Source organism: Bacillus marasmi (assembly GCF_902168435.1).
In the GTDB taxonomy this organism is placed as follows: Bacteria; Bacillota; Bacilli; order Bacillales; family Cytobacillaceae; genus Bacillus_BU; species Bacillus_BU marasmi.
The window spans coordinates 1-57,671 of the sequence record NZ_LR656181.1 but is presented as its reverse complement, the minus strand read 5'-3'; the positions used below and the strand labels follow the sequence as shown (position 1 = coordinate 57,671).

Sequence of the window (57,671 nt, the reverse complement as noted above, 5' to 3'; positions counted from 1 at the left end):
TCCTCGCCAGCCAAAATTTATCAATCCTTCTTGAATTGGTTTGGCGTTATTAGAAGAAGCTTGAACAAGCTGTGTGACTGGTACTGGTTTATAATGTACGAATGAAAATATCGACTCAACTAAATCCTGTCCGACATTTCCTACATATTTGATATATTGATTATTAAACTTTTGGTATGTGATGCCAGGTATGTTGCGAACGCCTTTGGCCATTATCGTAAGCATTTCCTGAATAGGTTCGGGAAGTTCATTAAATCGGGTGACGATGGGGGGAGTATTGATAGATGTATTTTTACGTACATCGATTTCGATGATTTTTCCAGCAAATTCAAGATTGTCCTGACTTAAGTTAAATGGATCATAGCCAGAACCCCCATCACCAGTTGTTAAAATCAGTTTGCCTGTTTCAGGTGAAAAGTTTAAGCTATTGACACCATTATGATTCATAAAAGGTCTTCTTAAGTTAAGCAATGTCCGTCGTTTTTGAGGACTGAGGTTTGATGGTAGTATCCATTCTTCAACTGTATCAATGTGATCATATTGTGTTTCTCGATTTCTCCACTTAAGATTAAGGGTCTTGGGGTTACATGGATCAGGATTAAAGCCATTAGGAAGAGCTCCAGGACCCTGTGTTCCAGCTACTGAGTAATGAAGATAAAACAAGCCGTTATAATAAAATTCGGGATGAAACGCCAGCCCTAACAATCCACGCTCATCATACCCGCCACCAGAACTACCTAATTTTATGATTTGTGGGCGAATATCTAAAAACGTCCTTATGCTCGAGTTTCGTATGTAAAAGATTTCTCCTACCTGTGTTGCAATAAATAAGCTTTCACTGGAATCACCCGGAAGGAATGTCGTTTTTATAACAGTCGGTAAATTCACTTTGATTACAATAGGCCGTAAATGTACCTTTACTTTTTTCACCCGATTTAGCACTCCTTTATATTGTTTTTAATAAAATATGATTTGATTTGTCTGTTAGACCAATAAGGCAGGTTTTGACGTAAAGGTGGTATGATATTAAAAATTGTGTATTTTCATAATTGTAAAAATGGTGTAAAATTAAACTATATAGCTGTAAACCTTTTTTGTGAGTACTATTGAAGAGGAGCATTTAAGGATGTAATTATATGTAATAAAATGTGGGAGTGAGCATGATGAAATTGAAAAAATTAATAGTACTCATCTTGACAATCCTAATCTTGGCTGTAGTAGTATTTTTTCTCAATACGTTCTTTGGAAACCCAATAAGTAAAGCAAAAGCGAAAAAAGAAGTATTGGCTTTTTATGAGGAAAAGTATAACAAGGAATTCGAAGTTTACTCAGCACGATATAATTTCTTAATTCCGGATTACAATATCACGATGGGGCCAATTGATGATAAAAATGCAGTTTTTGAGACCTCTAGATACGAATTGACGATGTATGATTCTTATGGTGCGTATTTGGCTACGGACGAATTACAAACAAGGATAAGTAAGGTACTAGAGAAGCAATATCCAAATTTGAAGTTTAAGTTGTTGGTACAAGAAGAGCATCATATAGAAGTAGCTGGTATTGAATTTGACTTTTTTTCTAAGAATAAAGAGACTAGATTGGAAACAAATTATTTCTTAGTGGAGTTAACTTTGGACGACGCAGGGCTGAGCGATGAAGAACCGATTAAGGTCATGGATGAAATGGCTAAATTAATTAATACCGAACTAAACGGGACACCAAAACAGCTCTCGCTTGATATATATGTGGGAGATAATAAAGATGATGTGAATAGTATTCATAGGTCTTATATCAATGGGAGAGCATTGGTGAAATACTGATTATGGATGTTTTCCTTTTTATAAAGCAGTATAGGTGTACTTTCACTACCCGAATCTTATCCAAACTCTTTCGACAAAATTCGGGTGGTGACAGGCACTTTTTTGTTTTAGGTTAATAGTTTAAAGCAGAAACTATTATAAGAATCAAACACATTACCGCTATGTATTTTAGTGATCGAAAAAAAGCTTCAATATAACCTAATTTTTCAACTATGATGTAAAATGCTCCATTCCCCGAGCTTAACGCAAGAAATAAACCAATTAATAATCCGAAACTGACTTTATTTCCGTTTATTATAGTTATCAAAAAACCTGCTAAAAAAGATGGAAGTAAGAATTTCCATCTCATTATTAAATAATTCACCATAAAAAATTCCCCCAAAACAAATGCTATTTCTTTCGTTTTGCTCCAAATCTGGTTGTAGCTCTGTATCCAAAGATAGCTGAACCTATCATTATTACAATTGCTTAGAAAGTCATTAAAAGTCCTAATAAAGGAAATTGATAGAAAATATTTCATTTTTCAGTTTATAACGAGGCTTTTCGTCAATTATTAATCAAAGTTAAAACAGGGAGATCCTAGAGTTCAATTTGCAAAGAATACTGAGTTAAACTGATCAGCGTCTATAATATCATTATCCACTTTATTCTGGCAAAATTGGATCTCATCTTCACTTAATGGGTCGACGGTTAATGGAACTCCTGCTTCTGATAAGCGTTGGTTTATTTTATTAGAAGTTTCAAGTTCAGATTCATGAAGATATAGTCGACGGAATTCTTTTATTCTCCCATCAGATAAAACAAAGGTATAGGTCCAATTGAAGCTGTTGTTTTTTGAGTAACCTGCTTTGGATACCTCTCCATCTAGTTGGGCACTTTCCACTTCAGACCACGGAACGATTTCTTCTTTAAAAAAGCCAGAAAAAGCTAGACCTTCCTTTCGAATCGCACTGTATTCATTATATGTAACTAGTGTGATTGTGAGGCAGATGAGCGTAGAGATGGTAAACATTCTCCTGGGAAATTTCTCGGTATTTGACCATCCACTAACGAAAACGGGTAGGGAATATATGACTGCAAATATCCCTGCCGGAATCACTATTAATGCTGACCATTCAGAGTCAGAAATCAAGAAGAGATCACTCGGACTCGTGACCCGTTTTTCCTTATTCACTATTAAATAATCTGCAGCATTAATCACCATTGGTATGACAAATGTAAAATATGTGTAAAGTCGAAGTTTTGGCCAAATCGTTAGCTTTAAGTTTTTAAATCCTTCGAGGATCAAATCACCCAATAATAATGGTAAAATTCCGGTTGTAATATAAATTAAACCATATTGAATAATGGTTTCCCTTTCTGCAAAAAATAATGAGAAAAAACCAAACGCTATTGAAAAAATAATAAGGGCAATGCCGACAACTTTCCTAATAATTTTTACAAATGACAAATCTATTACCTCGCTTAATATGAAAATTCAAAACCTTTAAAATTATAACAGAAATACTATTTAAATGGGGTAATAATTCAAAGTAAATAGAAGGAGGATGCAATATTAATAATAAATGGAAAAATTATGGGGAACTTTAGTTATACTAATGAAAACAATGATTTAGGAGATGAAATAAGGATAGGAAAAGGTAGTTTCGGTGCACTGTCACCGCCCCAAATTTCACCGAAACACTTTCGACAAAATTCGGGCGGTGACAGGCACCCTTTTTTTACGTTAGGATGCGTTTTTCGCCTTGGATTTCTTGGATTGGGTTAATGTTTTGGGTGAATTCTAGGGTTCCGATGTATTGGTCTTGTTCATCTCGAACGGCGAAGTAGCGGATGTACACATAATTATCTTTAAACTTAATCCAAAAGTCCTCGGAATCCTTTCTACCAGCTTTGAAATCAGCCAAAAGCTCTTCCACTGTATGAACGCTTCGTGGTGGATGACAGTTTTGAACCGTTCTACCGATGACTGCCTTTGTACGAGCAAAGATTCGTTCTTTTCCATGTGAAAAATAGCGGACGACATCATTGTGATCGATGAAAGTGATGTCTACTGGCAAGTGGTTTAACAATAACTCAAGTTGTTTTAAAGAGAGAATGCCTGTCTCCATTCGAATGAATCCTTCTGACATCGCGTTAATTTGCATCTCTTTTCGTTCCGGTTTCCAAACCCCCGCAGGACCTGTTAAGCAATAGCCGATTTCATCGCTTTCATGTGCAATCTTGATCCATTCATCCTCGGTGAGCGTTTTCAACGAAACTGGGAATAGGACATTTTCTTCGCGAGCAATCATATCCAGAGTTTCTCGGATAATAAAACTAATCGTCTGAATAATGGATGCCTTATCACCGTTATAGTGTGTTAATTTACGCTTAGAATCCTTAATCGCATCGCGAATAAAGTCATTATATCGCCACATTACCTGAGTTGGACTATAAATACCGTATTTTTCTAAATAAGGAAAGAGCAAATTTTCTTTCCGGCTGTAATGCTTATCGACATCCAACATCAGATTTAAATCATTAATTAATTTAAAGATGATTTCAGGAGATTCTTCTTTTATAAATGCCTCAAAGTTTGGCTGAAGCCTTGTATTTAGTAGTTTTAGAATTTTCCTATTTTCCAAAATAAAAGTGTGAACAGGGTGACCTGGCTGTTCTTCAGGTTTCTTAGCTTGACCGGAAACTTCTTTTTGTTTTAATGCAGAAGCGTGGATAGAACATAAGAAGTGAATATCGTCGATAGGAACACCAACCTGCTTCAGTTTTTGTTCTAATTGAGATAATTCTGTAGCAGTAATACTTCCTGCAATCTCCATGAATTGATCCTTCGCGTCTGCGACGGGTTTTCCGTTTTGGATCTCTTTGATGATAGTTACTAGAAGATTTTGGTGTGTCGATGCATTTAACAAGACTTGTTCACGGTTATTAATCATTTCACTCATAAGGATGCTCCTTAATCTGTATTTATTGATTAAATAAGTAATGTAATTTTTCATATAAAAGTAAGCACTGCTTAATAAATGATTATGGTTCTCACTGATAATGTATCACGAGAAATATGAGTCGTTTGTGATGCTCATCACGTGTAATAAACTAGAGGGAATGACGTAAAAAACGGATCCAGTTTTAGCGAACTGGATAGGAACGGACAGTACTTTGTACAATCAAAGGTCTCTTAAGTTGCATAATCTAAGTGTAAAACTTTTATCAGACATGCTCGTATATAAGCATTCAACATATAGTGATGCTAACTATCGTTTTTAGGAGAGGTGTATATTGTACGACTACAATCCGTATTTAAGCCACTACACTAATTATTATTACTACGGTTCACAGTGTCATTATCCATCCAACGGACATCAAAGCTGGTATAGAAACAATTTTAGTACAATGAGGGAAAAATCATTTTCAAAACAGGAATCTGCAGCCATTGCTTTGCTATTAGGGATTGATTTTAATAAAAGTAAGTTTGATTTAAATGAGTTTTGGATGGGAGTAAATGTTGAGCTGGAACATGGGAAAATATCCAGTCAAACGAATGTTACTGATGATAACCCCCTTGTTACTGGGAAAATAGCGCTAGCTCACCTTAATGAATTTCCAGATTACTACAGAAGACTAAAGGTACTTGAGGAATCAGCAAAAGCTTATTGGGAAAAAAGAACAACTTAATTGACAAAATTGGGAAGAAAAATTATTGTGGAATTAAGTAATGAACGGAAGGGTGAAAAAAGAACATGATCCTATAATCCATACATTAAGAATGAATCGATAACTAAACATAGTCATACAGGCTTTGAATATTTCTTAGTGATTTGAAAGCCTATTTGTAATGTTTATGATTGATTTTTCTGAGACTGGATTATTGGATAATGTATCTTACGTAGACTATTGGACTGAATAAAAGTCTTTTATTAGTCTTATTTTGGATTGCATTGCCTCCAATCTCGGAAAATGAGATTAGGAGGTTTTTTTGTTTGATAAAACTTGCTGGAGGAATTTTTATGAAATACGAGATGCATGAAATAAGTGTAACGAGTTCAGATTCCGGACCTTATGGCATAGCAGTATCACCAGATGGAACGATATGGTTTACTCAACATAAAGCAAACAAGATTAGCTGTATTGGACAAGAAGGTGCTATCAATGAATACACTGTCCCTACTCCAAATGCTAGAGTGATGTGCTTGATAGTTTCTTCAAACGGAGATGTTTGGTTTACTGAGAATGGAGCAAACAAAATTGGAAAGCTGTCAAAGGGAGGAGATTTCACAGAAATATCCTTGCCACATCCAGATTCAGCTCCATATGGCATCACGGAAGGACTAAACGGAGAAATATGGTTTACTGAATTAAATGGTAATAGAATTGGTAAATTAACTGCTAGTGGAGAAATTCGTGAATATGAATTACCAAATAAAGATTCTTATCCTTCATTTATTACTTTGGGCTCAGATGATGCAGTTTGGTTCACCGAAAATCAACATAATGCCATCGGGAGAATAACTGCGAGCGGTGATATTACTGAGTTTCTGATTCCAACACCTGCTTCAGGACCAGTTGGAATTACGAAAGGCAATGATGGCGCACTATGGTTTGTAGAAATCATCGGGAATAAGGTTGGACGGATTACTACTGCTGGAGAAATAACGGAGTATGAAATTCCTACCATAGATGCACGTCCCCATGCAATTGTATCTGGAAATGGTGCTGAATTATGGTTTACCGAATGGTGCGCAAATAAAATTGGGCGAATTAAAAGTGAGGGTACAATTGAAGAATATCCTATACAAACGGCAAAAGCAGAGCCGCATGGTATTGTGTATGGTAAAGATAGAGCTGTTTGGTTCGCATTGGAAGCATGTAACACGATAGGGAAGCTGAGTTTGCTTTGAAGGTAACTTGGTTAAAAATGGTCACATAGTCAAGTGCTATGTGATCGTTTTTTATGCTCAAGTGTTAACGCCGTCCAATTTTTCTCACAAAATGGATTAGTTTAAGTATAGAAGGGGAAATCCAATGTTTTATGTATTTTTAGGAATAATGGGAACGGAATGAATTCCTTTGTTCCCACTATGTTGTTTTTCCTATATTAAATGTGCTGATCATACCAGACGATTAGCTCATCAATTTCGGTATTCATTTTAGCTTCATTAAGTAGTCTTTGTCCTCTTTCTGGCAATGGAGAAAAGTCCAAATCCAACCCTATATCCTCACAATTGCCTTTTTGAATAATGTAACTGATAAGCTGGTATACCAGATGGCTGTCTTGTTCTCTTATTTGTTCTACTAGATAATGAATGTCCTCTTTTGGAATAATCATTGAATCACCTCCTTATAAAAATAGTTAAATATATTATATCTGATTTTTATGAAAGCGGATACATTTTATTTTAGAATTTTCAAAAAATTCTGATTAAATCACATTCGATCGAATACCAAGTAATAAATAATAAGTTAAAAAACAATATTAAAAAAATGAGGGTACCAAAATATCGGGGGACACCCTCGGCGCTTAGACAATAATCATGACGCATTACTTTTGAATTTATTTCTGACAATAGCAATCAAAAATAGGATTGGTACGTAGCAAAAAAGAAAGATTAATCCGAAATATAAGACCAATTTTTCCATAAAGCTGGCATATGTTATATCCAAAAATTGAATATTCACAATGAAAAAAATAACAAGTAATCCCAACATTATATAGGTTGATTTTAGCTTTGGAATGGTCCATTTAATGCACCTAATGGCCGACCATAGATAAATACAAATGACAGGCATCACCACTAATAACCATGTAAAAATAAAAATAAATTCAAATCGCTCCAAAAACGGGAGCTGGATCATTTTTATCATCGTCAAAGTTGGCCATTCCAAACGTTCTAATTTTCCTCGCGAAAAGAACATAAATGAAAACATAGCAAGAAACGTATATAAAATGGTTGTAGACAATAAACCCAAATGCCCCCATTTTTTTGCCTTTTTCTTATCTTTAATAAACGAAAAATAAACAAGGACCGTCTCAAAACCAAGGTACATTGGTGCAACTACATGAGTCGTTTTGAAATAGTCCTGTAATCGACCTTGAACTAACGGGGAAATATAGGATACCTCAATATAATTTAATAAATATAGGAATGAAAGCACCAAGAAACTAGGGATAACAACACCCCAGAAAGCAATCCCAGTTACAACTCTAAATCCTCCAGCAACAATATAAAAAACAAGAACAGACAGAAGCAAGGCGTATTCCCAATTAGCTATCCCATCAAACACCCAAATCTGAAGGATTTCGATATAGGTGTATAAAGTGAAAAGGCTAGCAATAGAGAAATAACTTGCCAAAATCATATTTATGATACCTCCAAAGAACTTCCCAAAAACGTCCTGGTGGAAGGTAAGGATATCCCCCGTTCTGGACTGTTTTAAGACATATAACATCATAAAGAGGATTACATGCAATATTAAACCAAAAGCCATAAGGGATAACCATGCATTATGACCTGCCACCTTAATAAGATCTGATTGAAATTTCAATACACTTACCCCTGTTTGTGGTGCATGAATTAGAAAAAACAGCAAGTAGGGGGACACCTGTTTATTTTCCTTCACCTTCGAGTTCATCATCTTCATCCTCTGATGCTAGCTGTCAAGGCCAGTATGTATAATTTGAAAATCAACCTTCACTTTGATTGGTAAATTTGGATACTGTTTATAAAATGAATCTTCGTTCCATGTTCGATCCTGTGATCGCACAATATTTCCAATTCCTATAGGGTCCACCTCATTTTTCTTAAAGGTTTCCATTAAATCTGCAAGTTTCTCTTCTAATTTTTCATTAATTATTTTCTTCATATTCCGTACATCTTCAGGATTTCCAACATTAAATCGTTTTGGATACTGAACAAGCGTCCATTCTAGTTTTAGGTTAAGAAGTAATTCTTGCATGTTTTGGTCCCATTTCCAGTCGGGCATACTTCGAAAAGCACGAACCGTTAAAAATTCTTTTGCTTCTTTATCATCAAAATCGATTTTAAACGTTCCTTGATTTCGAAAATCTTGAAGAATTGAAAACAAAAACGTTTGTTCTGGATTTAAATGGAGTTTAAGTTTGTCATCCTTAAAAACACCTATACCATCAATTGTAACTTTATATTTTTCATTGATGGTTAGCATAGGAACATATGCATCCATGCCTTCCCCATAAAAGTTATTTAAAAAGCGATGGAGGGTCATTTTAGGTAAATTCTGTCCAATCATATTATGTTCTAACCTTTCAGCTAGGGTAAGTGATTTTTCCTGTTTAAATATTTTCATTGTCTCTCTAGCTGAGCGAGTAGAGACAGCGATTTGAATATGTGTCCCTAGTTGAGGAGTAACGATAAAGCGATCTACCATTTTTTGAATACCTTGTTTAGCTAACTCATTTCCAAATATGATTACCCTGATTTTTGCTATCTCTACTGGAGTACTCGTTTGTGCGGCCATTTTCGGTAAGATTAGAGCTGTTGTTTCTGCCTTTTCTTGCAAATAATTTATTTGTGAGCTATCCTTGCTCTTAGTGTATTCAGGTGTTAACGCAGTTCCTATTATTTGGCCATCTTCAGCTTGATCAAACCCGAATACATGGATAATGCTAATTTTGTCAATGATCCTTGTTCTTGAACAACCAAAAAGGACGACTATACAAATTATGAATAAATATAAAACCTTGGATAGTTTTCTCCATTTTCTCATTTTTTTCAGCCCTTATTGTAAGAGTCATTCAGCGTTAAGGCCATCATCAGGGTCATTTTTGGCTTTAGGTGTAAATCGTTTTAAGCTTAAAGGTCTTAAATACCAAGGCCGATTATCGTTTTTTATATAATTGGACCTAATAAACGAATCAGCCACTCCTCCTTTGCGGTAAGGATAAAGCGGGAGTAAATATGGGACCCCTAATGATTTGAGTCGAGCTAAATGGGCGATTAAAAAGATTAATCCTACATAAATACCTAAGCCACCCCAGATGCTGGCAAGTAAAATGAAAGGATATCGTAATAATCGTACGGCGTTGGACATTTTATAAATTGGTGTTGTATAGGATGATAACGCTGCAAGTGCTACAAAAATTAATAAAATATTACTTGTAAGTGCAGCTTCAACTGTTGCTTGCCCAATTACAATTCCTCCAACAATCCCTAAGGTTTGTCCAATTTTTGTTGGTAATCTGGCTCCAGCTTCTCTCAATAGGTCAATCGTAATTTCTAAGAATAAAACTTCTAAAACAGGCGGGAAGGGAACGTTCGCTCGTGAAAAGATGATTGGACCTAACAAATCCTTCGGAACCACTTCATAATGAAAGGTTAGAATCGCAACATAAAAGGATGTAGCAAAAATTGAAAACAACATCCCAAATATGCGAATCAATTTAAAAAATGACGCAATAAACGTTGGAAGGTAAAAATCCTCAGGGTTTGAAAAAAAGTCCATCAATGTTGCTGGGCCAATAAACGCATAGGATGACTTATCACTAATAAGAACAACTTGGCCGAGTACAAGTGCGCCTATAGCTCTGTCCACACGCTCTGTTGTGATATACAATGGAAAAGGTGTGGAGCTATTGTCAGATATCATTTGTTCTAGTTGTGTAGTGTCAAAAAAGGCATCGACGTCAAGGTCCGTTAGTCGCTGTTTCAATGTGTTTACGTACCCTGGATAGGTAACACCATCCAAATATGCCAATACAACCTTTGTTCCTGTCCTTGTTCCAATAATCATCTCTTCAAAAATGAGATCAGAACTACTAAGATGGTCCCTTATTAAATGAAGATTGGTGGCGAGATCTTCAATAAAACCTACCTTTGGTCCTATTACACTGAATTCATTCTGTGTATCATTTGTTTCCCGTTGTCCCAATCTAGGATTACTAATGTCAACGAGAGCATATTCCCCCAATTGTTCTTTGAAGTATATGATTATATTTCCAACATGAAGGGCTTTTTCAACCTCATTCGAACCATGAATGATTCTGATGCCATCCAGCGGTACAATATTTTTCAAATCAGATAGCTCTTTTATTTTCAAAGCATGTTCCTTTAGGCAAGGTAAAACCGATTTTTGAAGGACGATTGGATCTATCAGTGTTTTATAATAACTAATTTGTAAGGTACAAGCTGGTCCTAATGGGGATAAGGTGATAAAGTCAACCGATTTACTAGACTTTTTAAAAATTTCATCGATTGTTTTTTCTTCGGTTTCATAGCTTTTTTTAGGGTGTTGAACTTTTTTCCTTCTGAACATTTTACCACCTAACCCTACAAGTAAATTCCTATGGTAGGGTTAGTATGAATCAACAGTATTGGAAATATGTAGGTAAAGATGAAGGGGCAATTCGTTTGTTAAATAAACGCAAATTTTTGCGTGATGTATTCATTTATTTTTGTATGGTTTGTACAAAGAAGCCGTCTCCATCCAACCATTCAGCTAGAAATACATCTTCAAAATTCGTGACACTCTGTGTGGATAATTGCGTTTTAAGCCAGGATTCATCAAAACCCAGGTCGTGAATTTCATCCCACAGTACTTCTCCGTCACGAATGACCGTAACAGGTACGTAGGCCGGTTTCCCAGGCAGATTGAAATCCTCTAATGTAGTTTTTTGGTATTTAGGTTTCTTTAATATACTTATTGAGCCATTGGTCTCTAAGTAACAAAAGGCAACCTCTCGAATTGAAAAGGTTTCGCTTTGTCGCAATAAGCTCTGAAGCTGATTTAGCGTCATTCGACTTTTCTTAAGTGCCTCTTTGTCAACCAGCCCATTTTTTATAAGTGCAATAGGCTTTCCTTCAAATATTCCACGAAAAAATAAAAACTTTTGTCCTAATAATTCAACACTTAAGAATAACAGCCCCCATAAACTCATTGAAAATATGATATAACCAAGACCGATTTCATGATCATAGATAGCATTTCCAAGCAACTCGCTTAACACAATTGAAGCGATAAAGGTAAAAGGTGATATTTGGTTAATGATTTTTCTCCCAACGATTTTTATGATGATAAATAATAAGAAGAATCCAAGTATAAGCTCTATTGTTAAGTAGCCAATTTTCACAATCATATTACTCCTATCAAACTTAGTTTTGAGAATGATTATATTTTCTTCTAGAAGGGGTTATTTGTGAGAGTGTCATTTTCCTGACAAACATATAAAAGCCATTCGCTTTTTACATCATGAATGGCTTTGTTATTCTTCCCAATACAGTAACTGAAATCTAAATGGTTCAGGTGTAACCATGAATCAATAGTTTTTCCATTTCTTCTGCAGGAACTGGTTTGCTGAAAAGGAATCCTTGACCTTTTTGACAAGCGTGATTGACTAAAAATTGAAGTTGCGTTTCATTTTCAATCCCTTCAGCAATTAAATCAAAATTTAAATTGTGTCCTAAATCGATAATGGTTTTAACAATTTGACTCGATTTAGCGTTAGAAGTAATATCGTCAACAAATGATTTGTCTATCTTAATTTGGTCAATTGGAAGATGACGTAAATAGCTTAATGAGGAGAAACCTTTACCGAAGTCATCTATTGAAATGAATACACCTATTTCTTTTAATTCAGTCAAGATTTTTAAGGAGCTTTCAACATCCTGCATGATACTTTCCGTGATTTCTAAGTCTAAATAATGGGGTAGAAGTTGTGTTTCATCTAATACTTTCTTTGTATATGTTACAAAATCTTCTTCTTGTAATTGACGAACAGAGATATTGACACTGACAGGGATAGGGCGTTTGCCAGCGTTTTGCCATTGCTTATTTTGTAAACAGGCAGTCTTTAAAATCCATTTACCCAGGGGGACAATTAAACCGGTTTCTTCAGCTAAAGGAATATATTCATTTGGAGGAATAATCCCCAGTTCAGGATGATTCCATCGCAATAGCGCTTCAGCACTTACAATCGTTCCTGTACTTAAATCTACCTGGGGTTGATAATGCAGCACGAATTGATTAAGTTCAATCGCTTTTCTAAGAGATGTTTCCAATTCCATGATGTGAATTGTATGGCGGTTAAGATACGAATGATAAAATTGAAAATTATTTTTTCCCTTTTCTTTTGCATGGTACATGGCAGTATCAGCATGCTTAATTAATGTTTCTTCATCAACACCATCCTCAGGATAACGGCTAATCCCAATACTGACGGTGATATAAAACTCTTCACCATCCAAGCTGATGGGCGATGAAAATCGATTAATGATTCGTTGACAGAAATCAAAGATTTTCCCGCGATTAACATCCACCAACAAGACTAAAAATTCATCGCCACCTTGCCTTGAAACCAAACCTTCATTTTGAAAGATGTTTTGCAATCTTTCAGCTACTTCTTTTAAGATGAGGTCTCCTACAGAATGGCCTTTTGTATCATTGATGATTTTAAAGCGATCTAAATCTAAAAATAATATTGCTATATTTTGAATGTCTTTATTCAGTAAAGAGTTATATAATTCGTTTCTAAACATATTTCGATTTGGAAGTCCTGTTAGCTCATCGTAAAATGCTAAATGAGTAATAATTCTTTCAGATTTTTTTTGTTCGGTTATGTCTCGCCCAATGATTTGAATCGCCTTTTTTCCATCTACATGAATTAAGCGGGCTGACACCTCCATCTCAATCCATTTTCCATCTATTTTAGGTCCTTCAATTTCAAACATGATTCCTTTTTCAAAATCTATAGATTGCACATGCTTTTCAATTTTATCCATCATTTTTGGGGTGACTATTTTTTCAAACGATTGTCCAATTAATTCAGAAGGATAAGTGGCACCGATTATTTGACAACCTGCATCATTAATATATTCAATTTTTTTATTCGCAATAATTGCGACTAAATTATGCGACATTTCAACAATGGTTTGATAGCGGTCTTCACTTTCTTTCCGGTCGGTAATGTCGAAAATAACACTTGTAAAATCAACAAAGTTTCCATCCTCATCAAGCGTTGGAATGCCCCTATCTTGTATCCAACGCATTTCTCCATTCGGCCGGAGGATTCGATAAATAGACGTCACGGATTTTCCTGCTCTAAGGTTAAAGTCTCTTTCTGATAAAATTAATAAATCCTCAGGAAGAATGACCTTTTTCCACAGTTCATGGTCTTGATAAAATTCCTCTAATTTACGACCATATAGTTTTTCAATTCCTTTTGTAATTAACAAATGATCTGTCACTAGGTCATGTGACCAAATCGCAACATCAAGTGTTTCAAAAATATTGGTTAACTTTCGTTTATTATTTTCTATTTCCGCTTTTGTACTGTGAATTCTTGAAACCATATAGAGTAATAAAATGCATATACTCATCTCTATGGAAAATGCAACATAATGAAAGGATTTACCGATTTCATGTAAAAAGTAAAGAATACCAAATACGATCATTTGAGCGATGATGACAAATGTAAGTACTAATCTTATTCTCTGAAAGCCTTTTTCTTTTTTCATTGAATTGCTGTCCACCTAACCTTGCAAAATTTCAAATGGTAAATGTAGTATTTATCAACACAACAGGAAATATGTTATGTGCTTAAATGTCATTGATACAGACAGCTTTTATGTTTCGGTCATTTTATAAATTTCGAATGTTATACTTATAGAGATGGAAATATTTCATCAAATTCCTATGAAAATACTGATTACATATAGAAGTGGAGGATGAATGGATGGGGATTATTAAAGCTGCCGTGGATGCTGTGCGTGGAGGATTTGCTGACCAGTGGTTGGAGGTAATTGCACCGCAAGAGATGAGTGATACGACGGTGATGTCAGTTGGAGTGAAATTTCGGGCTAAGGATAGACGTAATCATAATGTGAAGGGGACGGATACGACTATTTCAAATGGCTCTATTATCCATGTCCAACCAAATCAATTCATGCTATTGGTTGATGGTGGAAGAATTATTGACTATACAGCTGAAGCAGGGTATTACCAGGTCGCGAATTCATCTGCACCATCGCTATTTAATGGGCAACTTGATGAAGCAGTTATGGAGACGTTTAATCGAATTAAGTTTGGAGGAGTCCCGTCATCATCGCAAAAAGCGTATTTTATTAATCTTCAAGAAATTAAAGGGATTAAGTTTGGGACTCGGAATCCGATTAATTATTTCGATCGTTTTTATAACGCTGAATTATTTTTACGAGCACATGGAACCTATTCAATCAAAATCGTGGATCCACTGAAGACTTTTAAGGAAGCCATTCCTAGAAATAAAGAACAAGTCGATATTCAGGAAATTAATGCACAGTATTTAGCTGAATTTATGAATGCATTACAAACAGCAATTAACCAAATGTCCAGTGACGGGATTCGGATTTCTTATGTCACATCCCGTGGCATGGAATTAGCGAAATATATGGCTAATGTTTTAGATGAAGACTGGAATCGACTTCGTGGCATGCACGTGGAGTCAGTCGGAATCAATAGTATTACGTACGATGAGCAATCGCAGAAATTAATCAATATGAGAAACCAAGGTGCTATGCTTCAGGATCCATCTGTAAGAGAAGGTTATATCCAGGGCGCAATTGCGCGTGGGCTTGAAGCGGCTGGTTCGAATGATAGTGGCGGCGCAATGAATGGGTTTATCGGCATGGGAATGGGGATGCAAGGCGCTGGAGGTTTTATGAAGGATGCAGCAGAAACGAATCGGATGCAAATGCAGCAACAGGCCCAAAATGCCCAAAATGTAAAAGATGCTGCGCCTGCTAACATGCCTTCACCTGAATTATGGGAATGCAAATGTGGTCATCGTAATGGTGGTAAATTTTGTTCTGAGTGCGGATCACCAAAGCCACAAAAGGACACCTGGACATGTGATTGTGGCCAAAAAAACAATGGGAAATTCTGCTCGAATTGCGGAAACAAAAGGCCCGAAATTGAGTCATGTAAACAATGTGGTTTCGTGAAGCCCGAAACTGCAAACATGAAGTTCTGTCCGGAGTGTGGAACAAAATTTTAAGCTAGCCAAGAGGTGATTGGTGTGGGGGTAATCGTTTACAAGTGTATTAATTGTGGTGGACCACTAGCGTTTAAGGCAGAATCTCAAAACTGGACTTGTGATTATTGTATGAGTAAATTTAGCGAACAAGATGTTCGTAATTTTATTCACAATGAGCAATCAGTGACCGAAGCGTCAGCTAGTTCTAACACATTACAAGAGCAAGATCAAGAATTTCATGAAAAGGCAATGGGATATTCATGTGAAAGCTGTGGTGCTGAGATTGTGACGGATGAAACAACAGTTGCAACCTTTTGCTATTATTGCCATAATCCGACCATCATCCCACGAAGGTTGGAAGGGGAATATCGTCCCGAAAAGGTTATTCCGTTTAAATTTAATCGAGATAAAGCGACAGAGATCTTTAAAGCTTGGTGTAAGAAGAAACCTCTTCTTTCAAAAAAATTCACATCGACATCTGAGCTCGAAAAGCTTTCTGGAATCTATGTGCCGTTTTGGTTGTTTGATTGTCAATCAAATGGAGAAGTCAGTGGGGAAGCCACTATAGTTCGCTCATATACAAGTGGGGATACCCGCTATACCGAAACGAAGTATTATCATATTCTCCGTGAAGGGAAAGCGATTTTCCAAGACGTACCGGCAGATGGCTCGAAAAAAATGGATGATGAGTTAATGAGTATCCTTGAACCGTATGACTATAAAGATTTAACTGATTTTTCCATGTCTTACTTATCTGGATTTTTAGCAGAAAAATATGACATGGATCAAAACGATGTGTACAACAGAGTTTCCAAGATCATTCGTAACAACATGACTTCGTTGTTGCGTGACACAATCCAAGGCTACAGTTCCGTTACGGTCAGTAGTTCCGATATAAAATTAAAACAGGTCGAGGCAACATATGTATTGTTGCCGGTTTGGATGTTTACCTATCAATTTAATGGAAAGACTTATATGTTTGCGATGAACGGCCAGACTGGAAAAATCTCCGGAAAGCTGCCGATAAGTGCCGGTAGAGCAGCTTCGTGGTTTGGTGCGATTTCGGCCAGTACATTTGTCATGTTAATGATTGGAGGGCAATTTTTATGGTAAAAAGTAAAAAGTCCTTCATCATGCAGGTTGTTTTTTTTATGTGGTTATTACTAATCTCGACAAATGTTCTAGCAAACTATGAAAAGGTTTATGATGATGCCAATTTATTGTCAGAACAAGAACGCGCTGAAATAAATGAAAAAGCACTCGCTTTATCTGACCAAACTCAAATGGATATTGTGATTGTGACAACCGACGATAGTCAGGATAAGGCTTCTAGTCAATATGCTCTAGATTATTATGAGGAACATGGGTTTGGCTATCAAGGGACGCTAGACGGTGTTCTGTATTTAATTAATATGGATGAACGGGAAGTTTATATTTTTACAAGAGATAAGGGTACAAATTATATTGATGCTAGTAGAGTTGATGAATTACTCGACCTTGTATATCCGTCCTTAGCTGATGGGAAGTATAGCGAAAGTGTTCATCTTTTCCTCGATGAAGTGGAAAAAATCATGGCAGCTGGAGCTCCAGCAAATTCAATCAATGATTCGTCTGGGGACTCTGGCTATGATAATACAGAGGAGGGGAATGGAAGTTCATCAATAGAACTAAGCATGTTTGATAAAATTGGAATCTATTTACTCATCTCACTCGCTATTGGCGGAATAGTGGTGGGGATTATGGCGATGGGGAATAAGGGGCGCTCAACTGTTACGGCTAGTACTTATTTACAAGGTGATTCCTTTGTCATAACGAAAAAAAGAGACCAACATTACAATACGATTGTGACCCAGCAAAAGATCCAAAATAACAATAATAATAATAGCGGAGGTTCTTTTTCTGGTGGTTCAGGTGGAGGAATTGGAGGAGGCGGGAGAAAGTTTTAATTTCTCCCTCACTCCTCTTTTCTCCTATTTTACTTTTAATGTTATAACTGCATTCAAAATAATAAAGCCACCAGCTATCGTAAATAATGAGGCAACACTAGTAAATTCGATAATGATTCCAGCTAGTGCGTAACCTATTGGTGTTGCCAGTAATGAGACGCTTGTTACAAAACTAAATACCCGTCCAAGTAGGTGTGGTTGTATCTCTGTTTGAATAAAGGCATAGAATGGAGCTGAAAATAAAGGTCCAGACAAGCCAATTAATCCGCTTAAGACAATAAATATATAAAATAGGGAATGGGGGAGCCATCCAGTTATGAATAAAGCGATTCCCATTAACAACATGCCAACAGCCATTGTTTTGACTTTTTCAAAGCGTTCCCCTATTACTCCTAATAATGAACCGCCTGCAATTAAACCAATCGCAAAGACCATCTCAACGATTCCTGCTTCTACAACACCTTTTCCAAAATGGTTACGTGTAATGAGTGGAAAGTACGTTCCCAGTGGAATGAATAAAAGCGCAACAACGGTCATCGTTATGGTAAGCTTCAGGATGACAGGATGTTTTACGATTGCCTGATAGCCTTCCTTCATTTCTGCAAAAAAGTTGTGAGTTAGCTGTTCTTTAGATTTTGGTGCTCGCGGAATATGAACAAATAGTAATACACCACTAGCTATTACAGCTCCAAAAACATCAAGTAATAACACCCATTGTAGTGAACTAACTGCCAGCAAAGATAACCCAACTGCTGGTCCAGCAATATTAGAAAGCGAACTCACTGTTTGTCCCCAGCCAGCAACGTTTGTAAGATACTCTTCTGGCGCAAGCAATGGAATCGATGCTTGAAATGCTGGCATATGAAAAGCGGTAGCAAGTGATCGGATGCTTAGGACAAGCAGTACTAGGGAAATACTTGGTTCACTAAAATAGATTGAAATAATCAATAGGATACTGCCAAGAGCAACAGTCATATCTGCTAAAATCATCATCATTTTACGAGAGTATCGATCTGTCAGTGTTCCAGCGATAGGACCAACCAATGCTTGCGGTAAGAAGCCAGCGAGTCCTGCAAGTGTTAATACAAGTGGTGAGCCCGATGTATCAGTTAACCACCAAATAATACTAAATTGAACAGCTGCACTACTAAGTAATGAAAAGAACTGTCCTGTATATATGGCTATAAATTTACGTTTCCAATTATTATTTAGCATAATAAATCCCTCCGAATTAAATGAAAAATAAAAAAATCACAGACAGCTTGTCTGTGATTGAGAGTAAGGGGATCATAATGATTTGTGTTATAAGGTAGAGATCACCAAATAAACTTCCCTCCAAGTCAAAGAAGGGAAATTACACAAAAAATAAGAAAGGTATTAAAATCCGAATCTATTCATTTTATGTGTTGATTAAAATGAAGATTATTAAAAAAGGACAGACCTATCCCGTTTACTCTGTATATACAAACAGAGCCTTTGAACATATTCAATTACTAGTTCAAAGTAGGGAAACGTAATCTCATCGAGTGTGTCATTTTTTAATAATCCTCCTAAAATAATAAAAAGTACTAGGTTATTATATTGTGCCGTTTTCATTCTGTCAATGATAGCACTAGAATAATATCTGAGTATAGTAAAGTGTTATACTGAAACTAATCGAAAGGATGGTGGATATGATTTTTATTGCACTTCTTCGCGGCATTAATGTCGGTGGAAAAAATAAAATAGACATGAAGCTACTCAAACAAACTTTTGAAAAGGTCGGGATGAATGATGTGCTGACCTATATCAATACAGGTAATATTATATTTTCATTCGAGGACGTATCAAAAACTGAATTATCACGAGTTTTGGAAGAAGCGATACATACTGATTTCCGATTACAAATTAAAGTAGTTATTCGTAGTGTTGATGATGTCCGCGGTATCATTAATGCTATTCCGGATATATGGAAAAATGATAAAGAGATGTCTAGTGATGTCATGTTTTTATGGGACGAAATTGATGATGAATCCGTCCTTGAAAATTTAGTCATTAAACCAAATATTGATCATGTCATATATGTCCCAGGTGCAATCCTATGGTCAATTGACAAGCAGGATGTAACGAAAAGTGGAAAGTCAAAGATTGTTGGTTCAAAGATATATAAACAAGTTACCGTAAGAAATGTCAACACCGCACGGAAGATATATGAACTGATGCAAGCGCAAAACTCACGAAATTAAATAAACCGATTAGGAGCAACAATATGAAAATCAAAATGATCATTTTTCTTACATCTACAAAGGAACAACAAGAAACTAATCGTGCTGAACTAATGATGAAAACATTTGAATCAACAATTCGCCCTGTTCAAGGTGATATTATCGATGATCCAGGATTTGACTCAAGGTTTCATAATGGATACGAGGTTGTAAAAGTAACTTTAAATTATGCAAAAAATGAATGCTTTGTATCTCTACACCCACTTGTATTGGAATTAGAGGAAATGAGTATCAATGAATATATCGAAAAACTATTGGCAAATGACTGGCGCATTGTTCAAAAAGAAGAATTAGCAGAAGATTGATTAGGATTACACAACATTTCGCAATTCAATAAGGATTGCGTCCTTTTAGAATTTTTCAATCTTTTTTCAGATTTCTTTGATATTCTTATAGAAAAATGGAGAAGGTGCGGATTTTTATGAATATTTTGTTTGCAGAAGATGATGAAAGTTTAGGGAAATTAATCCTTCATTTGCTGCAGAAGGAATTTAACCGGGTCGATTGGGTTAAGGACGGGCAGAGCGCCTATGAATATGCCATGTTGACAGAGTATGATGTGATTATACTTGATTGGATGATGCCTGTTTTAAATGGAATTGAGACATGTGAAAGACTTAGAAAAAAAGGCTTTAAAGGCGGGATACTATTTCTAACAGCCAAGGATTCATTGGAGGATGTTGTCACAGGATTAGACTCTGGTGCAGATGATTACTTAATTAAGCCGTTTAAATATGAGGAGCTAGCAGCTAGACTTCGTGCCTTGTCGCGACGGACTGCAAAGCCTTTTGAAGAATTTTTAACAGCAAACGAGTTGCAATTGAATCTTAATACACATGTTGTAAAACGAGACGGTCATGTAATTGAACTATCAAAGAAAGAATATGAGCTATTAGAATTATTACTACGCAACAAACACCAAGTGCTGACAAGAGATGTTATTATTGATCGAATTTGGGGTTTTGAAGTTGATATAACTGAAAATGCTCTAGATGCTTTAGTAAAACTTGTGCGAAAAAAGGTAGACCAACCTGGCAAGCCCTCCATTATTAAGAACGTTCGAGGGGTTGGCTATAAATTGAGGGATAGCAATGGAATTTAATCGAGTAAAATCAAAACTTAACCTGCTTTATACAGGTTCGCTGCTGTTCATATTAATTATTTTTATCATAGTATTATATCTATTAATATCCGGAGCGATAAAAAAACAGGAAATAGAACAATTAGACCGATTTTATGAAGAGGAAAAACATGAATTCATAGAAGATATTTATGAGAATCGTTCTGAGAGAGTTAATAAGGAACATGAAGGTGAAGAAGAACACGACGACCGAGAATATAAGGCATCTGGAAATAGTCATGAACATGAATTGGATCAACTAGAGTATGACCCGGATAGGGGAATTTTCTATTACGTATTTGATAAAAATCACTATTTGGTAAAGGGAGAGGAAGCGGTTAGTGGATTAGCCCGTTATATCTATCGTAATAACCTGCATTTAAAATCTTCCAAAATGATTAACGAAATAGAATGGGAGAAGTCCCATCTATTGATTATCAGTTATAGCCTTCAAGATGGTCAGAATCAGATAGGAAGTGTTACCATCGGATTGGATGTTACAGATGAAAAACACTTAATTCAAAATATCATATGGATTTTGCTATTGCTGACGCTAATGTTCAGTTTGTTATTTGCTTTTGCGGGAAATTTCTTTGCTGGACAGGCAATGAAACCCATCTTGAGAGCCTTCAACACTCAAAAAAAGTTTGTTTCAGATGCATCACATGAACTACGGACCCCTTTGAGCATCTTCTACAGTTCAATAGACGTTCTTTCTAGTGAGGAACGGGAAAATTTAAGTCCATTCGGAAAAGAGATTTTAGAGGATGTTAAAAATGAATCTGAAATGATGAATAAATTATTGAATGATTTACTGTTTTTAGCAAGAAATGATCAGGGGAATTTCGAGTTAGAAATAGAGGAACTGGATTTATCCTTGCTGCTAAGCACTTTGATGAATAGATTTAGAAGAATCGTTCCATCACATTTATCTCTCGAGGAGAGTATCCAAACTGGCATCGTCATGAAGGGGGATAAGGTAAGGATACAACAGCTTTTATATATTTTATTAGACAACGCTATGAGGTATACAAAGGAAGGAAAGATTAGTTGTTCATTAACAAATCATGGACGGGAAATCGTTTTAAGCATTAAAGACACAGGACCTGGAATTCCTCAAGACGAAATCATTCATATTTTCGACCGTTTTTACCGAGCTGATTCCTCAAGAAAAAGAGATGGCTCTGGTCTGGGTCTATCCATTGCCAAAACAATTGTAGATGCACATAGTGGGAAAATTGAAGTAAAAAGCGAGATAGGTGTAGGGACAGAATTTATGATTAAGTTTATAAAAAAATAATGTTTTACCTATATTGATTAAGATCATCCAGGAATTAGCGTGAGGCTCTAGGAAGATGATATGAAAATAAAATAGGCGCATCTCTCGAATAGAAGAGATGCGCCTATTTTTGTATAAGTTCTCCTGAATTATCTTTCCATTCTGAAACTGAAATATTGCTTTGAGCTTAAAAACTTGCATTTTTTCTTTTTGTAGAACCAAGCTGGCTTTCCAAATAGCGAAATGTTAGGAGTAGCATGATCAAGATGATGGATCCAACATAAACAAAGGCAGCCCATGTTTGAGAAGTATCTGTCCCAATGAAAATGCCGTGCAGGACCATCAGAATCCATGCTGGTATAACAAGAAAATGGATCTTTTTCCATAATGTCCGACCTAGTTTTTTCATCAAAAAATCTGATGTAGCAAATGTTACTAAAAATAAATACAAGGATATTGTGCCGAGTCCAGAAAAGACTGGGTCATTATCGGCTGAAAAAGGGATGACAATATCCAAAATTGAATAGGGAACATATTCATCCACTAACAGTAATGAGATATGAAAAATTATTGTCAGCAATCCGGTCCATCCACTTACTTTATGAAGTTCAATCATAAGTGGCTTTTGCTTTTGGAAACACAATAAACGGTTCATCAAACCTGCTGCGATTGCAAATGTAAGCAGAAAATAGCTTAGAAAGCCGGAGACACGGATTAAATTCCAGGTTGAAAGTAAATCAAAGAAATCACTGTTCATGATTTTCGCTCCCTCCCATCTCGATTTTTCCTCTGGAATTTACAAGTACATAATTAAATTTTGGACTGATCTTAGAAAGAATGGGTTTTACAGATAATAAATCGTCCATAAAACATATTTTTGCACTGATTTCAGCATCCAGACAGTGTTCGGTCACAATCGTTGCCTGGACGATTTCTGAGATTACCGGCATACCGGTTCTCCCATCTAGAATATGATGTTTTTTACATTGTCCTTGTAACCAACTTCTATAAATAATATTTGAAGTCGCGATTCCTCCGTTACGGATGGAAAAGGACCCGATTTCTTCCTCTTCGTTGAAAGGATCCATCACTCCGATAGTCCAGGTTTTATCTCCATTTGACCACATCGACATATCACCGCCACCGTCAACAATTCCGTAATTGCTTTTAGTATGTTTTTGCAACCATTTCGCGATAGCTTCCACTGCATAGCCCTTGGCAATCCCACCAAGGTCAATTTTTTGTTCAGTATTTTTGATTAATCTACAACCATCTAGAAAAGTCAGAGGCTGGGATACCATTTGATGATGGACAATCCCTGCCTCACTATTTGCGACCTTAAAGGGGAATGATTGATTATATCCATGGGCCTCCATTTGAGTTAGCATATAAGGTGAAAATCGTCCGTCCGTTTGCAGCCGATATGCTTCTGCTTTTTGTAAAAGATCAAAAAGAATAGGTGATACTTTGATAGTCGTAGCTGGTTTTGCTTCATTTAATCGCATTAATTCATTATTAGGTCGAAATCTAGAGAATTCCCGTTCAATATATTGAAGATAGGATATGATTGGGCTTTTCCATTCAGTTTGGTAATCATCCGAAACCGCAATGTAAAAAGAAGTATTCATCATATTTAATTGCACTGATTCAAGTCTGCTGTCATTACGTTCTTCTTGTCGTACGATCACGTTCATTTCCACCTTGGTAATCATTTTCTTGAATAGAAAAATTGTTCCAATCTAGTTTGACAAGTTCTTTTTCTCGCTTACTCATTGAATCATTGATTTCTACTGAAGTAACAGTTGAGCTTGTTTGAGCTACTGGATTAGGATTATCATTTAATTGGCCAATCACGAAAGCAGAAAATGCTGCTCCTGTGATGCCGACAATCCATTTTGCTTTATTGTTTACTTTCATATACAATCACCTCTATTAAATTTTCTCTAGGACAATGGTTTCATTCTCCGCATTCCAATTCACTCGATAACCAAAAGCATTTGCGATTACTGAAATTGGTAAGTATGTTGATTTCTCGAAATAAAGAGCGTTCGTAGGCATTGGTGTTTTTATCATATTCTCATAAGCAGCATTGGAACCGGCACGAACAACTAGTTCTTCCTTTCCTTTTGAAACGACAAGAATTCTGCTTTGTTTGTAAAATTTGTGCTCTAAATTAAGTAGTTGTGCCATTTTTTCGCCTGATACAAGCATTTGACCGTTGAAGGGAAACACATAAAGATACTCAGTTTTACCGTTCAATTCTACTGCAATTTCTTTAGCTTCATTAAATGGAAGATTTTCTGTACTTGAAGAATTAGTATCTCTAGTCCAAATATTCCAATATGATGGTTGAGTCTGATTCTCTTGATTAACAGAGCGATTACCATCTTCCTCTGAATCATACTCCTCGTACTCTTCACCATGTTCTTCTTCTTCCCATTCATCATGATCATTTTCGTCGCCTTCATACCTTTCGTACCGTTCATGCTCCTTATAATCACGATTGTCATCGTCATCATCATCAGCTTTCACAATAATGACTGATTGAAAAATGAAGAAAATCATAAAAATCGGTAAGCTCCACCTTAATAATTTTGTTTTTTTCAACTTAATCGCCTCCTTATAAGAACCATCATAATCACGTTTTCTGAAAAAAAAATGAAAGAAAGATAAGGAAAACAAGTCTTTTTAGAGATTTTTCATGTTTGGGGATTATTCATAGAGGTATTGTTTGCAGGGAATAAAAGTAAAGTGTAGGGTATAGTTATGTTAGGAGGTTAGTTGCATGATTTTTGAACCTGTTACAGAATTATTGATAGAGTTAGCATTGGAAATTGTTAATTCAAATAGAAGGTATAATATATTAGAAAACGGTCATCCAATTAGGTCAATTGAAGAAGTACGCAAGGAATTTCTAAACCCAAATACTGAGAGTTTTCTAATATTGTATAAAAACGAGTATATTGGATTAATTGATTTTCTAGCAAATAATCCTAATGACAATCACCCATGGTTAGGTTTACTTATGATCCATAAAGATTATCATTCTTTAGGATATGGAAAAATGGCTTACGCTGCATTTGAAGAAAAATTAAAACAAGAAAACTACGATAATGTTCGTATTGGCGTATTACAAAAAAATTTGAAAGCTCAAGCGTTTTGGAAGTCACTAGGGTTTGAATATTATGGTGAAAGTACATGGGAAGGTAAAGTAGTTAACTGTTTTGAGAAAAACTTGATGGATCATTGTTGAAACGCTGGGGGCTCTCACCCTGTGAGAGTGTAGGATGCTGCCAGACAAACAAAAAAACAGCTATTAATTAGCTGTTTTTTGTGATAAGACCTGTAAGTTACTCACCTTTTGCAATCGGTAATTGATCTAAGAATTTGTTTTTTATCATTAGATTTGCAACATCTTCACCATACTTAAGCGTTTCACCTAAAAAACGCATAAAATGGGAGCCTAAATCCTTTCTTGTTGTACTTGATAAAGTAGCACCATAACGAGCCGCGGTTTGCGATGTTAAAGCAGCGTGTTTAAAAAACATCAAACGTTCAGAAAAAGGTGATTCTGTTGTATCTAGTATTTCTGTTTCCCAAGTTGGAAGCTTGGGCAGGCCATTTTGTGAAAGAACTAACTGGAAAACCTCAAGCTGTTTTTCAAAAATTTTAGTGCCACGTTGATAGTTTTCTTGCAGATCTTTTGAGCTGCTGACCTGTGCTGCTCCTTTTATAAACTCTTTATGTACTTCAGTAGCATGATAATTATAGACTAATTGACCAATTTCAAGGGCATTAATTGGCCTTGTGTCAGAAAAAATACCAGTCAGAAAGTTTTGTTCTTCAACTTTCTCAATTTTATCCGGGATAGGAATATGAATCTCAGGGTGATGTAATCCCTTGAATTGTATTAAATCTACACATTGGTTTAGAAGATTTGATGAATCTTCTAGGCATGTTTGGAAAAACATACGAATATCGCTGCGGGACGAAGTATTAATTGAGAGCGCATGGACTGTCATTGCAGCTTGGGTTAAGCCATATTTCAGTAGAATCACATAGTTATCTGTAAAAAGTGGTACTGCATTAATTTTAATATCATGTTCATCAAAAGGTTGTGGAAGAGGTTGTCCCGATTCGACAAGGAATAGTTTAGATTGTTCTGACTCTTTAAATGCAATATTCTCTGCAAATTTTAGCATTTTTAATACTGCAGGATCTTGTGTATTGGCGATAAAATGACGGGAAACCCAAACACCCATTGTGTTTGCAATGTAGTTATTCCAAAGATTAGTAATTTCTGCAGGAGTTAATTTTTTCATAACCATCATAAACAAATCCTTCCTAAATAATTAACAAGCATATATTAATTAACTTTCCCATATTTACCAAATTATTATTCCATGAATATAAATAATAAAGGTGATGTTCATGTGCAGAATATCGATTCAGAAAAACTATATGTCTCAACCTTTTCGGGTGATATTGTTTTAGAAAAAGTGGTGGGACCAATCACTACAATCCCAGTTAACGGTGATATAAAAGTAATAAATAAATGAAAACGACAGGAGCTTTTCCTGTCGTTTTTGGTTTGGAGATTACTCTCTTTCTCTTGCTCTCTGAGTATCTCGGATATTCTTTTGAACTGTAATAGCAGCAAATATACTTAGAACAAATGCCATGCCGTAGAAACCTTTTTCACTTAAAACGATACTACCTGCATTGTATAAGCCAATAGCCATTAATGAAATAGATACAATAAGTGCAAACCAACTAATACCAAAATAAATACTTGTAACAGGTATACCTTCTTCTTTATCCCTTACTGCTTTTTGTAAGGAAACAGATGAATAAAGTCCAAATATTAGAACCGCAAAGTAATAACCTTTTTCGTTCAACTCCATTGTTGCATTAAATAAACCAATTAAATATGCCGCAACACCAACAAGAAGTGCAGCCCATGACGCTCCTTTGAATGCAGCAGTTGGTTCTCCTTCTTTCCTTTCAATTTTCATTTTTGGTTCATTACGCTTTCCTTTTTCAAATAAATTCTCATTATCATTAGACACGGAATGTTTCGCCTCCAATTATTCTAAAAAATGGAGTACTGCAGCTATACTGAAGTACTCCTAACTAAATCTATTATATAGAAATATCTTACATTTAAAAATCAAAATTTTTTTAGTTTAAAGTTTTTTTAATTGGTAGAACCGGAATAATTACAAGGGATTCTTCATTGAGTCGTGTTCATTATTCACGCTAAATTGTCTTTTAGCTTTTTTCATATAATCAACATAAAGCATTGTAATCAACAGAAGTAACATGATCACTAGTGACAGCGGGATAAGCCAAAGCTTTGACGGCTCTAAGGACCAGCCGATGATAACGATCATAACTGCTAATATCGGAGATAAAAAATAAAATGGTTTACAATTATAAAGCCAGCCATAAGGGAAGAAATGCGCACCAGTAATGATAGCGAAAAAGAGAACCATTTCATTAGGACTTTTTGCAAAGGCATAAAACATGATTGGAAAATAAAAAAACTGTGCTACATTGAAAATCACGCCTAAGCTGCTAAGCGGGACATCCTTAAATATCCATTCTGCTTTAATGATTTTTGAAATAAGGATTGCTAACGGGAACATGATTCCTGTAGCAAATAACATCAAGATGTTTTTGATTTGAATATCCATTTCTTGAAAAAATATTACAGTAATGATTGTCCAAATGACGCTTCCTGATAATAAAAAGCCAATTCCGTTTTTCCCCCTAATCGAAAGATCGTTCTTTATTTGCACTAAATCCATTTTTTTCTCCACCTCTCACTTTATTGGACCCATCAATCTTTCTTTATAAAGAACATACGGAAATAATATAGATTAGTTTCATTATAAGTACACTAAATTAAAAATATGTTTTATTTTTCTGTAGTAACAGAACGTACGTTTGTATATAATATATAACAAAGGGGTGAGTTTGATGAATTGTTTGCCTTTGTTGAAAAAAGCTGCTGAATCTGGTGAAATGCTTGAAATGATTTATATTTCTAATAAAGGTGAAATAACCCAAAGGAAAATAAAAGTAATCAATGTGTCAGAAAAAATATTTACAGCATATTGTTATTTACGCCATAAACGGAGAGTGTTTAAACAAAGCAATATTTTATCAATTGCTCCAATTAGGATGAGTAGAAAACAGGGGGCATAATGGATGAGTATTAGAGATAGAGGTCTGAAAAAATGGCACGGTTTTTTTATGCCGGAACATACGGGTGAGTTAAAGAATATTTGGCTTGAAGATCAAAGAATAGCAATGCCTATTTTAGATGAATATCAGCTGCAAGAATTTGAGGAGAGTTTACGCTATGCGATTGATTATAAGTTACATGTTGATATAGAAGTTTACGTTGATGGTTTTATTGAAAATAAACACGGATTTGTTCAACGACTTGATCAAATTACGAAAGAAATTAGCTTAAAGGCGTTTAATGGCGAGTTGACAGTAATAAAATTCAAGGAAATATTGAAGGTTAAAGTAGAAAAGTAAGGATGAACTATAATAATTACTTATAATTCATGATAGTATATGAATGGCAAATTATGGCTATTTTATTATTATTATGATATTATATATTTCGATTTTCTTATTTAATTATATAGCTCTGAAAATGAATAAAATAAAAACCATGAATCGGATTGTTCATATTTGGTTATTTACAATAACGATTCAAATCATCTTTGATGTTATTATTGAATTTAAGTACCATGGATATTGGTATTTTGATAAAGGAGTAGATTGGCATGGACTCCCTGCACATTTATTTTTAATTCCACCTGTAAATGTAATGGTTATAAGTTGGTTTCCTTTTAAAACAAATTTATTTAAACAAACGATTTACATTCTTTGTTGGACATTAGTTGTTGTTTTTTATGAATGGGTCACTATACTACCTGAACCTTGGGGATTTTTCCATTTTGGTTGGTGGAAGTTGTGGTATGACTTAATCATTGTTCCCGTTTTGATACTTATTCTTGTTGGTTTTTATAAATGGGTAATTAAATTAGAACTGAAAATATGTAATGCAGATGAAAGAGCTTGAATTATGATAATTTACAGTATAAGGCCGTCAAATGACGGCTTTTTTTATTATAAGATGTTCCTCGGATTGTTCAAATGTAGGACACAATCAATTTCGTGATTTGTTGTAAAATTATTAATATACATACAATTTTTAGATTAATTCATTTCTTAAAACATTGAATATTCACACTCGAGATTCAAGCAGAGGTTGTTTGAAAAATAAATAAAGTGTGGTGGATACGATGCAAAAGTATGATTTCATTGTTATTGGAGCTGGAATGGGAGGCTTAAGCGTAGCTAATTTTTTAGCAAAGTACAATAAAAAGGTTTTAGTATTAGAGAAGCACAATATTCCAGGAGGTTTAGTCACCTCTTTTGCGAGACAAGGCGTTCATTTCGATTTGGGAATTCATGGTTTATATGAATTGAAGGAAAAACAAGCAATCCCGCAGTTTTTGGAGTTTTGGGGTGCGCCTCAGATTGAAACTGTTCCATGTAGGGGAGATATGTATTGCTTCATTGATGGGAAAAAGCATGTATTTAGACATGGAAAAGTAATGGATGATTTTAAACGAGAATTTCCTGAATTTGCAGCTGATATTGACAAGCTTTTTAATGTAATGGAAACCATCAATACGGAGATGTTCTCCGGTACAGAAGCACCTGAGCCTCCTTATGATATGAACTTGTTTCAATTAATTAAATTCGGTATGAAGTCCAGGAAACAAAAACCGATGTTTATGAAATACGGAAATAAGGACGTAAAGAAGGTACTTGATCAATTTACAAATTCGGAAGGACTAAAATCAACGATTTATTCCTATTGTCCGTACCCTATGGTATTTATGGCTTTTGCATATCAGTGGGGAGTGTTTAGTAATAATGAATATCCGAAGGCAGGTATGCAGGCCATTCCAAATGCAGCAGTCATAAGTCTTAAACATATGGGCGGTGTGCTTAAATTAAATTCAGAGGTAACAGAAATTCTTGTTAGGGATGGGCATGCATATGGTGTAAGGACTAAAGCTGGTGATGAATATCGTGGAAAGGTGATAAGTGGCGTTTCTCCACAATATACTTACCGATGGATTAAGGGTGACGAAAAATATGTCGGAAAAATGGTGACTAGGATAGCCGATAAGGAGATATTCCCTTCTATTTGTGCTTTGTTTATAGCTCTTGATGATACTTATGATATTGGAAACGTAGAATGTATTAGTATTGCTGGTAGCGAGGATTATCGCAAGAGACCACAGGAATTTACAGCAGATTCAGCACCAATTGTTATTAATATTTATCCGAAGCGCGAAGGGGATAAATACCGTCCACTTGTAGCACTGATTCCACTGACTTATGCCTATGAAGATTATTGGAAAACTTCAGGAGGTGATGGTCGTGGTGATGCGTATCGGACATTAAAGTTAAGGGTAGAGGGGACAATACTAAACCGTATTACTAAACACTTGGGAGATGAATTTTCGAAAGCGGTTGTGTTCCATGAGTTATCAACTCCAATCACTTACGAGCGATATACATATAGCGAGCACGGTTCCTTTATGGGCTGGGCGGTAGAGGAAAAGGATTTTGGCAAATATATGAAACAAAGGACAGATATAAAAGATTTATTTTTGGTTGGTCAATGGGTGTTCCCAGGTTTTGGTGTGGCGGGTGTAATGGCTAGTGGCTATTATTTAGCAAAAGAGCTATTAAAGAGCGAAGGAACCGACTTGAAGAAAGATTTTAATGAATACTTCAAACCAAGTTCATCTTGAAAATCATTGATCTAATAGTGTTAATCCACAAAGGGTTATCGCTATTTTTTTGATAATAATAAAGGTAACTGACTACTTTGTCTATCGCTCCTGTAGTAGTCTATATAGTTCTTTCTTTTCATCAAAAGATAGAATCTCTTCCGCCAACGGAAATAGCGATTTTTCTTCCTTAGCAAAGTGTTCCGTTAAGGTAGCGTGGGCCTGGAAAGCAAATGTAGTAATCCATTCGACCATGGTTTCATCTAGATTAGCTCCCGCCTTGTTAACTTCAGTTAAAAAATCTAGTAGATGCTGCTCCGCTTTTTCATGCTCGCGCTCCATCTCTTGTATTGTTCGGTCATTATCGCCTAGGTGGAAGTTCATCATAGGGAATAGCCATTTTTCCTCACGTTTGGAATGAGCCTTCAATTTATCTGTAAATGTAGTAATTTGTTTGTGCAACTTAATAAACAATTGAATCACAGTCGGACCCGTTTCGTATTCTATATCTTCAATGATTTCATAAAAACGAGACATATTTGCCCTTAGCTCCACGTGTTCGGCCATTAATTGTTGAAGCGGAGCACATAGTGAATTTTTTGAAGTCACCATCACCAGACTCCTCCAGCTTTTATTTGTGATTTAAATAATTAGTTATTTCATCGCACCATCTGGCAGTATGTGTCAGATGGTGCATTTAGTCTTAGACGTTATTTATAATTTTGATCAAGGAGGTAGTTTATATATATTGTGCTGTAACTGAACGTAGGCATTCCACAATACTAGCTGGTGGTCCTTCATATAGGATTTCTCCTCCAGCAGTCCCACCATCTGGTCCTAAATCAATAATCCAATCACTATGTCGAATTACATCTAGGTGATGTTCGATGACAATAACAGTATTTCCTTTTTCTACTAATGTATGAATGATTCGGAGAATATTCTCCACATCTGACATATGCAAGCCTGTTGTTGGTTCATCAAGGATATAGATGTTTCCTTTTGTATTGAGCTCTTTGGCTAACTTCAAACGTTGACATTCTCCGCCGGACAAGGTGTTCAGTGGCTGGCCTAGGGATAGATAGCCAAGCCCGACAGTATGAAGGCTTTTGAGCTTTGTGCGAATGTCTTTGGCTTCAAATAATTCCAAGGCTTCCTCAACTGACATTTCCATGATATCAACAATATTTTTCCCTTTATATAAGTATTGAAGCACATCTTGCCGATAACGGGTACCATTACACTCACTACATTCAACTTCCATCTTGTCCATAAAAGACAAATTAAGTTCGATACTACCAGTTCCACCACATGCTTTACATCCACCAGTAGAATTGTAACTAAACAATCCACTATCAACTCCGTTTGCAACGGAAAAGGCTTTCCGTATCGACGACATAATCCCAGTGAAGGTGGCTGGATTTGAACGAATGTTGGTGTGTACGGGACTTTGGTCAATTCGAATCGCATCCTGATAATCCTTGGCAAATACTTCGTTTACGATGGTGCTTTTACCAGAGCCTGCCACACCTGTTACGACCGTGAATACACCTTTAGGAACACGAAGGCTGATGTTTTTCAAATTATGAAGGCTGCTATTGTGGCTTTCAAGGAACTCAGAAACCTGTCTAGGATTTGGATTGATTTCGTTTTTACTATTTAAAAATTTCGCAGTTAATGTATTGGAAGAAAGGAAATCCTCGTAATTCCCACAAAACATAATTTTTCCACCATCAGAGCCGGCATGTGGTCCTACATCAACAATATAGTCAGCAATTTTGATAACGTCTGGATCATGCTCTACTACTAAAACAGTGTTTCCTTTGTCTCGAAGTCGCACTAGTAATTCATTTAGTCGGTGAACATCACGAGGATGAAGCCCAGTGCTTGGCTCATCGAATATGTACATTAAACCTGTTAACGTACTAGATAAATATTTCACCATTTTTACCCTTTGTGATTCACCACCTGATAAGGTAGGAGTTTCTCGAGAAAGGGTCATATAGCTTAAGCCAATGTCACAAAGATTTTTCAAACGTTCCATTATCCCGTCGATAATGGGTTTCGCCTTTGAATCTGCAATTTTTGGCAGAACGTCCATTAGTTCATCAAGCTGTATGGATGTCAAATCATAAATGGAGTAGCCATTGAGCGTTGATGATAAAACTTTTTCGTTGTATCGTCTACCGTCACAAACAGGGCATATTCCATTTGTGGTAAATTCCTTCAGTTTCTTTTCGCCTTGTTTAGACGTGTCTTTATCTTTTTTCACATTTTGGCGCATGAACTTAACGGCAATGCCTTCGTATGTAGTATTTATATCACTATTTTTATATGTAACGACAACTTTCTCGGGCTCTGCATAGATGAGCTTGTCGAATTCTTCCTTAGTGTAATCTTTAATCTTTTTATCATTATCAAAGAATCCTGATTCCGCGTATGACTTCCATTGCCATGAGTCAGGTGCGAATCCTGGGAGCAAAATGGCACCTTCATTTAATGATTTTTCCATATCGATTGCAGCATCAATGTTTAATGTAATGATTTTGCCAATACCCTCACATGTTGGGCACATCCCACTCGGATCGTTAAAAGAATAGGCATTGCTGTAACCGATATGTGGTTGGGCAAATCTTGAAAATAGTAGACGTAGAAGGGGATTGATATCTGTTATTGTTCCTAGTGTAGATCTCGCATTTCCGCCGAGCCGTTTTTGATCGACGACAACAGCTGTTGAAAGATTGTTGATCTCATCTGCTTCGGGCCTTGTGTACCTTGGTAGGAAAAGGCGGGTAAAGCTGCTGTATGTTTCATTTAATTGCCGACCAGCCTCTTGCGCGATGGTATCAAAAACAATGGACGACTTTCCCGAGCCAGATACCCCTGTAAAAATAGAAATTTTTCCTTTCGGAATCTGTAAATTGATATTTTTAAGGTTATTTACTCTGGCATTAATAATTTCGATATATTCTTGTTTCATGCAAGTCCTCCTAACTATTTTTCTATGGATTATCAATCTTGTACATTAACATCGTACATCATTCAAACCTGTTTAACATGACATTTGTGAGAATCGCGCTATCTAGTGGGTGATATTAGAGGTTAGGTATATTAAAAAAGCGATATTCGCACCATCTATCACTCTAATTAGGAAGGTAGATGGTGCGAATACGTCTATTTTTCCACTTTTACCACTCAACATCTTTAGGTTTATAAATTTTCCCAAGACCCCATAGTTTTTGAACTTCTCCATCCTGCATATCAACCATTGCTTTGGAAATCATATTGATTTTTGCATCGATATTATCAATTAAATGGCAAAGGTGTGCTTCTAGCGTAATTGGTTCTGCTGTGCTGCCCCAGCCATTGCTTAGTGGACCGTGATGGCTTGAAATGATGTTCATCAGTTCATATACAACGGTTACTTCGTCTTTGGAAACAGCACGATCATTGCGAATCGCGACGAGCCTTCGGTCTATCATTTGGTTGACGATTTGAATATGGCCTAAAAATTGTCCAAATATAGTGTATTCTGGAGCGGTATAATCCCTGGACATTTCCACGATTTTACCCATATCGTGGAGGGTCAATGCTGCATACATTTTACTCCGATTAACCAACGGACCGTACTGATCGCAAATATTCTTGGAGATTCGCAGCAGCGACAATGTATGATAGGCGAGACCGCTTTTGAAATTATGGTGCATTTTAACTGCAGCAACATGCTCCATAAAGTATTTTTTATTTTCTTCAAATAACTCAGAAGTAATTTGATGTAGAATTGGGATGTTGATTTCGTCGATGTATGAGCGAATTTCTGCTTCCATGCTTTCAACAGTTTCAGGGGCGGCCTCAATAAATTCTCTAATATCGACTTCATCTTTTTCAGCTAACCGGAAATGGCTAATCGTCATTTGAACTTGTCCATTATACTCTGTGGCGTCACCAGTTAAATGAAGGATGACTCCATTCGCAAAAATCGTTAATAATTCGTCGACTGACCTACCTCCAAATCCATTGTTCCAAAGCTTACAGGCCACCATTTTATGCTTTTTCGCAACTGTAATATTTAGATACGGATCGCCTTTTTTTGTTTTTTCTTGTTTCACTTCTTTTACAAGACAAAAGCCTTCAAAAGAACTACCAGGTGTAATCTCTAATAAACAAGTAACCGCCATCACATAAACCCCCATTGTTATGTACTTTAAGACAAATATATAGTAATAAATAATTTTTAAGGAAGTGAAGAACAAACGTTCCTTATATTGTAACATGAAACCAGTTGTCTATAAATAGAAGAGTCTTAGTACTTCAAGCTTAAAGGGAAGAGTTATTATTAAAATATTATAAAAATTATAAATATTAAAATAATAAAAAGGGTTTACGGTATCAAAATCGAATAAGTAACCTAATGGACATAAAATCGAACAGTTGAAATGGAGTGGAAAAATAATGAAAACACGTGTTACAGAGATTTTTGGAATTAAGTATCCGATTGTACAAGGCGGACTAGCTTATCTTGCTTACGCCGAGTTGGCAGCTGCAGTTTCTAATGCGGGCGGGTTAGGACAGATTACTGCTGCTACACTTCGTACACCTGAAAGACTTCGTAGTGAGATTCAAAAAATTCGTACACTTACTGATAAACCATTTGGGGTGAATTTTGCCATCTCAAGACACGATGGTCGATACGAAGAATTACTCGAAGTTGCGATTGAAGAAAAAGTACCAGCGATTTCAATCACTGGTGGTAATCCAAAACCAGTATTTGAACGACTTAAAGGAGAAAACATCAAGACGCTTGTTCTTGTATCTGGTGCAAGACAAGCTCAAAAAGCTGAAGAGCTAGGTGCAGACGCGGTAATGGCAGTTGGGCAAGAAGGCGGAGGACATTTAGGTCGCGAAGATCTCGGTACTATGGTATTAATTCCACGTGTTGTTGATTCTGTATCTATTCCTGTTCTTGCCAGCGGTGGTATTGGTGACGGCCGAGGATTATTGGCTGCTTTCGCACTCGGAGCGGAAGGGATTGAAATGGGAACACGCTTTATTGCAACGCAAGAATGTGTACATGCAAACGAAAAATATAAACAGGCAATCTTAGAGGCAAACGAAACAGATACTGTGGTTATTAAGAGAACTTTGGGTGCTCCTGCACGTGCTTTGAAATCAGACTTTGCCATGGATATTATTGACCGTGAACATAAAGGTGCAACTTATGAAGATATAAAGGATTTGATTAGCGGTAAAGCAAATTGCAATTATATTTATGATGGAAATGAGTCAGAAGGTTTCGGTTGGGCTGGACAGGTTGTGGGGCTTATTAACGATGTTCCTTCAGTTCAAGAATTATTTAATGATATGATTTCTACAGCTAATAAAGGCTTGAACCGTATGGAGAACATTATTGTTGAGCGTACTCACAGTTAATGTTAATTTAATAATGTATTGAATAGAAAAGGTTGCTTCGGCGACCTTTTTTTATTTTCGCCTTTTTTGCTATATTAATAATGATTGTTGTATTAGGAGTGAATGATTGGGAGGGTTAAAAGATGGAAGATAAGCTGGTCCTAATGATCATTATGGTAGTTCCGATTGTGTTGATTGTTATATTGGGGATAATCTTTATCAATGGTAAAGGTTCTTCATTTATTGCAGGATATAATACAATGGAACCAGAAGAAAAGAAAAAATATGACACAGCTGCTCTCTTGAAGTTTGTCGGGAAAATGATGTTCGGTTTATCATTTAGTATGATATTTTGGGTGCTTAGTGTTGCGTATGAAAATAATTGGTTATTCGTTTTTGGCCTTGCCTTATTTATGGCAATCCTAGTTTTTATGCTCATTTACATTAATACAGGCAATAGATTTAAAAAACACAATAAGTCTAATTAATCTAAAAATTATCAATTTAATATAATAGAGGTTAGTCAATGAAGTTATATGTATTGAGTAAGAAGTACAAAAGCTATAAAAAAGGAACACAATTTTTCTTGATTGCGGAGTCAGAATATATCGGGGTCAAGGAGTTTGTTTTGCGGACGAAGGATTTATCGGATAGGGTATCAATTAATGAAAATGAATTTGTTAAGAATTTTAAGTTTATCGAGGAAGTCTATTAGTTAGATTAGGGGATTTGAAGTAAAGGCTAAAAATAGAGTGAGGTGTCGATATGAATGAAACGATTAAATTGATAGGAAACCATCGTTGTGTTCGGGATTTCTATCAAGATATTGATGTTAGCGAGGATCAAATAGAAGCCATTGTGAAGGCGGCAATGGCGGCGCCAAATTGGGCTAATGGACAAAATGTAACTGTTATTGAAATAAGGGATCCTGAAAAGAAGTCAAGGCTGGCTAAAGCTGCGGGCAATCAAAAGTGGATCGAGGAAGCTCCAGTATTTTTACTGTTCTGCATGGATTTTTATCGAGCAATGTTGGCAGCTGAGAAAAATGGGCATCAATTTCAAATTGTTGAAGATATAGAGGCCATTATGGTCGGTTCCACAGATGTTGGAATTGCGCTAGCTAATGCAATTATTGCCGCGGAATCATTAGGACTTGGAATTGTTCCAATTGGAGGGGTTAGGCGAAATCCTCAGGTCTTTGTTGATGTGTTAAATCTTCCGGAGTATGTGTTTCCCATTTCTGGTCTAGTTATTGGTGCACCACGAACCATTCCTGAACAGAAACCGAGATTGCCACTTATGGCAACTTTTCAGAAGGAGAAGTATAGTACTGAAGTTCAAAAAGAATCTATCGATGAATATGACAAGACCATTTCTGCTTATATGTTTGAACGAACTGGTGGAAAAGATGCTCGAGATTGGTCTAGCAGTATATCGCATTTTTATGATACTGGGTTTGAACAATATGCTCAAAACTCAAGTCCTACTGTCAAAAAGCAGGGATTTAAGTATAAGTAGTTTTTATCCTAATTTATGAAAAAGAGAAGAGGTGAAGAAGATGAACCAATCTGAAATGGTATGTTCCTGGGCTCAGTCCAATCAATTGATGAGAGAATATCACAATCTGGAATGGGGTGTACCTAACTATGATGATACGTATTTGTTTGAAATGTTGAATCTAGAAGGTGCACAAGCTGGTCTTTCTTGGCAAATTATCTTGAATAAACGTAAGGGGTATCGCAAAGCTTTTCATGGTTTTACAATCAACCTATGTGCGTCTATGACGGATGATGAGCTTGAGGAAGTTGCCTTAACTGGCGAGGTGGTTCGTCATAGGTTAAAAATTAAGGCTGTACGCTCGAATGCTCTCGCTGCCCAGAAAGTAATCGAGGAATTTGGGAGTTTCGCAAAATATGTCTGGCATTTTACCGGTGGCCAGAGAATCATCAATCATTGGACTGCTGTAGAAGAGCTTCCTGCCCAAAGTGAATTGTCAGTGAAAATTAGTAAAGATATGAAAAAACGAGGCTTTAAATTTGTAGGTCCCGTTACCATTTATTCTTATTTGCAGGCAATTGGAATCATCGATGATCATGTTGTAACGTGTCCATATCATTCGGAGAATCCATAACAAAATAGGGGACATTTCCCATTGTACTTGAATAAATTGGAAATTGATGTCCCCGTTCCTTTACTTGAGTTGTGTCATTAGCTCATCAAGGCGTTCGAGCTGAGAAGCGTAGCCTTGAACCAGCCCCATTTCCATAACAAAATGGAGTGTTTCCGTTGAAGGAAATTTATTATGGACAGATATTTGTGTGTTTCCATCCTTTTTAGTGAATAGCATAGTAACTTTGATTTCTGGCATTCCTTCGATTGGGTTTCCATCTTTATCTGAAAACATATCTGTGTATATAATCTTTTCAGGAGCAATGATTTCATGGTAAATGCTTTTCCCCCATGATTCCATGCCATAAAACTCACCTTGATCTTGATCCACACATCGCATGCAATATAGCCATACTCCGTTTGGCTTAAATTCAAATTGACGGTTTTCCGTTTGCCAACCTTGTGGGCCCCACCAGCTCGATAGCAACTCATCTTCTGAATAGGCCTTGAAAACTAAATCTCTAGGTGCATTAACCGTGTGTTCTATTACAAGTTCTTGTCCGTCAACGGAAGTTTTGATCTCAGCGTTGGACATAATCATTCCCCCTTTTATAAATGTTTTTTATGATTTAATTCCATATCTTAGCAAAACAATTCGCCGCTGCTTCAGTCTTTTCCTTTGAATTTACAAAATAATCATAGTTGACCTTTAAAAAAACAATTATAATGGCAATAAAGCTACGGGATACAGGATGTGTTTACATAATAAATAGATTAAAGGGTTGTGATTCCATTCCATACTCAATTGTAACAAATCAAGAGGATGTTAAAACCATTTTGCGAGATTATCAATTTGACCATAATTTAAATAATTTCCGTGACTGGGATAAGCAGCAAAAGACCATGCTTTCCGTAATGGATTCAAATCAAGGATTAATGTCTCTCGCCTTATCTCATCAAACCATCATCGGCTATGCAATTATTCTCGAACCAGAACCTGATGAGAGGTGGAGGCAGTTAGATTTCATAAAAATATTAGGGGTGGTTGAAGTTGCCCCAAACTACCGTAATCAAAAGGTAGCTCAAAGCTTACTGCAGTCATTGTTTCTTTTACAAGAAACAGAGAAGTTCATTGTCATCTCATTAGCGTTGTGCTGGCATTGGGATCTCTCTATGACGAACGGTGATTCAGTCAAGTACATGCACATGCTAAAACGTGTTTTAGGTTCTGTGGGATTTGAAGAATACGAAACGAATGAACCTGATATCGCACGATACGATGTCAATTTTATGACAGCTCGGACAGGAAAAAACATAACAACACAGCAAGTGAATCAGTTTACAAATTTAGCGATGAATAAAAGATTTTTACAGTAGCAGTTCAAAAATATAAAACGGAAGGTAAACGTTACGCCTTCCGTTTTATGTGTTGTTGGTAGTTTTTTTTAGATATTTTTATCATTATATATGTTTAACAGACTCTTCACTTTTCCTTTTTTTTGTTAAATAATAGGCCGTAATCAAGGCGGTAATCGGAATATTTAACGCTACCCCTATTCCAGCAAATAAGATATTGATAAGTTCTGCACTAAATATTTTGGAGTTGACAATATCACTAGCAGAGTAAGCTAAATCCTTAAACCAAATAAGTAAAGCCAAATAACTACCAAAAAAGGCGAAAAACAATGTATTCGCACTAGTGCCTAAAATATCCTTGCCAATACTTAAACCAGAGAGGAATAATGATTTTCTAGTTATGGTTGGATTGTGGTAATAGATTTCTCGCATCGGTGAGGCAATCGAAATCGCCACATCGATAATAGCACCGATTGTACTGATTATGATGACTGAAGCAGCAATTTTTACAAAGTCAACTCCAATATGAAGGGAAAAAATGCTCAGTTCCTCGACTTCCTCTTCACCAAACCCTTGAATCATGGCCGTTTCAGTAACAAGAACAATGAAAAATAGTAAGATAACGGAGGTAATCATTGTTGAAACAAAAGCGATGATTGTTTTTGTGTTCACTTCATTAATAAAAAACAAATTGATACAACTTATCACAATACAGGCAATAACTGTGATGTAAATGGGATTAGTTGATGGAATCGTCATGATTATGACAGAAACAAACAGGACGGCAAAGTTGAAAAATAATGCAAGGAAGGAACGTGCTCCTTTACTACCACCGATTAGAGCCATCAAAACAAAAAGTATAATTGCTAATATCAACAGTACATTCATGATTTTGCCCTCTTTCGCTTAACAAAAAGAATAGAAGTATATAGACCAATCGGAATGGTCAATACAATTCCAATGCCTCCAGCTAACGCCCGTGCTAGTTCCAATGAAAGATTCATTGAAAGTGTAAAACCTAATGGCGAGGCGTTCTTTAAATACAAAACAAGCATTGGAATCGAACCGCTGATATAGACAAAGAACAAAATGTTTGTCATAGTACCCATGATATCTTTTCCGATATCAAGTCCTGATGCTATAAGTGCTTTAACCGTAATATTGTTATTTTTTTCATATAATCCAAAAATGGAAGAGGACATTGTTATCGCTACATCCATAACCGCTCCTAATGAACCGAGTAAAAGCCCAGTAATAAATACCGCTCGATAAGGCCGCGTAATAAATTGCATTTCTTCGTACCGGAGCCCTCTTTCATTTGAAAACCAAATGACAAGATAGGCGATAATTAAAGAGATAAAAGTTCCTAATAAGGTTGCCACGATCGCTGCATAGGTTTTCTCATTAAATCCACTAACAAGTAACAATGAAATGCAGGTAAATAGGATAGCGCTAATACTACATATTAATAATAAACTGATGTTAGATTTATGTATGTATAGATCCAATGCATACGATAACAGAATCGCATTAATAGCCAGGCTTAAGATTGAAAATAAACCTTGCTTTGTTCCAACGATTAGTAAAGTAAAGATAAAAACCCAGGTAATCATCACAACGAATTTGTCACGTTTAATGTCAATAATCGTTCCTGTTAATTGTTTAGTATGATTAGTATTTTCGTTCATAAAAACAAATAATTCGTTTCCAATTTTGATTTCGTGGTCATATCCACGAGAAGAGGAAAATTCATTATTTAAATAGATGAGCTCTCCCTTGTTTTCTCCATTTTTTAATTCTGCGATAATTTGCTGAGTGAATAGGGTGTCCTTGTTATTATTTCGGTCAACCGTGTCCGTTTTATCAATCAGATTGACTTCAATAACTTTGGCAATTGGCTTTTCGTAAAATAAATAATTGTTTTCAACGAACACAATCGAGATAACAAAACTAAGTACCAAGATGAAATAAATCCCAATTTTTAGGCGTGGTAGTTGATGTAAATTAGATACAATCTTTTTCAAAAAGTAACCTCCGATAGGCATAGCTTGAAGTAATGGTGTTGAAGCTTTTAGTAGACTAGATAGGGAATCAATACAAATTTAAAACATTTCCTTCATTATTTGTTCAATTAATTTCACATTATTTCATAATTACTAGGTTTGTTCAATCATTCAAATAGCACAACACTTGAATAGATATACCACATCAGTTATCTTAAACTAGAACAGATGTTTTATTATTTGGTTATATATATTTAGGAACAGATTGGAGAGTGATACGATGACAAATTTAAATGTACAACATAAGGAAAATTGGAAAAAGAATATCATTCTCTTCCTCAGTAGCCAAACCATTTCACTATTTGGAACTTCGCTGGTTCAATATGCAATTATGTGGCATGTTACGCTAACGACAGAATCAGGCCTTATGATGACCTTGTTTATTATTTGTGGCTTTATACCTACGTTTCTGTTATCGCCGGTTGCCGGGGTGTGGGCTGACCGATATAACCGGAAATTATTGATTATGTTATCAGATGGTATGATTGCTTTGGCGACACTGATTTTAGCAATATTATTTTTAATGGGATATGATTCAGTTTGGTTGCTGTTTCTGATGGCGGCCGTTCGTGCTGTTGGTACTGGAATTCAAACCCCGGCAGTAGGGGCAATTTTACCGCAAATTGTACCGACTGAACAGCTTACAAGAGTAAATGGAATCAATGGATCTCTACAAGCAGTCAATATGTTCGTTGCGCCAATGGTGAGTGCGGCATTATTATCCGTGTCAACGATTGAAACCATTTTCTTTATCGATGTAGTAACTGCGGTCATTGGGATATTCATTTTTCTATTGTTTGTTAAGGTAGCGGTACATACAAAGGCAACCGAAAAACAAACTACAAGTTATTTTAACGATTTTAAGGAAGGCATCATTTATATAAAAGAACATGATTTTTTGAAAAAATTCTTTCTGTTTTTTGCAGTCTTCTTTGTACTGTTGGCTCCCGGTGCGTTTTTAACTCCACTTCAAGTTACTCGTAGTTTCGGCGATGATGTTTGGCGATTAACAGCGATTGAGATTGCTTTTTCAGTTGGAATGATGGCTGGAGGAGGATTAATAGCAGCGTGGGGTGGATTTAAAAATAAAATCCATACGATGGCATTTTCAAGTCTCATAATGGGATTATGTACGATTGCACTAGGAATGGTGCCTGTATTTTGGATATATTTAATTCCAATGGCGATTTTCGGAATTGCGATGCCGTTTTTCAACACGCCAACGATGGTCCTGTTGCAAGAATCTGTTGATGAGAACTATTTAGGAAGAATATTTGGGGTATTTGGAATGATATCAACCTCGATGATGCCAGTAGGGATGCTGTTGTTTGGTCCTATGGCTGATGTGATTGATATTGAATGGTTATTGATTGGAACAGGCTTGCTCATTGTAATACTCACTGTATTTTTAGCTATCGACAAAGTCCTGATTGAAACAGGAAAACCAGCGACAAGTGAAAGCAGTGAATAGTACAACTACTATTAATTAGGATAATTATTTTAATAAATGGTTGTGTTAATGCGTAGGGGAATTTTTCCCACGTTGATTGGAGCGTAAGACACGTAGACTCCTATGGGAGTAGCTGGCATGGGAGACCCCACAGGCGCAAAGCGCCGAGGAGTTCGAAAAGCGGAAGCGGCTTGCTCAGGAGCGACAGGCATAAGACGAATCGCGCAAGAGACGTTAGTCTCTTGAGTGATTTGGCTTATGACCCCGAGCTCCTAGCCGCTGGAGCTAGACAGGCTCCCAGTTAGCCCCATGAACCGCACGTGTCTGGAGCGGAAATCACAAACAAATTTCACGGCTAAGAAAATAAAAACCAAGTGGACCTTCCTTTGAGGATTCACTTGGTTTTTTTGTGTTAGATGGAACTGAAATTTTACGGACTTGTTCCCCGAGATTAGAGGACCACATAAGATAACCATTATGACAAATAAAATAAACATTATTGTCTAAAGAAAACACGCGATAGGGAAAAAGTGAGGAGAGGATCTTGGCCAAACTTTTCGAAGTGGTAGTAAATGGAAATGATATCACCATACAACTAAAGTATACGAATGTCAGAGTAAATCAAATCTCGGTATTTATAGATCACCATTATTTAGGTTCGTTGGGATTACTGCAATCCTTTGTCATTCAAACAAATGGTTATCTACCTAAGAAAATACAAATACAATATGAGGTTGTATATGAAGGAAGAGTTTTGAGACACAATGAAACTCATCATGTAAGACAAAATGCTTTTCGTAAACAACAATACAAACCTGGGGACATTCTTGTTTCATGCGATAATGTAAATGGACTCCCATTTGGATTTATGGGGCATGGTGCTCTAGTGATAAGTGATCAAGAAGCTATCGAATCAATTCCACTTGATCCCATAGTACGAAAAATCACCATAGAAAGCTTTAAATCGGACCATCCCAACCATGCTCAGTTTCGCCCAGTATCAGAAGCCAAAGGGTTAAATGCCGCAAATTATGCTATCCGTTATTTAAATATTTATCAGGAAAATAAAATAAAGGGAATAAAAAAACCAAAGTTTAAGTTTACGATAAAAACCCCATTGCACGATGAGTGGACTTATATTTACTGCACAAAATTAATATGGCTAAGTTATTACTATGGCGCAGGGATTGAGTTTATTAATGATCATTTATGGTTTTCACCTGAGGATGTCTATTCCAATTGTATTAACCATCCTGAATTTGAATTAATCTATATCCATCCGGAGTTTAAATTTCATATTGACTCATAAAAAACGAATCAATCAGAATAATTACCATCCTTTTCATCAAACTAAAAATGATAAAAAGGATGGTTTTTGTCTATTTGCGCTGTGAAACACAAATGTGAAACAAGAAAATTCGGGCGGTGCCTGTCACCTTTTGTCGCCTTTTTTATTTTACAATTGGTTAAGAGTGTAATATAATTTTTTAGAATACAAAAAATGAATATTTATGAATAGGTTTCTTAATAACTCTCATATGATGAGTATTAGGACGAAGAGGGAAGTTGGTGCAAATCCAACACGGACCCGCCACTGTATGCGTGTAGGAAGGTTAAAGATGATCCACTTTGTTATTTAACAAGGGAAGGATTAACCAACTGATGATACGCAAGTCAGGAGACCTGCCTATTTATTTTTTAAGCTTCCTCGTGGAAAGGGAAAGTTTAAAGAGCAAGTAATCGATTAACTATACATATTTAATTGAAGATTACCTTTTTATTTTACTATTACCAATTGTGATAGTATGATAATGCCGCCTTTAATCAACGCTTTCTGCTGGAATAGCGTTTTTTTGTGTTCAAAAATATTAGGGGGAAGTAAAAATGAAAGAGAGAATTAAAAAGTGGTGGCTAATGAGTATTGTGCTTTTGTTAGCAGTTGGAATGATTGCAGGCTGCAATACGAATGAGGAGAAGGCAGAAAGTAAATCAAGTGAAAAAACAACTGAAAGCGGCAAGGCTTTTCCAGTAACAATTACAGATGATGCTGGCCGTGAAATCACGATTGAAAAGGAACCTGAAACTATTGTATCAATTCAAACGAGCCCAACAGAAATTGCGTTTGCACTTGGTCTTGGCGATAAAATTGTCGGTGTATCTGATTATGATAACTACCCAAAAGAAGTAAAAAAGATCCAAAAGGTTGGCGCACAAGACATTAATACAGAGGTAGTTCTATCCCTTATGCCTGATATGGCATTTGTGACCGACTATCATTATGAGTCTCATCCTGATATTTTAAAACAGCTAGAAGATGCCGGTATTAAAGTAATTGTAGTCGGTGATGCTTCTTCCTTTAAAGAAGTTTATCAGAAAATTGAAATGATGGGTAAAGCTACTGGGACTGAGGCAAAAGCTAAAGAAATCGTAACAGAAATGCAAGATCGTTTAGCCAAAATTAAAGAACAAGCTAAAGAAGTAAAGGATAAAAAGAAAGTATGGGTTGAAGTAGCTCCTGCTCCAGATATTTATACAACAGGCACAAAAACATTTATGCATGAAATGCTTGAAGCTATTCAAGCTGTAAACGCAGCTGAGGATCATGAAGGTTGGGTTAAACTAACAGAGGAAGAAATTGTTAAATTAAATCCGGATGTCATTGTTACAACTTACGGCTACTATATCGATGATCCTAAAAAAGAAGTACTATCTCGCCAAGGATGGGCTGAAGTACCTGCTATTAAAGAAAAACAAGTTTTTGATGTGGAAAACGATACGGTTACTAGACCAGGTCCTCGTTTAATAGAAGGAGTCGAGACTCTTGCAAAGTTCATCTATCCGGAAGTTTTTGATAAGTAAAATTACTTGGTTTTATTGTATAAGTGGAGGGCTTGTAGTTGCTGCAGCCCTCCTTGGGTTATTTATTAGTAGTGTTCAAGTTCCTGTTCCTACAATCTTACATATTATTTTAGACAAAACTCTTGGCCTCGGTTGGCTTGAAAGTATTCCGAAAAATGAAGAGATGATTATTTGGAATATTCGTTTACCAAGGGTCCTTCTAGCTTTTTGTGTTGGTGCATCTCTAGCTCTTGCAGGTGCAGCCTTCCAGGGTCTGTTAAGAAATCCGTTAGCTGATCCTTATACAATTGGGGTGTCTTCTGGTGCATCATTAGGTGCTGTGTTTGTATTGTTTTTTCAATTTACGATTATTGGTTTGGGCAGCTTTACTTTACCTGTAATGGCAATTATTAGTGGATTTATCGCATTGTTTATTGTTTTCGGACTTGTTCGGTTAAGCAGCCGAAGCATGGCAATTGAAACGATTATTTTGGCAGGAATCATTGTTAGTGCATTTATTGGCGCGGTGGTTTCGCTCATTATTTCATTAAGTGATCAAGACAATATGACTCAAATCATCTATTGGTTATATGGAAGTGTTGCAATGAGGGGATGGAACCATGTCGGGTTGATTATCCCGTTTATGTTATTAGGTTCATTGATATTGTTTTATCATTACCGGGAATTAAATGCTTTAGCACTTGGGGAGGAAGCGGCTGATCATATTGGTGTAGATGTAAAAAGAGGGAAAATGTTTATCCTGTTTGGTGCATCCTTATTAACAGGTGCCTCTGTTGCCGTATCGGGTTCGATTGGATTTGTAGGTTTAGTGATTCCACATTTAGTCCGTTTAATAACTGGTCCGAACCACCGCCATGTCCTTCCGCTTTCATTGCTGGTTGGTGGAGCTTTTCTTGTGTTAGCTGATTTATTTTCAAGAACTATTATTGCACCTAAAGAACTGCCAATCGGAGTAATCACTGCTTTAATTGGTGCGCCGGTTTTTGCTATATTGTTGATAAGAGAAAGAATTGGGCGGAGGAATTAATCATGATAAAAGTAAAGAATTTGATTGGTGGTTACATGAATTGCCCAATTATCAACGGTGTCAATCTCGAAATTCAGCAAGGTGAATTTTTTGCCCTTCTCGGACCAAATGGCAGTGGGAAGTCCACACTTTTTAAGCTTATTACCGGCCAACTTCAGGCTATGGAGGGTGAAATTTTACTTAGTGGTAAAGATATCTCAACTTTTTCCAAGCTTGAAAAAGCAAAGAAAATGGCTGTTCTGACTCAAGAATCACAGATTTCGTTTGATTATACGGTTGAGGAAATTGTGAGTTTAGGTCGGTACCCTCATCAAAAAGGAATCCTTAAGCAGATATCGAAACATGATCGAGCTGTGATTGAAGAAGTCATGGAAATCACTAATATCAGCTATTATCGAAATACTCCCTTTCGAATGATCAGTGGTGGCGAGAAACAAAGGGTTTTATTAGCAAAAGCTTTAGCACAGGAGCCTGAAATTTTACTATTAGATGAGCCTACCAATCATTTGGATATTAAACATACGCTTCAAATGTTGGATTTATTAAAAGAAAGACAGGCTACAATGGGCCTCACAATTTTTGCCATTTTACATGACTTAAATATCGCCTCACTTTTTGTTGATCGGATTGCCTTATTACATCAAGGAAGCATCTTAGAGATTGGCGATGTAGATACGTTAAGAAAGGTAAATCAACTAAAAAAGGTGTATGAGGTAGAGCTTAATTCGCAATCACATCCAACTATCCCTAAGCCGCAAATCTTGATGACACCTAAAAATACATCTTTCAGTCAATCTGTTGATTTTGAGCAATCCTATCATATTAAACATACCTCTGAGTATGTTCATGTTGAGTTTACTCAGCCATTACGGACTATCTCTAACGGAGTAATGGGGGATGGCATCCAGTGGTTAAAGCACTTTTGCCAATTTTATGCTGAGGAAAACGTAGTTGGCATAGAGGCTGAGTCAAGTTTGAAAAAACGTTTTGAGACACATTCAATCCCACATGAACAATCGTTTGGGATTGAGACTAATATTAAGTTGGAGAATTCGGTTTTTGTTCAAGATGAATTTGAAGGGATTCAGATGCTTGTAGTGGTTACGACTAATGACGGTGATGGGTATATCGATGAAAATGATATCATTTGCAATTCCTCACATCTCTATAGTTCGCTAAATTTGATGCTGTTTATTGATGCCCATTTAACAGATGGGGCACTAATTAGTGCATTGATGACTGCGACTGAGGCAAAAGTGAGGGCAGTACTGGAATTATTAGGTGGATCAAATTCCATTGAAGCTGATGATGCCAGCGAGTTAACAGATACGATATTAATTGGACTAACACAACAAGGTGAAAAATCTAAAAAGGCTGGAAAAGGAACCATTATTGGTAAGGGGATTAGCCAGATCATCCATTTTGCAGTACAAGAGGCAATGAAGAAAAGCAGTAGAATGGTTATGGAAAAACATGAGGCTGTTTCTGGCAAGGTATATTGTTAGTGAATTAGATGAGATTCGAACAAGATCATAGGTAACCGTTGGTGGTGATTACCCATTTTATCAAATACTACGTAAAGAAGGTACTAATATTTGGAATAGTACCTTCTTTTTTATAGTGAAACTGAGTAAGGAACTATCTCAGTGATAAGGCCCCTCTTCTTGATGTATCATCATAAAAAAGGGGTATTAATATATTTGACATGCTAATGCTATAAGTGTTGTACATTTCACTATTCTTTATTTTTATCTGCATAAACCGCCATTGCGTCACACATGAAATGAGATGGGCCTTCACCGAATTGGTCAATGTTCATAGTGAAACGCTCATCATCTACATACATTTGCCCTAAGCCTTTGAAGGCATCTAGAGAATAGTTTCCTAATTTGTTAAGGGACTCAAACCAAACTTTATTTCCTTTTCGCGCTTCTTGTTCATATGGATTGTGGCTAAAGTCAAAGCCTTCGAATTTTTCTTTGTTAGACATTTGAATCTCTCCTTTTTTCTTTTTTGTTATAACAGGGTGTGCTCTAATCAAAAAAATATATTGAAAGGGACTTTAATATGACATTACAGAACGCAGAGTACTATATTAAGCATCTCAATTTAGTTCCCCATCCAGAAGGTGGATTTTATCAAAGTACGGTGAGTTCGGAGATTGAAATTAATGTTAGCGGAAAACAACGAAAGCTCTATACTAGTATTTATTTTCTGCTTCGAAGTGAGGATATTTCGCATTTACATAGATTACGTTCAGATGAATTATGGTACTACCATGGCGGTAGCTCATTGACTGTTCATGTAATTGACGCGAACGGAAAATACGAGGAATATAAATTAGGATTGAACCTTGAAGCTGGTGAAGTGCCACAAGTCTTAGTACCGAAAAACTCCATCTTTGGTTCCTCGGTAATGAATAAAGATACATTTTCGCTAGTGGGTTGTATGGTTGCACCTGGTTTTGATTTTGAGGATTTCGAGTTGTTTGATCAAGAAGAATTGTTGGCAACTTACCCCGAACATGAAGAAATTATTAATAAGCTAGGCTATATTACAAAATAAGCGCTAATCTCCATAGATTAGCGCTTTATTATTTTTGCAATGTATATTTTATTACTACATGCACAGTCTAATAATTAGTAGGAGGAGGTGCAAATAATGATAAAACCGCGTACTTTTTTACTTTTAATGACGATATTACCTTGGCTCACACTTCCGATTCTAGGTAAAAGTTGTATTAAAAGATACTTACCTGCAACAATATTCATAAGTTTGATTTCTAAAATTATTCATATTATCGCAAACAGAATGGACTGGTGGCGATTTCATACAAAAATTAATTCCGTCATTAGTGGAAGCACGGCGTATATTATTGGTCCAGAATTTTTGGCAGCTTTATGGACTCTAAAATTTACTTATGGCAAATTGCTATTATATTTAATTTCTAACACAATTGGTCACATTCTGTTTGCGTTTCCTGGTATGAGATTTTTTAAGCGCATCGGAGTTGTTTCATTCAAGGTTTTGGAGCCGTATCAATTAGTCCTTTTATTTTTGGTTCGAGCATTATTACTCTACGGATTCCAATTTGCTTATGAACACCTTTTTAAGAAACAGTCATCTGCGATTTGCAATTCTCTATATCAAACTACCAGTGACTCATCAGATATCAAATTGAATTAACAATAAGTCACTTCAAATCGCCGAAATTTCGGCGATTTTTTAAACATCTGAGAACGTCTTCCTATTTGTTAACCAATATGCAAATAAGAATATGATTGCATATATCGGTAGGGAGTAAGTGTATTTCCATCCTGTTAAGATATAGTATCCTGCCCAAACAAAGATAGGTTCACCAACATATGCAGTTAAAGCACCGTAAAACAATGCCTTTTTCCAAGCTGCTATATGTAGTTTAGTTTGTATTAAAAACATAATCGTAACAGGAAGCATACAAAAATTAAATGGTAACCACGCTGGAAATGATGGCGTTTCTTTTCCGGAATAATGCCAAAGCCCAAGTGCTACACCAATATAATCAAGACATAATGAAATTAACATCACAGATACACCGGCATAAAGTAAACGATGGGTACTTTCCCTTTTTCGATAAAAAAACCAAAATACCCAGGGAGCAACTGCTAAAAATACAGAACCCCACCAATCCCAATCGAAAAGTCTCGTTTAACCAAAATTGTCCATAGTCTGCATGCAGGTCATGAAATTTCGCAAAAAAGTCTTCAACTTGTTCTATCTTTTCCGATTTATCCATTATTCACCTCTAAGCGTTTTATCTTTATTATTATTTCGTAAATGAATTTTATACCAAGGGTAATCTAACGTTAACATTATTCCGGTACAATTGTTAAAAAAAGGAATCGGACTTAGGACTTTAATAGTTAAATCGACCTAATTTTTGAGTTTGCTAGAAAAATAGTAAATAATAGGAGATATAAGGTATATGTTTTCGTTCATTAATCATCAAAGAATTACTTCCTAATAAGTCAAGTCAAGATAATGCTTGAAGGGAAGATTATGATGCTCAATTTAATTATGAATGAATGGATAAAGCTTTTTAGCAGGTCCGGGACGATTATCATGGTGGAGTTATTTGTCTTTATGATTTTTGGCATCGCTGGAATTTCAATGTATGATGAAATTAAGTATCCTCCAAAGGAAAATAATCATTGGAAAGCAGAGTTAAAGCTTCAAATTGAACATGATCAAGATCAGTTAATGGAATTGGGTAACATTAATGATAATAAGAAAATGAATTTCGAAAGGAAAATTGCGATTAATGAATACAAAATCGCCCGTAATATTGAACCATCAGCAAAGTTACATGTTTGGGACTTTGTTAGATTATCCGGAGAGCTTATCAGACTAATAGGAATCTATGTGATAATAATTGCTGCTGGAATAGTGTCTGCTGAATTTTCATGGGGAACGATAAAACTATTAGCAATACGCCCCATAAAGCGTTCGAAAATCCTCTTATCTAAATACTTGACAGTACTGCTTTTCGGACTTGTGTTGTCTGCAACGCTCTTAATATTATCAACGATAATAGGAATCGTTTTGTTTGGATTTCCCGATGGCGAGGTTTTTCATCTTGCCTATTATAATGGAAATGTAATTGAAAGAAATATAGTGGGTCAGTTGATACTTGAATACATATTAAACTCTGTAGACTTACTTATGATTGCAACAATGGCCTTTATGATTTCTGCAATTTTTCGAAATAGTAATTTAGCAATCGGTTTGTCGGTATTTTCTTTGTTCATGGGGAAGGCAATAACTGTGCTATTCGCTGAAAAATTTAACTGGTTAAAATATTTCCTATTCGCTAATACAGATTTATCGGTGTATATTGACGGTGTCCCACTGGTTGAAGGGATGACACTTTCATTTTCGATGTATATGTTATGCATATATTTAGGTGTATTTTTAGTCTTATCAATATTATTTTTTTCAAAACGAGATATTTACTAAATTTTATGGACAAAAAACGGTTCATTAATCCGAATAGTTTATGATGAAAGCTATAAATGAACATGATTTAGCGCCTATTAATAGGTGTTATTTTTTTGCACAAGATATCTTTATTCAATAGTGGAAAGTAGGATTTAGGCCGTGGGAAGAATGGAAAGAAGAAAGCAAAGGAAATCTCCAAAGCAAATTTTAGGATTATTAAAATCGAAAAGGTTAATTGGGAAAATTATTTTAGTTGGGTTTGCAGTTGCACTCAGCTGCTTGCTCATTGTCAATGTATTTATTTGGACAAGTGATGTTAGTCAGCTAGAGGAACCGGCACCTCAACCAACCATTATTTATGACCAAGATGGAGCTGTTGCCAGTAAAATCGCCGCTTCAAATATTGAAGGTGTTGGAATAAAGCAAATTCCACGTCATCTTATTAACGCTGTGATAGCGACAGAAGATCAACAATTTTATAAGCATCATGGCGTGAATTACCTTGGTATCGCTCGGGCATTAACCCAAAATGCCGTTAGCGGTGAAATTGTCGCCGGGGGAAGTACGATTACACAGCAGCTTGCCAAAAATGCTTTTTTAACTCATGAACGAACTTACACCCGCAAGATAAAAGAACTAATTTTAACCAAAAAAATCGAACGGACTTATTCTAAAGATGAAATAATGGAGCGTTATTTAAACCAGATTTATTTTGGTGAAGGGGCATGGGGGGTCCAACGAGCAGCTCAAACTTATTTTGGTAAAAATACCAGCGAATTAACCATTAGCGAATCCGCTATACTTGCAGGATTAATTAAAGCACCTTCTGTTCTGTCTCCATTTAAAAATATGGAGAAATCGATTGAGCGAAGAAACCTTGTACTGTCTCTAATGGAAAAAGAAGGATATATCAATCAAAAAGATATGGCTGCGGCTAAAGCAGAAACGATAGAATTAGCGGGCAAGAATGAGGATGAATATAAGGGGAAATTTCCATATTATGTGGATCATATTATTTCCGAAGCGATTAAAGATTATGGACTAACAGAAAAAGAGGTTCTTTCGGGCGGCTATCATATATATACAGAGCTCAATCCAACAATTCAGGAATCTGTTGAACGTGTATATGCTAATGATGGAATGTTTCCGGCTAGTTCACCTGATCAGTTAATCCAAAGCGGTGCGATTTTCATCAATCCTACAACAGGAGGAATCCAGGCACTAGTTGGTGGTCGAGGTGAGCATGTTTTTCGAGGATTTAACAGGGCAACACAGCTTAAACGGCAGCCAGGGTCGACATTGAAGCCACTCGCTGTCTATACACCAGCTTTGGAAGAAGGATATGAGATTTGGGATAAACTATCTGATCAACCTTTGAATTTAAACGGTTATCAGCCGATGAATAGAGCAAATTCTATCAAATGCGATTAAGTATTCTAACGTAGAGAAAAGCGAAGCGATCGTTATTGATGTAACCGAAGATGAAGAAGATAACGTTATTCTGTCTATTAAAGATGAAGGAATTGGAATAGATGCAAAGGATATCAACCGTGTATTTGATCCTTTTTTTACTGGAGAAAGCGGTAGACGCGACAGAAATGCTACAGGAATTGGGCTTTACATGGTAAAACTTATTTCAGACCGATTAGGACATAAAATTCGAATTCAATCGCAAAAGGACAAAGGTACTACTGTCCAAATTACTTTTCTTTCAAAACTGTAAGATTACGAGATGAAAATCGATTTTTTCTTCTTCTTTCTCCCTATATACTTTTGGTAATCAAGCTTTAAATTATTGGAGGTTTTACTGTGGAAATTTTAAAAGTAAATCATCTGTCTAAAGTGTATAGCTCATTTAAGGGAGCAAAAGAAGTAATGGCCTTAAATGGAATAAACCTTCGTGTACATTGTGGAGATTTTGTTGGAATTATGGGACCTAGCGGAAGTGGTAAGACTACACTTTTGAATTTATTGGCAGGCATTGATCAGTCTACTTCAGGAGAAATCTTTATTCAGGATAAAAATATAACTGAATTATCAAGTGAGGAAATGGCTTTATTTAGAAGACGAAGTGTTGGCTATGTATTTCAAGACTATAACTTACTTGATAGCATTACGATTTATGAAAATATTGCGCTTCCGTTAATATTGGACAATGTTGAACCTGATAAAATCAACATTAAGCTTAAAGAACTTGCATCATTTTTTGAAATTGAGCATATCCAAAATAAATACCCTTACCATATATCTGGTGGACAAAAACAAAGAGCTGCCGTGGCAAGAGCACTAATAAACGATCCAGCCATCGTATTAGCTGATGAACCAACCGGAAATCTTGATTCAAAATCTTCGAAAAATATTATGAAGACACTAAAAAAAATAAATGATGAAAGGAATAGCACTGTTTTGATGGTTACCCATGACCCATTCGCCGCATCTTTTTGCAAAAGAATTATTTTTATTAAAGATGGAGCGGTTAATATGGAGATTACATCGGGTGGAGATAGGAATGAATTTTTCGATCGAATTTTAGAAGCACAAGGTATGATTGGGGGAGAAAATGAATGACCTTCTCTACCATTGTTTATAAAAATTTAAAATACAATTTAAACCGTTACATTTCATTTTATCTAGTAAACAGTTTTATTGTGGCTGTCCTATTTATGTATGGGACATTGTTTTTTAACGATACTATCCCTGACAATACAAAAGGGATTTTTAATTTTTCTTTTGTGGCGATTGTATTGTTTTGTATTATCTTTATTTCATATACTCAAACATATTTTGTGAAATTTCGTGGAAAAGAGTTCGGTGTATATTTGACGTTAGGGATGACGACGCGTGATCTCAAAAAAATGCTGCGCTGGGAAAATCTCATTATTATTTCTAGCTCATTGTTAACGGGAATTGTAGCCGGTTTGCTTTTTTCGAGGATGTTTTATTTAATCCTAGGTAAAGTGTTAGTTAACATTGAATACAGCATCAGCTTTAACACTTTTTTACTTACGGTCAGTGTCTTTTTGCCAATTTTTATTATCAGTACATTTTTTACTGAGAGATATTTGACAAAACTTTCTATTATTGAAGTCATTCAATCCAGCGCGAAAAAAGAGATAGCAGCTGCCAATCCTATAACCGGAGTCCTAGCGATTATTGTATTTGCAATAGCGATGTACCTCTTACCAAAGGTATATACCGGGGACATTTTTGATGGAAATAAAGTAATCCTAACACTTTGTGCGGTAGCGACATTTGTTGGTCCTTTATTTATTATCAGTACATTAATTACAGTACTTCGATCAGTGATTCAAAAATACCCAAGAAGTTACAATAAAAATTTATTAGTACTGTCCAATTTAGCACACCGTTTTATCTCATACCGAACCATTCTTTATGTCGTTACTCTCATGGTGTCTTTGGGTGTTTTTTTGATTGGAACCGGTTATACGATTCATAAAAACACAGTTACATTCAACGATTTGGAGAGACCTTATGACTTTATGTTTGTAGAAAATGATAAATACAATCATATTTCGCAGGATGAGATCCGAAAAGTTATTGAAGATAATGGAGGAGAGATTAAGAATTATGCTGTCTTAGACTATCTTTCATTACCGATATACAAAATGAAGGATGGGAAAGTCAAGACGGGTGAGCGGACGTATTCTAACAGTGTGATAATCAGTGAGAGCAATTACAACCAGCATACGGGCTCAAATAAAGACATACAAAAAGGATACATGCTAGATGTTTTTCTTGATGGTGGCGAGATTCAAACAAAACCTACTGAAGATATCATGTTTTTAATGAATGGAAAAAGTATTCAAAAGCCAGTTAAACAATTTGATGATGTGAATTTCACGATGGATTCTTCGGATTTCTTTCAGCGGGTGAATTCTGCTGACCTATTTACTGTTCCAAAAGGACGGATTTTGAATGAAAAGGATCAATTGACAAATTTGGAGTACACCAATGCCTATTCAACTTACCACGCTTATGTAGTAGATGATAAAGACTATGAAATAATCAAAATAAACAGCGGTTATCATACTCCTTCCAAATATCATTTAATAAATCTATCTAACGGGGATCAACGTAAGATTTTCGCTGGGATTCTCGATGCATTACGAAAAGTAAATCACGCCGATGAAACAATATGGAAGAACAAAGCTTTTTTAGGCGGGCCGATAAATGAAACGACAATGTTGGAAGCATATCGACCTTTTTCTAAAATCGAAAAAGTAGAAACAGATAAAGAAGTAAATGGAGTTTTTTACTTCTCGATGGCCTTTTTAGGCTCATTACTCCTGATATCTTCAAGTATTGTACTACTTTATAAAGTTGTAACAGATATTGCGGAAGATAAGCTTCAAATCACGATTTTAAGAAAAATCGGAGTAACCAACATTGAGATGAAACGAAATTTAACGAAACAGTTGATACTAATATTTTTTGTGCCAACCCTGTTTGGTGTCACTATGGCTATGTATTATATTGCTTTAGTAAATACTAACTACTCAAAAATTCATTATACGATGATGCAGGCATTGTTGGTGGTAGGAATGTATGTGGTATTGCAGATTCTATTTTACTTTGGATTAAGGAAGAAGTATCTATCTAATTTAAACGAATAGCCATGAAGTTAGGAGGTTGAGATATGAAAATCAATAGAATCGATCACGTAAGTATCAATGTAAATGACTTGTCAGAGGCTAAAGCGTTTTTCCTTGACTTAGGACTTGAAGTGAAAGCAGAATGGGAATTGGATGGAGAACAGCTGGACAGAATCGTTGGGCTAAAGGGTGTTAAAACGGCATGTGTCGGTTTGGGGATGCCGGATGATAGGACATGGATAGAGTTAGTGAAATATATTACTCCGGCAGATGAAGGTGGGATTCAGCAACCTTTTGCAAACACGCTGGGTATCAGTCATATTTGCTTTGCGGTTGAAGATATAGAGGCAATCATAGCAAAATTGAAACATAGGGGTACAGAGATCTTTAGTGAAATCGAGCAATATGGAGAAAGTTATAAGCTGTGCTACGTTCGTGGTCCAGAGGGGATTATTTTAGAATTGGCGGAGAAAATCGGGTAAAAAGATAAAAGGCTACGGCAAAAGCCATAACCTTTAATGGTGGAACATTATTATTTATTTTTGTCAGCGTATACAGCCA

At 36.0% G+C, this 57,671-nt stretch carries 58 protein-coding genes, 2 pseudogenes and 1 riboswitch (1 of these 61 running past the window's edge); of the genes and pseudogenes, 35 read left to right on the top strand and 25 right to left on the bottom strand.

The genetic code is table 11. The features are described from left to right. Window positions 1-930 carry the 5' portion of a PQQ-dependent sugar dehydrogenase gene (locus FXW34_RS19735; RefSeq protein ID WP_147535771.1) on the bottom strand. Its footprint begins 480 nt before the window's first position, so the window shows 930 of its 1,410 coding nt (coding positions 1-930); its start codon is at window positions 928-930; its stop codon lies off the left edge, out of view. Window positions 931-1,163: 233 nt separating this feature from the next. On the opposite strand from FXW34_RS19735, the gene FXW34_RS19730 reads away from it, so the two are divergent. After that, window positions 1,164-1,823 (top strand): YfjL-like protein, encoded by a 660-nt coding sequence (locus FXW34_RS19730; RefSeq protein ID WP_147535770.1) that lies wholly within the window; start codon window positions 1,164-1,166, stop codon window positions 1,821-1,823. Between the two features lie 586 nt (window positions 1,824-2,409). Here the strand turns inward: FXW34_RS19730 and FXW34_RS19725 are convergent. Continuing rightward, window positions 2,410-3,273, bottom strand: a complete 864-nt coding sequence (locus FXW34_RS19725; protein WP_147535769.1) for a hypothetical protein — start codon at window positions 3,271-3,273, stop codon at window positions 2,410-2,412. 271 nt (window positions 3,274-3,544) lie between these two features. Then, on the bottom strand, window positions 3,545-4,768 hold the full coding sequence (locus FXW34_RS19720; protein WP_147535768.1) for a DUF438 domain-containing protein: 1,224 nt from the start codon (window positions 4,766-4,768) through the stop codon (window positions 3,545-3,547). Window positions 4,769-5,102: 334 nt separating this feature from the next. Here FXW34_RS19720 and FXW34_RS19715 point away from each other — a divergent pair, with 334 nt between their 5' ends. After that, the gene (locus FXW34_RS19715; RefSeq protein ID WP_246141214.1) at window positions 5,103-5,498 is read left to right on the top strand and encodes a DUF5661 family protein; all 396 of its coding nucleotides are present in this window, start codon (window positions 5,103-5,105) and stop codon (window positions 5,496-5,498) included. 332 nt (window positions 5,499-5,830) lie between these two features. Further along, entirely contained in the window at window positions 5,831-6,721 is an 891-nt protein-coding gene (locus FXW34_RS19710; protein ID WP_147535767.1) for a Vgb family protein, read from the top strand. A 197-nt stretch (window positions 6,722-6,918) separates the two neighbouring features. Here FXW34_RS19710 and FXW34_RS19705 read toward each other — a convergent pair whose 3' ends face one another. From FXW34_RS19705 to FXW34_RS19680, 6 genes are all read right to left on the bottom strand, one after another. After that, the gene (locus FXW34_RS19705; protein WP_147535766.1) at window positions 6,919-7,149 is read right to left on the bottom strand and encodes a hypothetical protein; all 231 of its coding nucleotides are present in this window, start codon (window positions 7,147-7,149) and stop codon (window positions 6,919-6,921) included. Window positions 7,150-7,352: 203 nt separating this feature from the next. After that, window positions 7,353-8,453: a GerAB/ArcD/ProY family transporter gene (locus tag FXW34_RS19700; protein ID WP_187119040.1), complete on the bottom strand. Its 1,101-nt coding sequence runs from the start codon at window positions 8,451-8,453 to the stop codon at window positions 7,353-7,355. 18 nt (window positions 8,454-8,471) lie between these two features. Further along, window positions 8,472-9,566 carry a Ger(x)C family spore germination protein gene (locus FXW34_RS19695; RefSeq protein ID WP_147535764.1) on the bottom strand — a complete coding sequence of 365 codons (1,095 nt, stop codon included), beginning with the start codon at window positions 9,564-9,566 and terminating at the stop codon, window positions 8,472-8,474. Window positions 9,567-9,590: 24 nt separating this feature from the next. Continuing rightward, entirely contained in the window at window positions 9,591-11,111 is a 1,521-nt protein-coding gene (locus FXW34_RS19690) for a spore germination protein (protein ID WP_147535763.1), read from the bottom strand. Window positions 11,112-11,244: 133 nt separating this feature from the next. Next, the gene (locus FXW34_RS19685; RefSeq protein WP_147535762.1) at window positions 11,245-11,925 is read right to left on the bottom strand and encodes a DUF421 domain-containing protein; all 681 of its coding nucleotides are present in this window, start codon (window positions 11,923-11,925) and stop codon (window positions 11,245-11,247) included. Window positions 11,926-12,094: 169 nt separating this feature from the next. Beyond that, a complete protein-coding gene (locus FXW34_RS19680) occupies window positions 12,095-14,308 on the bottom strand; it encodes an EAL domain-containing protein (RefSeq protein WP_147535761.1) in 2,214 nt (737 codons plus the stop codon). 218 nt (window positions 14,309-14,526) lie between these two features. Here FXW34_RS19680 and FXW34_RS19675 point away from each other — a divergent pair, with 218 nt between their 5' ends. Genes FXW34_RS19675 through FXW34_RS19665 form a run of 3 tightly spaced genes read left to right on the top strand, consistent with a single transcriptional unit; the run spans window position 14,527 to window position 17,750 of the window. Continuing rightward, complete coding sequence (locus tag FXW34_RS19675; protein ID WP_147535760.1) at window positions 14,527-15,825, top strand: SPFH domain-containing protein; 1,299 nt, start codon at window positions 14,527-14,529, stop codon at window positions 15,823-15,825. 21 nt (window positions 15,826-15,846) lie between these two features. Then, window positions 15,847-16,917 carry a TFIIB-type zinc ribbon-containing protein gene (locus tag FXW34_RS19670; protein ID WP_147535759.1) on the top strand — a complete coding sequence of 357 codons (1,071 nt, stop codon included), beginning with the start codon at window positions 15,847-15,849 and terminating at the stop codon, window positions 16,915-16,917. Beyond that, window positions 16,911-17,750 carry a TPM domain-containing protein gene (locus tag FXW34_RS19665; protein ID WP_147535758.1) on the top strand — a complete coding sequence of 280 codons (840 nt, stop codon included), beginning with the start codon at window positions 16,911-16,913 and terminating at the stop codon, window positions 17,748-17,750. The genes FXW34_RS19670 and FXW34_RS19665 overlap by 7 nt, the downstream gene beginning before the upstream one ends. 24 nt (window positions 17,751-17,774) lie before the next feature. On the opposite strand, the gene FXW34_RS19660 is transcribed toward FXW34_RS19665, so the two are convergent. Continuing rightward, a complete protein-coding gene (locus FXW34_RS19660) occupies window positions 17,775-18,965 on the bottom strand; it encodes an MFS transporter (RefSeq protein WP_147535757.1) in 1,191 nt (396 codons plus the stop codon). 458 nt (window positions 18,966-19,423) lie between these two features. Here FXW34_RS19660 and FXW34_RS19655 point away from each other — a divergent pair, with 458 nt between their 5' ends. The 4 genes from FXW34_RS19655 (at window position 19,424) to FXW34_RS19640 (ending at window position 22,434) form a co-directional block, all read left to right on the top strand. Further along, a complete protein-coding gene (locus FXW34_RS19655; RefSeq protein ID WP_147535756.1) occupies window positions 19,424-19,975 on the top strand; it encodes a DUF1697 domain-containing protein in 552 nt (183 codons plus the stop codon). 23 nt (window positions 19,976-19,998) lie between these two features. Further along, on the top strand, window positions 19,999-20,319 hold the full coding sequence (locus FXW34_RS19650; RefSeq protein WP_147535755.1) for a hypothetical protein: 321 nt from the start codon (window positions 19,999-20,001) through the stop codon (window positions 20,317-20,319). A 116-nt stretch (window positions 20,320-20,435) separates the two neighbouring features. Further along, window positions 20,436-21,116 (top strand): response regulator transcription factor, encoded by a 681-nt coding sequence (locus FXW34_RS19645; protein WP_147535754.1) that lies wholly within the window; start codon window positions 20,436-20,438, stop codon window positions 21,114-21,116. Then, the gene (locus FXW34_RS19640; RefSeq protein ID WP_147535753.1) at window positions 21,106-22,434 is read left to right on the top strand and encodes a sensor histidine kinase; all 1,329 of its coding nucleotides are present in this window, start codon (window positions 21,106-21,108) and stop codon (window positions 22,432-22,434) included. Before FXW34_RS19645 ends, FXW34_RS19640 begins: the two co-directional genes overlap by 11 nt. Window positions 22,435-22,600: 166 nt before the next feature. Here FXW34_RS19640 and FXW34_RS19635 read toward each other — a convergent pair whose 3' ends face one another. The 4 genes from FXW34_RS19635 to FXW34_RS19620 are packed head-to-tail and all read right to left on the bottom strand — an operon-like array spanning window position 22,601 to window position 25,020. Continuing rightward, window positions 22,601-23,170, bottom strand: coding sequence for a ferric reductase-like transmembrane domain-containing protein (locus FXW34_RS19635; RefSeq protein ID WP_147535752.1), 570 nt, complete (start codon window positions 23,168-23,170; stop codon window positions 22,601-22,603). Beyond that, complete coding sequence (locus FXW34_RS19630; protein WP_187119039.1) at window positions 23,160-24,101, bottom strand: FAD:protein FMN transferase; 942 nt, start codon at window positions 24,099-24,101, stop codon at window positions 23,160-23,162. Before FXW34_RS19630 ends, FXW34_RS19635 begins: the two co-directional genes overlap by 11 nt. Next, on the bottom strand, window positions 24,076-24,330 hold the full coding sequence (locus FXW34_RS19625) for a hypothetical protein (protein WP_147535750.1): 255 nt from the start codon (window positions 24,328-24,330) through the stop codon (window positions 24,076-24,078). The genes FXW34_RS19630 and FXW34_RS19625 overlap by 26 nt, the downstream gene beginning before the upstream one ends. Before the next feature lie 15 nt (window positions 24,331-24,345). Then, complete coding sequence (locus FXW34_RS19620) at window positions 24,346-25,020, bottom strand: copper amine oxidase N-terminal domain-containing protein (protein ID WP_147535749.1); 675 nt, start codon at window positions 25,018-25,020, stop codon at window positions 24,346-24,348. Window positions 25,021-25,198: 178 nt separating this feature from the next. Here FXW34_RS19620 and FXW34_RS19615 point away from each other — a divergent pair, with 178 nt between their 5' ends. Further along, window positions 25,199-25,666 carry a GNAT family N-acetyltransferase gene (locus FXW34_RS19615; protein ID WP_147535748.1) on the top strand — a complete coding sequence of 156 codons (468 nt, stop codon included), beginning with the start codon at window positions 25,199-25,201 and terminating at the stop codon, window positions 25,664-25,666. A gap of 97 nt (window positions 25,667-25,763) precedes the next feature. On the opposite strand, the gene FXW34_RS19610 is transcribed toward FXW34_RS19615, so the two are convergent. Next, window positions 25,764-26,744 carry a DUF3231 family protein gene (locus FXW34_RS19610; protein ID WP_147535747.1) on the bottom strand — a complete coding sequence of 327 codons (981 nt, stop codon included), beginning with the start codon at window positions 26,742-26,744 and terminating at the stop codon, window positions 25,764-25,766. 102 nt (window positions 26,745-26,846) lie between these two features. Between FXW34_RS19610 and FXW34_RS23615 the strand changes: the two genes are divergently transcribed. Continuing rightward, window positions 26,847-26,972, top strand: coding sequence for a hypothetical protein (locus FXW34_RS23615; RefSeq protein WP_281292950.1), 126 nt, complete (start codon window positions 26,847-26,849; stop codon window positions 26,970-26,972). A 39-nt stretch (window positions 26,973-27,011) separates the two neighbouring features. Here the strand turns inward: FXW34_RS23615 and yiaA are convergent, their stop codons facing one another. Together yiaA and FXW34_RS19600 are read right to left on the bottom strand one after the other, a co-directional pair. Then, window positions 27,012-27,428, bottom strand: a complete 417-nt coding sequence (gene yiaA, locus FXW34_RS19605; RefSeq protein ID WP_425457452.1) for an inner membrane protein YiaA — start codon at window positions 27,426-27,428, stop codon at window positions 27,012-27,014. 204 nt (window positions 27,429-27,632) lie between these two features. Continuing rightward, a complete protein-coding gene (locus FXW34_RS19600; protein WP_147535745.1) occupies window positions 27,633-28,223 on the bottom strand; it encodes a DUF7010 family protein in 591 nt (196 codons plus the stop codon). Between the two features lie 172 nt (window positions 28,224-28,395). Between FXW34_RS19600 and FXW34_RS19595 the strand changes: the two genes are divergently transcribed. The 4 genes from FXW34_RS19595 to FXW34_RS19580 all read left to right on the top strand — a co-directional run bounded on the left by FXW34_RS19595 (window position 28,396) and on the right by FXW34_RS19580 (window position 31,268). After that, window positions 28,396-28,623, top strand: coding sequence for a hypothetical protein (locus tag FXW34_RS19595; RefSeq protein ID WP_147535744.1), 228 nt, complete (start codon window positions 28,396-28,398; stop codon window positions 28,621-28,623). A 3-nt stretch (window positions 28,624-28,626) separates the two neighbouring features. Then, complete coding sequence (locus FXW34_RS19590) at window positions 28,627-28,962, top strand: YolD-like family protein (protein WP_147535743.1); 336 nt, start codon at window positions 28,627-28,629, stop codon at window positions 28,960-28,962. Between the two features lie 43 nt (window positions 28,963-29,005). Then, window positions 29,006-29,515, top strand: a complete 510-nt coding sequence (locus FXW34_RS19585; RefSeq protein WP_246141210.1) for a hypothetical protein — start codon at window positions 29,006-29,008, stop codon at window positions 29,513-29,515. 223 nt (window positions 29,516-29,738) lie between these two features. Beyond that, window positions 29,739-31,268 (top strand): phytoene desaturase family protein, encoded by a 1,530-nt coding sequence (locus FXW34_RS19580; RefSeq protein ID WP_147535742.1) that lies wholly within the window; start codon window positions 29,739-29,741, stop codon window positions 31,266-31,268. A gap of 81 nt (window positions 31,269-31,349) precedes the next feature. On the opposite strand, the gene FXW34_RS19575 is transcribed toward FXW34_RS19580, so the two are convergent. The 3 genes from FXW34_RS19575 to FXW34_RS19565 form a co-directional block, all read right to left on the bottom strand. Beyond that, window positions 31,350-31,859: a hemerythrin domain-containing protein gene (locus FXW34_RS19575; RefSeq protein WP_147535741.1), complete on the bottom strand. Its 510-nt coding sequence runs from the start codon at window positions 31,857-31,859 to the stop codon at window positions 31,350-31,352. A 127-nt stretch (window positions 31,860-31,986) separates the two neighbouring features. Then, window positions 31,987-34,227, bottom strand: a complete 2,241-nt coding sequence (locus FXW34_RS19570) for an ATP-binding cassette domain-containing protein (RefSeq protein ID WP_147535740.1) — start codon at window positions 34,225-34,227, stop codon at window positions 31,987-31,989. Window positions 34,228-34,435: 208 nt separating this feature from the next. After that, window positions 34,436-35,425, bottom strand: coding sequence for a 3'-5' exoribonuclease YhaM family protein (locus FXW34_RS19565; protein WP_187119038.1), 990 nt, complete (start codon window positions 35,423-35,425; stop codon window positions 34,436-34,438). Window positions 35,426-35,699: 274 nt separating this feature from the next. On the opposite strand from FXW34_RS19565, the gene FXW34_RS19560 reads away from it, so the two are divergent. From FXW34_RS19560 to FXW34_RS19540, 5 genes are all read left to right on the top strand, one after another. Next, window positions 35,700-36,677, top strand: coding sequence for an NAD(P)H-dependent flavin oxidoreductase (locus FXW34_RS19560; RefSeq protein WP_147535738.1), 978 nt, complete (start codon window positions 35,700-35,702; stop codon window positions 36,675-36,677). A gap of 122 nt (window positions 36,678-36,799) precedes the next feature. Next, on the top strand, window positions 36,800-37,144 hold the full coding sequence (locus FXW34_RS19555; RefSeq protein ID WP_246141208.1) for a DUF3784 domain-containing protein: 345 nt from the start codon (window positions 36,800-36,802) through the stop codon (window positions 37,142-37,144). Between the two features lie 38 nt (window positions 37,145-37,182). After that, complete coding sequence (locus tag FXW34_RS19550; protein ID WP_147535737.1) at window positions 37,183-37,371, top strand: hypothetical protein; 189 nt, start codon at window positions 37,183-37,185, stop codon at window positions 37,369-37,371. Window positions 37,372-37,421: 50 nt separating this feature from the next. Then, complete coding sequence (locus tag FXW34_RS19545) at window positions 37,422-38,174, top strand: NADPH-dependent oxidoreductase (RefSeq protein ID WP_147535736.1); 753 nt, start codon at window positions 37,422-37,424, stop codon at window positions 38,172-38,174. 40 nt (window positions 38,175-38,214) lie between these two features. Next, the gene (locus tag FXW34_RS19540) at window positions 38,215-38,787 is read left to right on the top strand and encodes a DNA-3-methyladenine glycosylase I (RefSeq protein ID WP_147535735.1); all 573 of its coding nucleotides are present in this window, start codon (window positions 38,215-38,217) and stop codon (window positions 38,785-38,787) included. Between the two features lie 60 nt (window positions 38,788-38,847). On the opposite strand, the gene FXW34_RS19535 is transcribed toward FXW34_RS19540, so the two are convergent. Next, a complete protein-coding gene (locus FXW34_RS19535; RefSeq protein ID WP_147535734.1) occupies window positions 38,848-39,360 on the bottom strand; it encodes an SRPBCC family protein in 513 nt (170 codons plus the stop codon). A gap of 242 nt (window positions 39,361-39,602) precedes the next feature. On the opposite strand from FXW34_RS19535, the gene FXW34_RS19530 reads away from it, so the two are divergent. After that, a complete protein-coding gene (locus tag FXW34_RS19530; RefSeq protein WP_147535733.1) occupies window positions 39,603-40,142 on the top strand; it encodes a hypothetical protein in 540 nt (179 codons plus the stop codon). A gap of 84 nt (window positions 40,143-40,226) precedes the next feature. Here the strand turns inward: FXW34_RS19530 and FXW34_RS19525 are convergent, their stop codons facing one another. Continuing rightward, window positions 40,227-41,009 carry a YibE/F family protein gene (locus tag FXW34_RS19525; RefSeq protein WP_147535732.1) on the bottom strand — a complete coding sequence of 261 codons (783 nt, stop codon included), beginning with the start codon at window positions 41,007-41,009 and terminating at the stop codon, window positions 40,227-40,229. Continuing rightward, window positions 41,006-42,166 (bottom strand): YibE/F family protein, encoded by a 1,161-nt coding sequence (locus tag FXW34_RS19520; RefSeq protein ID WP_147535731.1) that lies wholly within the window; start codon window positions 42,164-42,166, stop codon window positions 41,006-41,008. Before FXW34_RS19520 ends, FXW34_RS19525 begins: the two co-directional genes overlap by 4 nt. Before the next feature lie 238 nt (window positions 42,167-42,404). Between FXW34_RS19520 and FXW34_RS19515 the strand changes: the two genes are divergently transcribed. The 5 genes from FXW34_RS19515 to FXW34_RS19495 all read left to right on the top strand — a co-directional run bounded on the left by FXW34_RS19515 (window position 42,405) and on the right by FXW34_RS19495 (window position 49,025). Further along, a complete protein-coding gene (locus FXW34_RS19515) occupies window positions 42,405-43,655 on the top strand; it encodes an MFS transporter (RefSeq protein ID WP_147535730.1) in 1,251 nt (416 codons plus the stop codon). 523 nt (window positions 43,656-44,178) lie between these two features. Next, window positions 44,179-44,943, top strand: coding sequence for a C40 family peptidase (locus tag FXW34_RS19510; protein WP_147535729.1), 765 nt, complete (start codon window positions 44,179-44,181; stop codon window positions 44,941-44,943). A gap of 191 nt (window positions 44,944-45,134) precedes the next feature. Then, a riboswitch (cobalamin riboswitch) is annotated at window positions 45,135-45,339 on the top strand. 179 nt (window positions 45,340-45,518) lie between these two features. Then, window positions 45,519-46,493, top strand: a complete 975-nt coding sequence (locus tag FXW34_RS19505; protein ID WP_187119037.1) for an ABC transporter substrate-binding protein — start codon at window positions 45,519-45,521, stop codon at window positions 46,491-46,493. Then, window positions 46,456-47,520: a FecCD family ABC transporter permease gene (locus tag FXW34_RS19500; protein ID WP_147535728.1), complete on the top strand. Its 1,065-nt coding sequence runs from the start codon at window positions 46,456-46,458 to the stop codon at window positions 47,518-47,520. The genes FXW34_RS19505 and FXW34_RS19500 overlap by 38 nt, the downstream gene beginning before the upstream one ends. 2 nt (window positions 47,521-47,522) lie before the next feature. After that, a complete protein-coding gene (locus tag FXW34_RS19495) occupies window positions 47,523-49,025 on the top strand; it encodes an ABC transporter ATP-binding protein (RefSeq protein WP_147535727.1) in 1,503 nt (500 codons plus the stop codon). Between the two features lie 230 nt (window positions 49,026-49,255). Here FXW34_RS19495 and FXW34_RS19490 read toward each other — a convergent pair. Next, window positions 49,256-49,525: pseudogene (locus FXW34_RS19490) on the bottom strand (TipAS antibiotic-recognition domain-containing protein); the annotation flags it as partial. Between the two features lie 62 nt (window positions 49,526-49,587). Between FXW34_RS19490 and FXW34_RS19485 the strand changes: the two are divergent. Both FXW34_RS19485 and FXW34_RS19480 read left to right on the top strand, forming a co-directional pair. Further along, window positions 49,588-50,085 carry a cupin domain-containing protein gene (locus FXW34_RS19485; protein WP_147535725.1) on the top strand — a complete coding sequence of 166 codons (498 nt, stop codon included), beginning with the start codon at window positions 49,588-49,590 and terminating at the stop codon, window positions 50,083-50,085. Between the two features lie 96 nt (window positions 50,086-50,181). After that, window positions 50,182-50,706 carry a hypothetical protein gene (locus tag FXW34_RS19480; RefSeq protein WP_187119036.1) on the top strand — a complete coding sequence of 175 codons (525 nt, stop codon included), beginning with the start codon at window positions 50,182-50,184 and terminating at the stop codon, window positions 50,704-50,706. A 39-nt stretch (window positions 50,707-50,745) separates the two neighbouring features. Here the strand turns inward: FXW34_RS19480 and FXW34_RS19475 are convergent. Continuing rightward, window positions 50,746-51,111, bottom strand: a pseudogene (locus tag FXW34_RS19475) (CBO0543 family protein); the annotation flags it as partial. Between the two features lie 447 nt (window positions 51,112-51,558). On the opposite strand from FXW34_RS19475, the gene FXW34_RS19470 reads away from it, so the two are divergent. The 6 genes from FXW34_RS19470 (at window position 51,559) to FXW34_RS19445 (ending at window position 57,592) form a co-directional block, all read left to right on the top strand. Further along, window positions 51,559-52,515, top strand: a complete 957-nt coding sequence (locus tag FXW34_RS19470; RefSeq protein WP_246141207.1) for an ABC transporter permease — start codon at window positions 51,559-51,561, stop codon at window positions 52,513-52,515. Window positions 52,516-52,665: 150 nt separating this feature from the next. Beyond that, window positions 52,666-53,928, top strand: a complete 1,263-nt coding sequence (locus FXW34_RS19465) for a transglycosylase domain-containing protein (protein ID WP_246141223.1) — start codon at window positions 52,666-52,668, stop codon at window positions 53,926-53,928. Further along, window positions 53,900-54,220 (top strand): ATP-binding protein, encoded by a 321-nt coding sequence (locus FXW34_RS23740; RefSeq protein WP_147535785.1) that lies wholly within the window; start codon window positions 53,900-53,902, stop codon window positions 54,218-54,220. Before FXW34_RS19465 ends, FXW34_RS23740 begins: the two co-directional genes overlap by 29 nt. Before the next feature lie 86 nt (window positions 54,221-54,306). Next, window positions 54,307-55,065 carry an ABC transporter ATP-binding protein gene (locus FXW34_RS19455; protein ID WP_147535721.1) on the top strand — a complete coding sequence of 253 codons (759 nt, stop codon included), beginning with the start codon at window positions 54,307-54,309 and terminating at the stop codon, window positions 55,063-55,065. Then, window positions 55,062-57,131, top strand: coding sequence for an ABC transporter permease (locus tag FXW34_RS19450; protein ID WP_147535720.1), 2,070 nt, complete (start codon window positions 55,062-55,064; stop codon window positions 57,129-57,131). Before FXW34_RS19455 ends, FXW34_RS19450 begins: the two co-directional genes overlap by 4 nt. A 23-nt stretch (window positions 57,132-57,154) precedes the next feature. After that, window positions 57,155-57,592, top strand: coding sequence for a VOC family protein (locus FXW34_RS19445; protein WP_147535719.1), 438 nt, complete (start codon window positions 57,155-57,157; stop codon window positions 57,590-57,592). Window positions 57,593-57,671 lie beyond the last annotated feature (79 nt).

Bases quoted from the DNA above. Each gene is read 5' to 3' on its own strand.
- FXW34_RS19730 (WP_147535770.1), top strand. From the start codon at position 1,164: ATGAAATTGAAAAAATTAATAGTACTCATCTTGACAATCCTAATCTTG.
- FXW34_RS19720 (WP_147535768.1), bottom strand. From the start codon at position 4,768: ATGAGTGAAATGATTAATAACCGTGAACAAGTCTTGTTAAATGCATCG.
- FXW34_RS19710 (WP_147535767.1), top strand. From the start codon at position 5,831: ATGAAATACGAGATGCATGAAATAAGTGTAACGAGTTCAGATTCCGGA.
- FXW34_RS19705 (WP_147535766.1), bottom strand. From the start codon at position 7,149: ATGATTATTCCAAAAGAGGACATTCATTATCTAGTAGAACAAATAAGA.
- FXW34_RS19700 (WP_187119040.1), bottom strand. From the start codon at position 8,453: ATGAACTCGAAGGTGAAGGAAAATAAACAGGTGTCCCCCTACTTGCTG.
- FXW34_RS19695 (WP_147535764.1), bottom strand. From the start codon at position 9,566: ATGAGAAAATGGAGAAAACTATCCAAGGTTTTATATTTATTCATAATT.
- FXW34_RS19690 (WP_147535763.1), bottom strand. From the start codon at position 11,111: ATGTTCAGAAGGAAAAAAGTTCAACACCCTAAAAAAAGCTATGAAACC.
- FXW34_RS19680 (WP_147535761.1), bottom strand. From the start codon at position 14,308: ATGAAAAAAGAAAAAGGCTTTCAGAGAATAAGATTAGTACTTACATTT.
- FXW34_RS19675 (WP_147535760.1), top strand. From the start codon at position 14,527: ATGGGGATTATTAAAGCTGCCGTGGATGCTGTGCGTGGAGGATTTGCT.
- FXW34_RS19665 (WP_147535758.1), top strand. From the start codon at position 16,911: ATGGTAAAAAGTAAAAAGTCCTTCATCATGCAGGTTGTTTTTTTTATG.
- FXW34_RS19660 (WP_147535757.1), bottom strand. From the start codon at position 18,965: ATGCTAAATAATAATTGGAAACGTAAATTTATAGCCATATATACAGGA.
- FXW34_RS19655 (WP_147535756.1), top strand. From the start codon at position 19,424: ATGATTTTTATTGCACTTCTTCGCGGCATTAATGTCGGTGGAAAAAAT.
- FXW34_RS19650 (WP_147535755.1), top strand. From the start codon at position 19,999: ATGAAAATCAAAATGATCATTTTTCTTACATCTACAAAGGAACAACAA.
- FXW34_RS19645 (WP_147535754.1), top strand. From the start codon at position 20,436: ATGAATATTTTGTTTGCAGAAGATGATGAAAGTTTAGGGAAATTAATC.
- FXW34_RS19640 (WP_147535753.1), top strand. From the start codon at position 21,106: ATGGAATTTAATCGAGTAAAATCAAAACTTAACCTGCTTTATACAGGT.
- FXW34_RS19635 (WP_147535752.1), bottom strand. From the start codon at position 23,170: ATGAACAGTGATTTCTTTGATTTACTTTCAACCTGGAATTTAATCCGT.
- FXW34_RS19625 (WP_147535750.1), bottom strand. From the start codon at position 24,330: ATGAAAGTAAACAATAAAGCAAAATGGATTGTCGGCATCACAGGAGCA.
- FXW34_RS19615 (WP_147535748.1), top strand. From the start codon at position 25,199: ATGATTTTTGAACCTGTTACAGAATTATTGATAGAGTTAGCATTGGAA.
- FXW34_RS19610 (WP_147535747.1), bottom strand. From the start codon at position 26,744: ATGATGGTTATGAAAAAATTAACTCCTGCAGAAATTACTAATCTTTGG.
- yiaA (WP_425457452.1), bottom strand. From the start codon at position 27,428: ATGAAAATTGAAAGGAAAGAAGGAGAACCAACTGCTGCATTCAAAGGA.
- FXW34_RS19600 (WP_147535745.1), bottom strand. From the start codon at position 28,223: ATGGATTTAGTGCAAATAAAGAACGATCTTTCGATTAGGGGGAAAAAC.
- FXW34_RS19595 (WP_147535744.1), top strand. From the start codon at position 28,396: ATGAATTGTTTGCCTTTGTTGAAAAAAGCTGCTGAATCTGGTGAAATG.
- FXW34_RS19590 (WP_147535743.1), top strand. From the start codon at position 28,627: ATGAGTATTAGAGATAGAGGTCTGAAAAAATGGCACGGTTTTTTTATG.
- FXW34_RS19585 (WP_246141210.1), top strand. From the start codon at position 29,006: ATGGCAAATTATGGCTATTTTATTATTATTATGATATTATATATTTCG.
- FXW34_RS19580 (WP_147535742.1), top strand. From the start codon at position 29,739: ATGCAAAAGTATGATTTCATTGTTATTGGAGCTGGAATGGGAGGCTTA.
- FXW34_RS19575 (WP_147535741.1), bottom strand. From the start codon at position 31,859: ATGGTGACTTCAAAAAATTCACTATGTGCTCCGCTTCAACAATTAATG.
- FXW34_RS19570 (WP_147535740.1), bottom strand. From the start codon at position 34,227: ATGAAACAAGAATATATCGAAATTATTAATGCCAGAGTAAATAACCTT.
- FXW34_RS19565 (WP_187119038.1), bottom strand. From the start codon at position 35,425: ATGGCGGTTACTTGTTTATTAGAGATTACACCTGGTAGTTCTTTTGAA.
- FXW34_RS19560 (WP_147535738.1), top strand. From the start codon at position 35,700: ATGAAAACACGTGTTACAGAGATTTTTGGAATTAAGTATCCGATTGTA.
- FXW34_RS19555 (WP_246141208.1), top strand. From the start codon at position 36,800: ATGGAAGATAAGCTGGTCCTAATGATCATTATGGTAGTTCCGATTGTG.
- FXW34_RS19550 (WP_147535737.1), top strand. From the start codon at position 37,183: ATGAAGTTATATGTATTGAGTAAGAAGTACAAAAGCTATAAAAAAGGA.
- FXW34_RS19545 (WP_147535736.1), top strand. From the start codon at position 37,422: ATGAATGAAACGATTAAATTGATAGGAAACCATCGTTGTGTTCGGGAT.
- FXW34_RS19540 (WP_147535735.1), top strand. From the start codon at position 38,215: ATGAACCAATCTGAAATGGTATGTTCCTGGGCTCAGTCCAATCAATTG.
- FXW34_RS19535 (WP_147535734.1), bottom strand. From the start codon at position 39,360: ATGTCCAACGCTGAGATCAAAACTTCCGTTGACGGACAAGAACTTGTA.
- FXW34_RS19525 (WP_147535732.1), bottom strand. From the start codon at position 41,009: ATGAATGTACTGTTGATATTAGCAATTATACTTTTTGTTTTGATGGCT.
- FXW34_RS19520 (WP_147535731.1), bottom strand. From the start codon at position 42,166: ATGCCTATCGGAGGTTACTTTTTGAAAAAGATTGTATCTAATTTACAT.
- FXW34_RS19515 (WP_147535730.1), top strand. From the start codon at position 42,405: ATGACAAATTTAAATGTACAACATAAGGAAAATTGGAAAAAGAATATC.
- FXW34_RS19505 (WP_187119037.1), top strand. From the start codon at position 45,519: ATGAAAGAGAGAATTAAAAAGTGGTGGCTAATGAGTATTGTGCTTTTG.
- FXW34_RS19495 (WP_147535727.1), top strand. From the start codon at position 47,523: ATGATAAAAGTAAAGAATTTGATTGGTGGTTACATGAATTGCCCAATT.
- FXW34_RS19485 (WP_147535725.1), top strand. From the start codon at position 49,588: ATGACATTACAGAACGCAGAGTACTATATTAAGCATCTCAATTTAGTT.
- FXW34_RS19480 (WP_187119036.1), top strand. From the start codon at position 50,182: ATGATAAAACCGCGTACTTTTTTACTTTTAATGACGATATTACCTTGG.
- FXW34_RS19470 (WP_246141207.1), top strand. From the start codon at position 51,559: ATGATGCTCAATTTAATTATGAATGAATGGATAAAGCTTTTTAGCAGG.
- FXW34_RS19465 (WP_246141223.1), top strand. From the start codon at position 52,666: ATGGAAAGAAGAAAGCAAAGGAAATCTCCAAAGCAAATTTTAGGATTA.
- FXW34_RS19450 (WP_147535720.1), top strand. From the start codon at position 55,062: ATGACCTTCTCTACCATTGTTTATAAAAATTTAAAATACAATTTAAAC.
- FXW34_RS19445 (WP_147535719.1), top strand. From the start codon at position 57,155: ATGAAAATCAATAGAATCGATCACGTAAGTATCAATGTAAATGACTTG.